The organism is Alishewanella sp. HH-ZS, from assembly GCF_001704375.1.
In the GTDB taxonomy this organism is placed as follows: Bacteria; Pseudomonadota; Gammaproteobacteria; order Enterobacterales; family Alteromonadaceae; genus Alishewanella; species Alishewanella aestuarii.
Genome location: NZ_LZEJ01000025.1, coordinates 1 through 50057 on the forward strand (window position 1 = coordinate 1; position 50057 = coordinate 50057).

Genomic DNA, 50057 nt, shown 5'->3' on the forward strand with positions numbered 1-50057 from the left:
ACTGACTGCCCCTATGCCAATTTTACTCGCCGGCAATTTCAACGGCGGTTGGTACCAACTGATACGCATCTGGCTTGCCTTCACCCTGTGGCCAGACTTTAACCGTGCCAGTGGCGTAGGCGGTTTTACCCTTGGCGCTTAACGGAAACACCATATCACCGTCCCGTACCTTGATCCGAAAGCGTGGCTCATTTTCGGCGGTGGCCAGCGTCATCCAGCACTGTTGTTTAGTACAAACCCCGGTGACTTCGCCTACTACCGTAACCTGTTGCTCCAGATAAGCCGCCGGTTTAGCCAAAATGCTGGCAACGGCGGTGATTTGTTGCTTATTGACGGTGCCACCAAAGCTAACGCTGCTTTCAGCCAGCACGTTACCGGCAAGAGCCAGGCCCAGGGCACAGAGTATAGGTTTTAACATAGCGTTCTCCTGATTCAGTTGCCTGATTGTTATGCACTGCTGGCAGAAATACAAGCGGTTTTCCGGGATAAAAAAACGCAGCATTGCGCTGCGTTTAAATACTTAGTTTAACCCTTAGCGGGCACCCGGCTCGGCAAAGCGGGTCATCCAGTCTTTCACCTGGTTATACCAATAAATCGAATTATTTGGCTTCAGGATCCAGTGGTTTTCGTCCGGGAAGTAGATCATACGCGACTCGACACCGCGGCTTTGCAGGGTGCGGAACAGCTCAAAGCCCTGCCCAACCGGGACCCGGTAGTCTAGCTGGCCATGGATCACCAGAGTCGGAGTATTAAAGTTGCCGGCATAGTAGTGTGGCGAAATGCTCTTATAGATCTCCGGGTTATCCCAGTAGTGACCAAAGCGGGTGGAGTGCACTGCAAAGTCAGCCGACATCTGCGAGTACATATTGTATACCGCGGCATGGATCAGCAGGGCTTTAAACGGATGCTCGGTACCCAGCAGAATTGACGTTAAGTAGCCGCCATAGCTGGCACCACCGGCCACCATACGCTCGCTGTCAATCCAGGGCTGATTCTGGAACCAGGCTGTGGCGGCCTGAATATCAGCCAAAGGCTTGGTGCGCCAGTCCGGGTTAATCGCATCGGTAAAGTCCTGGCCAAAGCCACTGGAACCGTGGAAGTTAGGCCAGGCGGTGACATAACCCCAGGACGCGAAGGTTTGCGCATTCCAGCGGTAGCTAAAGCTGTCGGTAATGGCATTGTGTGGGCCGCCATGGATCAGCAGGAATAACGGATACTTTTTCGATTTATCAAAACCGGCCGGGTAATGTACCCACATCTGGATGTCATTACCATCAGCACCCTTATAGGTAACCGACTCGTAACTACCCAGCTCGGTTTTTGCCAGCAACTCATCATTAAAGCTGTCCAGACGGGTAGTGCGACCGTTACGGATATCCACTTTGACCAGCCGTGCCGGGAACATAAAGCTTTCGTTGGTGGCTACCAGCACGTTATTGCCAGCCAGGGCCGGGCTGTTAAAGCTGGTGTCTTTGGTAATGGCTCTTTCTTTACCGCTGCGGGCATCAATTTGATACAGGCGGCTGGTGCCGGCGTCATCAATGCTGGCGAAGAAGCTACGGCTATCGTTGCTCCAGACAAAGTTGCTAACTGAACGATCCCAGTTGCCCGTCAGTTCGCGCGTGGTTTTCGCTGCCAGATCATAAATCATCAGCCGGGCGGTATCGCCATAAAAACCCTGAATTTTCTGCCGGCTAAAGGCTAAGCTTTTGCCATCCGGGCTAAAGCTTGGGTTGCTGTCCGGTGCTTGATTATCCGGGGTGATATTTTCTGCTTTATCGCTGCCAATAGCCGCTAAGAAAATATCAATTTTCGGATCAACGGTATTGTCTGAACCGTTAGCATTAAAGGCGATAAAGCGCTCTTGCGGGTGCACGTCGTAGCTGCTGGCGCTCTGGCTGGAGCGAGGCAGTTCCAGACCAAATTTCTGGGTTACCGGCTCAACAGTACCGCCTTTGGCCGGAATACGGAACACATGAGCCTGGCGGTTTTCGTCAATCCAGTGATCGAAATGGGAATAGGGTAAGGCGTTCCACTGCCAGGCCGAGGCTTTTTTGTCTTTGTTGGCTTTTAACTCTGCCGCCATCTCTTCCCAGTTTTTACCCGGCCAAACGCGGCTGATAAAATACAGATGCTCACCTACCCATTTAATGCCATAAACCCCGGTTGGCACTTCGGTTAAGCGCTGGGCTTCACCCGGTGTGGTTAATGGCAGCAGGTAAATCTGGCCGGCTTCATCTTTATTACGCTGGCTGATAAAGGCCAGGGTTTTGCCATCCGGCGAAAAAGTCGCTTCGCTGGCGCGCATACCATCCACCGTCAGCGGTCGCTGCTGGCCCTTGTCGTCAAATAACCATAGACGGGTATGGCCCTGATCGGCTTTCACATCAAAGCGGGTAACAGGGGCAACGATAAACTTACCGTCAGCGGAGGCTACCGGGCTGCCTATGCGCTCCAGTTGCCACATCCGCTCGACACTTAAGCTGTTATCCTGTTCGCTGCTGGCCAGTGCCGCCAGCGGTAACCACAGAAGTAACAGCCAGAGTTGCTGTAGTTTTTTCATCTTGGACTCCGGTTGTTTTTTATTGTCGCTGCGATGTTAGCACAAGTGCGGACTGGCCCAAGCCGTTTTGCCGCAGCATGCGGCGTTTTAGTCGGAAATGCCACCTGGTGGTATTGCTACTGGCTTTATGATCCGGCCGCTTGATATCTGATGTGTATTGGAAAAGTCTGTCATAGGGCCTTAGGGATTTTGCTATACTGCCGGCCGTTGTAACGCCGGATATCAGACAGCCAATGGTGAGCAAGCCCAATCAAATACAGACAACAAGCCAGTATGGCCTGGGTGATCCCGATGCCCGCTTTTGTGTTTATGTCGCGAACCGACCACCCATGCTGGAATATCAGGCTCTGGCCCAGATTCAGCCGCTATGCCGCGGCGAAATCGCGCTGATCAATCAGGCCTGCGGCAATGGCTGGCGCAAGGTGTTTAATGTTTACGCCAAGCTGCTATTTGCGCTGCCGCAAACGCCGTTGTTTACATTCCACCAGCATGCCGCCAGCTGGCAAGATTATCGCGATAGCCGGCTGTTACAAAACGGTAGTGATACTGCGCTATTATTTTCCGCACCACAGCTTGAGCCGGTAACAGATCGCATCCATATTATTGCCGGCCGCACCTTTGCCAAAGCGCTGCTGGAACAGGGATTAGCAGCACAGTTGCAGTGGCTAACTGCCGAATTTGCTATTGATAAGCGGCAACGGCTGTTGGTTTGCCCGTATTTTGACTACCGGCAGCTTAATAATGAGAAAATTGATTATCTGGTTAGCCTGATTCGGCAGTTGGAGACGTTTTAATGAACCTGTCTGCGCAGTTACAGCAGCTTTCGACTTTACTACAACCTTACCCTTTTGGTATTGGTGGCAGTTGTTTACTCTGGCAATTGGGGCTGGAGGCGAACCCGGGCGATATCGACGTGGTTTGCCGCGAGCAGGATTTCGACGCCATTTGCCAGCTGTTAGCTCAGCATTATTCACCAGAAGCCGTAACCTTTAACCCTGACTTTGTCACCCGCCACTTTGCCCGCTTTAGCCAGCCGGGGCAGCGTGATATTGAACTGATGGCCGGCATTGCCGTGCTACAGCAAGGCAGGCTAATCGAATGGACATTCCACCCGGAACGCTGCTACTGGCAAAACCAGATCTGCTTTATGCCCGCCAGCGACTGGCTGGAACTATATGGTCTGTTTAACCGCCCCAAGCGGGTGGAGACGTTACAGCGGTATTTGGCGCAGAGCAATTCACCTTGCTCCAAGCGAGATGCAGTTTGACAAGCTGCCCGAGTACGAGCATTTCAAGAATGAGCATCAGGTCGAAGTCACTTTTGTACAGTAGCGCAAAAATATCAGTGAACATGCTGATGCCAACTAAGAAGATGCAAATATTCAGAGCCCAGTTATAACCTTGAATTAAGCCCCAGATACTGCTGATTACAACAACAAAACAAGCAGAGACAAGGATAAAATTGGCGAATGAGCGTTCAATGTTGATGCTGACAGCGTCAGAGAGGTGTGGTTGAAACCAATAGAAAGCCAAGAAAAAATATGACAGCAGGTGAAACCCAAGCCCTAAAATCGCTAACAGCTTGAGCCAACCAGGTATAAGCTGAATCCGTTGTAGTTTCAGCACCACTCTTAAGCTCTCTTCGCTTGACATCTCAGATCTCCTTTCCGTTATAAAATTGATAATAGCCCAGCAGCTAGAGTCAATCAAATCTTGTACGCCATCTCAGTCTTTGCGATATAAGCAATGATCTTGGACTTTTTAGTTAATATGCTTTTACTAGCGAAAATAAACTTGGGGAGACACGGATGGCGCCACTAAATTGGAGCAGAGACCAAAGCTTAGTCGCTTTTAGTTTGTACTGGCGTTTACCTTTCGGGCGTTTTCACTCCAATAATCCCGAAATTATAAAATATGCTGCTTTAATTCAGCGCACCCCATCGGCGTTAGCAATGAAGCTCTCCAACATTGCCAGTTTAGATCCTGCCATTTTGATGACCGGTCGCTCGGGATTAAAAGCCGCATCAAAAATGGATAAAGCATTATGGCAAGAAATGCAGCAAGATTGGCCGACCTTTGTGCTTGCTATGGCGCAGGCAGAGGCAAGTTTCATTGGTGCCCAATCAGAGCAAATGCAGCAAACCGAAGACGTTAAAATCACCACTAAGCTAAGTGAAGTTCAACAGCGGGTTGGTCAGAGCTTTTTTCGTAATGCCGTATTAAGCGCTTATGATTATCGTTGCTGTATTACCGGCTTAGCAAATCCTCGTTTATTGGTAGCGAGCCATATCGTGCCATGGCGTAGTGACGAGCAAAATCGGCTTAACCCAAGTAATGGTTTGGCGCTATCAGCTCTCCACGATAAAGCTTTTGATTTGGGACTTATTACTATTAGCGAGGATTATCGAGTCATCGTTTCGACAAAGTATAAACCGACAACAGATCCGTTTTTCGATGAAACGATTTTACGCTTTAACGGGAAGCCGATTCTATTACCACAGAAATTTTTACCAGAGCCGCGATTTCTAGCCTTTCACCGAGAGCAGATTTTTGAGAAGGCAGTGTAAAGGCTGAATTTGTTTTCTACTATTTTCGTCAACATCTTGGCGATTAGACGTTTCCATGCACTGCGACCTCACTTTTACGCGCACAAAAACGCAATTTTTTACACTTTTATGCGCGTAAAAATGTTGATTTGTTTGTTTTTATGCGCATAAAAGTGTAGTGTTGTTGCTGTTTCCCTTGCTGGAGCCTGCCATGCAACGTGAGCTATTGACGACCTTACTAAACTGGAAAGCCTTGCCGGAACGCAAGCCGCTGCTAATTGACGGCGCCCGGCAGACCGGTAAAACCTACTTACTGCAAACCCTGTTTGGCCAGCATTTCCCTAGGGTACTGCGTATCGATTTTCTGGAATCGCCACAGATGGCTGATGCCTTTGCCGGCTCTTTAGTACCGCAAGATGTACTGACCAATATAGAGCTATTAACAGGCCAGCCGTTTAATCTGCAAACCGACTTATTAATCCTCGATGAAATTGGTGAATGCCCGCGTGCCGTTACCGCCCTAAAGTACTTTGCCGAGCAAACTCCGCAGGCGTTTATTGCTGCCAGTGGCTCTAATATTGGTTTGCTGAATACTTTCCCGGTGGGTAAGGTGGAACAATACAATTTACGCCCTTTAACCTTTCGCGAGTTTTTGTTGGCCGCCAATGAGCCGGCCTTACTAAAGGTGTATGACGCAGCGCAAAACTCCGCGGCTGCGCACAGCAGATTGTTTGATAAGTTAACTGATTATTACTTTACTGGTGGTATGCCGGAGGCGGTGAGCCTGTGGTTTAAATTGGTTGATCAGAGCATCTTGGAGCGGGTTAAAGCGGTTGCAAAAGTACAGGCGGATCTGCTGGCTGGTTATAGCCGGGATTTTGGTAAATATGCCGGTAAAACCGATGCGGCGCTGATAGAAGCTATTTTTACAGCTGTACCGTCACAGCTGGCAGCTGTGGTAGATGAGTCGGTTAAGCGCTTTAAATTTAAAGATGTTTATGCACGTAAATCACGTTATCAGGATCTGGAAACCGGCATTGCCTGGCTGGAAAAATGCCGTCTGGTATTAAAAAATTATCCGCTTGAAGGGTTGCCCCGCAGCCCGCTGGCTGCTTATAAAAAGGATAATATGGTAAAGCTGTTTCTGTTTGATGTCGGTCTGCTAAACCACATGCTTGGTGTAAGTTATCTGGAGCTTAAGCAGCAGAATTTTGAGTATAAAGGCTATATTGCAGAAAATTTTGTACAGCAGGAGTTGGCTGCGCTGGGGATCGATCCATGTTTTTCCTGGCATGATGCCAGAGCGGAAATTGAATTTATTCTAACTGATGCGACAGGCAATATTGTTCCGTTGGAAGTGAAAAGCGGTAAGCGCACCCGTGCCCGATCGCTGCAATCCTTTATTGAAAAATGCCAGCCGCTAAAAACGATCAAATTAACGGGAACTCAGGGCTCTTCAGCGCTGGAACAGCAACATCTGGTGTACCCACTTTATTACACCGCGCATGCCGTTACTCAGCATCTGTTGACATAAAGGTTACGCGTTATCGCTACAGGGAGCCAACTATGTCATTTTTAGAACTTAAAATCCCACCGCTGCTTTTAATGTTGTTATTCGCGCTGGCGATGTGGCTGCTGGCGCCACTTACTACGCCATTCTCTGCGCAACTGGCGCTACCGGCGTTATATACCACTGTGCTGGCGCTGTGTTTGGCGGTGACTGGTGTGGCGGTGGCACTGGCCGGGGTATTGGCGTTTCGGCGTGCTAAAACCACAGTGGATCCGCGGCTACCGCAACAAAGCTCCAGTCTGGTGCTAGTGGGCATATACCGTTATAGCCGTAACCCAATGTATCTGGGGTTTTTATTGTTGTTGGCAGCCTTTGCCTGTTATTTGCAGAGCCTACTGGCTTTGGCTTTTTTACCGCTGTTTGTACTTTACTTAAATCAGTTTCAGATAAAACCCGAGGAGCGTTTTTTACAGCAGAAGTTTGGCAAGGATTATCAGGTTTATTTACATAATGTAAGGAGATGGTTATAGCGATAATGCTTTTCTACTATTTGCCTGTCTTGCTATTTTCGTTTTTTATCAGCTGCTTGCAATTTCACTCCTATGACGTTCTTGTTGTCATGTTTCTCATATGCTAATTTTTAGTTGGCTAAAGTGTGGCCATGTAAATTAACATAAGAAAAGGACATCCATGAACATTCCATTTAAACTCTCACTGTGCGCTGTGGCGACGGCCTCCCTGCTTTTACCGCTCGATTCCATCGCACAACAACAAAATACTGAAAGCTCCGACCTGCAACAAGTTGAACGTATTGAAGTAACCGGCTCCCGGATCAAGCGTAATGATCTGGAAGGCGCCGTACCAATCACGGTGATTGACCGTGATGCCATTTCCAAGTCTGGTTTTTCTAATCTGCAACAGCTACTGGAGCGGACGCCGGTAGCTGGTGTGGGTACTTTCTCTACCCGCGGTAATAATCAGGACTCCACCGCCAATGGCGGCGCTGCCATCAGTTTGCGCGGCTTTGGTGCTGATGCTACCTTGGTGTTGATCAATGGCCGGCGGGTTGCAGTAAGTGCCTTTGCCGAAAATATTGCCAATTCCTTTGTCGATATTAATAGTATTCCGGTGGCCGCCATTGAACGGGTAGAAATCCTGAAAGATGGTGCTTCTGCCGTGTACGGCTCTGATGCCGTTGCCGGCGTGGTCAACGTGATACTGCGTAAAGATTTTGAAGGCACCGAAATCTCCTTTAGTCACGGCGGTACAACAGGGCCATCCTATGATGAAACGTCGGCCAGCATGGTGTGGGGGACTCAGGGTAAAGAGGCCAGCGCCACGCTGATTCTGGATTACTTTAAGAACACTACTATTCTGGGCTCGGAGATGGGCCGCTTTGGTACTGCCAATCAGGCACCTTATGGCGGTAATGATTTACGTTCATCGCGTGGTTATCCGGGTAACTTTATTGTCAACGGTGTCACCCGGATCGACCCGGGCTGTCCGGCAGATCAGGCTTTTGGCCAGACCTGTGTTTTTGACTATGGTCCTTTTATTATGGCTGCCACCCCTGCTGAGCGTGTAGGCGCGGTATTAATGGCCAGCCAGAACCTGGGTGCCAATACTCAGGCTTATGCCGAGTTGTCGGTACAACATAACCGGTCTAAGGCGCAGGGGGCGGCAACGCCGCTCGATGGCGATGCAGGTCTGACTGTACCGGGTACTCATCCCAACAATCCTTTTGGCACTGATATCAGAATTAACCGCTTCAGGACCGTTGATGCCGGCCCCCGTACCTGGGATATCGAGTCTGACTCATTACGCCTGGTATTGGGCGTGAAAGGCCAATTTAATGAATTGGATTGGGATATTTCAGCGCAAAAAGGCCGTAGCGAGTCGATGCAAACCGGCAGCAAGTCGCAGGGCTGGGTAAGAACCGACTTTTTACAGCAGCAGATCAACCTTGGTCGTTATAACCCCTTTGGAGGTTTCAGAAACTCTCCGGAAGTGATTGATGCGATTACTACCAGTCTGGTGCGTCGCGGCGAGTCACATCTGACCGCCTTTGATGCCAGTATCAGCGGTGATGCCTTCAAGCTGGGTGATCAGATGGTGTCGTTCGCAGCCGGCGCGGAATACCGTAAAGAAGATGCCTTTGACCAGCCGGATGATCAGTTCCAGCGTGGTTTGATTTTTGGTACCGAATCGGTATCTGCTCAGGCTGAGCGCGATCAGTATGCCGCCTATATCGAGTTTCTGGTACCACTGACCGACCAGTTAGAGTTAACCCTGGCTGGTCGCTATGATGATTACAGCGATTTTGGTTCGACCACTAACCCCCAGGTTAGTATCAAGTGGCGGCCACAGGATAACTTTACTGTACGGGCATCCTATGGTCAGGGTTTCCGGGCGCCATCACTGGCCCAGATTGGTTTAGGGCCGTCGCAGGAGTCGGTATTCTTTACTGATACTTTCCGTTGCCCTACCCCTGATGCCAGCAATCCGGCGTGTGCTGCAACTGACTATACCATCGTCTTTGTCGGCGGTGAGGGCTTACAACCGGAAGAGTCCGAGACCTTTAATATCGGCTTTGTCTGGCAGGTCACTGATCAGTTTGATATCAGTGCGGATGTGTGGAGCATCACTCAGGATAATAAAATCGACAAAAACGACTATGAAAACGTGTACGCTGCGGAGTGTAACCGTCAAAACAGTACCCTCTGTGTAAGGTTAGCGCCTTTGCCGGGTCAAACGCTGGGAGAACTGTCACGGATCTTCAATAGCTACATTAATATCAGCTCGCAGGAAGCCAGGGGCTTGGATCTGTCAACGGCTTACCGCTTCAATCTGCAGCAGTATGGTGCCTTGCGGCTTAGCCTGGACTACTCCTACACCGATTCATTTAAGAAGAACGGTATCGAGTACGCCGGCGAGTACAACTATCCGCAGCATCGCTGGTTAGCGACTGCCGACTGGAGCTACGGCGATTGGGGTCTGGTGACCAGCCTGAACTATGTGGGTGCCTTTGAAGATTATGCACCTCCGGCCGAAGTGATGAGCACCAAAACCCGCACCGTTAGTGCCCAGGCATTGCTGGATATTCAGGGCCGTTACAGTCTGAACAGCAATACCACTCTAATGCTGGGGATGAACAATGCGCTGGATAAGGATCCGCCATTTGCGATTGGTGATGGTGATGCCGATCTGTATGGCTATGCCTCTAAAGTGCACAACCCTCGCGGCCGCTTTATTTACGGTAAGATCAATTACCGTTTCTAATTCGCTCGTTAGCCAAACCAAGGCAGCACTGTTGTGCTGCCTTAATCGCTTTATCCCAACATCGGTTTTAAATATTTCCCCGTGTAAGATTTCTCACAAGCGGCTACCTGCTCCGGCGTGCCGGCAATCAGGATTTCGCCGCCGCCGCTGCCACCTTCCGGGCCTAAGTCGACAATCCAGTCGGCGGTTTTAATCACATCCAGATTGTGTTCAATTACCACTATGGTATTGCCGTGATCGCGTAGCCGGTGCAGTACATTCAGCAGCTGCTGGATATCGTAAAAATGCAGGCCGGTAGTAGGTTCATCGAGAATATACAGAGTTTTACCGGTATCGCGTTTACTCAGCTCGCGTGCCAGTTTTACCCGTTGTGCTTCACCGCCGGATAAAGTGGTCGCCGACTGTCCGAGCTTAATATAGGACAGGCCAACATCCATCAGGGTTTGTACCTTACGCTTAATCGCCGGGATGGCGTCAAAGAAATCCAGCGCATCTTCCACCGTCATATCCAGCACTTGGTGGATATTCTTGCCTTTATATTTAATTTCCAGCGTTTCGCGGTTATAGCGTTTGCCCTTACAGACATCGCAGGGCACATACACATCGGGTAAAAAATGCATTTCCACTTTAATGACGCCGTCGCCCTGACAGGCCTCACAGCGCCCACCTTTGACGTTAAAACTAAAGCGGCCGACCTGATAGCCGCGTGAGCGCGCTTCCTGGGTACCGGCAAACAGCTCGCGTACGCCGGTAAAAATACCGGTGTAGGTCGCGGCGTTCGATCGCGGCGTGCGACCAATCGGGCTTTGATCGATATCGATTACTTTATCAAAATGCTCCAGCCCGCTTACCGCCTTATAGGGCGCCGGATCGTCACCCTCGGCTTTATTTAATACCCGGTGGGCGATGCGGAACAGCGTATCGTTGATCAGTGTCGACTTCCCGGAGCCAGACACCCCGGTAACACAGGTCATCAGACCAAAGGGAATGGCGAGATCGACGTTTTTCAGGTTATTGCCTGTGGCGCCGGTCAGCTTTAACCATTTATCATTCAGCGGCGTACGCTTCGCTGGCACCGCGATTTTGCGCGCCCCCGACATATACTGGCCGGTCAGTGACTCTTCTACCGCCATCACCTGTTGCAGCGTGCCCTGCGCTACGATATTGCCGCCATGCACGCCAGCGCCGGGGCCGATATCAATAATATAGTCCGCGGCCCGCACGGCATCTTCGTCATGCTCAACCACGATCACGGTATTACCCAGATCGCGCAGATGATTCAGCGTCGCCAGTAAGCGGTCGTTATCACGCTGGTGCAAACCGATAGAGGGCTCATCCAGCACATACATCACGCCAACTAAACCGGCGCCGATCTGGCTGGCTAAACGGATGCGCTGTGCTTCGCCGCCAGACAGGGTTTCGGCGCTGCGTGACAGGTTCAGGTAGTTAAGGCCGACATTCACCAGAAACTGCAGCCGATCCTGAATTTCTTTTAATACCTTTTCGGCAATTTTGGCTTTCTGGCCGGTTAAACTCAGTTGCTGGAAAAACGCCAGACAGTCGCCAATCGCCAGTTCTACCACTTGCGGTAAGGTGGTTTTACCGATAAAGACATGGCGGGCTTCGGTACGTAGCCGGGTGCCATGACAGCTAGGACAAGGCTGGCTGGCCAGATATTTACTCAGTTCTTCGCGTACCGAGTTCGATTCGGTTTCGCGGTAGCGGCGCTCCATATTCGGCAAAATACCCTCAAACGGATGGCTGCGCAGCACAATATCGCCACGGTCATTCAGGTATTTAAAGTCGATAATGGTATGGCCGCTGCCATACAGGATAACGTCCTGCTGCTTTTTACTCAGGCTGTTAAAGGGCACATCCAGCTGAAAATTGTAGTGCTCAGACAGTGCCTTTAGCATCTGAAAATAATAGAAGTTACGCTTATCCCAACCCCGGATCGCCCCGCCAGCCAGACTCAGCTCATCACTGACCACCACTTTTTTCGGGTCGAAGAATTGCTTCACGCCCAAACCATCGCAGCTGGGGCAGGCACCGGCCGGGTTATTAAAGGAAAACAGCCGTGGCTCCAGCTCGGTCATGGAGTAACCGCAAGTCGGGCAGGCATAGTTGGCGGAAAACACCAGCTCTTCAGCATCAGGCTGGTCCATCAGCGCCACCCGCGCCACGCCGCCCGACAGTTGCAGTGCGGTTTCGAACGACTCGGCCAGCCGCAGTTTAATATCATCCCGCACCTTAATGCGGTCCACTACCACTTCAATGGTGTGCTTTTTCTGCAGATCTAACTTTGGCGGATCGGACAGATCGCAAATTTCGCCGTCAATCCGCGCCCGCACATAGCCCTGTGCTGCCAGATTTTCCAGCGTTTTAACATGCTCACCTTTGCGCTCCTGCACCACCGGTGCCAACACCATCAGCTTGGTACCTTCCGGAAATTCGGTGGCTTTATCCACCATCTCGCTAATGGTTTGCGCGGCGAGGGGCAGATCATGCTCCGGGCAACGCGGCTCGCCGACCCGCGCAAATAATAAGCGCAGATAATCGTAAATTTCGGTAATGGTACCCACAGTAGAGCGCGGGTTATGGGAGGTCGACTTTTGTTCAATCGAGATCGCCGGTGACAAGCCTTCAATATGATCGACATCCGGCTTTTCCATCAGGCTTAAAAACTGCCGGGCATAGGCCGACAGCGATTCGACATAGCGGCGTTGCCCTTCGGCATACAGGGTATCAAAGGCCAGCGACGATTTACCGGAGCCGGATAAACCTGTTACCACGATCAGTTTGTCGCGTGGCAGGGTTAGCGAAATATTCTTCAGGTTGTGGGTGCGGGCGCCGCGGATCTCAATTTTGTCCATGGTGGTTCCATTTAGCCGGATAATGCTGTACAAATATACACTAGGCTGCGCAGTAATTGCCAGCGACAAGCGGATTAAAGCTGCTTATACGCTGCCGATCTGGCTTTGGCCCGCTATCGGCAGCATTTCACTGTTGCAATGGCAGGCATTGCTGTGGGCGCTGCCGCCGGCCGGCTTTTTTATGCTAAACTGCCGCCCTGTTTATTTTGAACCTCTGGTGTTAGCTGTTCGCATGCATCATTTGAATGCCCTGGAAAAGCGCGCCGCCGTAGCGCTGGCGCTGGTGTTTTCTACCCGTATGCTCGGGCTCTTTATGCTATTGCCGGTGTTTGCGCTGTACGGCGAACAGCTGGCCGGTTTTTCCCCGCTGTGGATCGGGTTAGCGATTGGCGCCTATGGTTTAACCCAGGCGATTTTACAAATTCCTTTTGGTTGGCTGTCGGACAAAATTGGCCGACATAGAGTTATGCTGCTGGGCTTAGCGCTGTTTGTGCTGGGTTCGGTCGTGGCAGCGCTGGCAGAGTCCGTTTATCTGGTGACGCTGGGCCGGGTATTGCAGGGTGCCGGGGCGATTTCCGGTGCGGTATTGGCATTGGCAGCCGATCTAACGCGCGAAGAGCAGCGGCCGAAAGTGATGGCGATTATCGGCGCCACCATCGGTTTATCCTTTGCCTTGGCAATGGTACTGGGGCCATTATTGGCGAAACTGGCCGGTTTAAGTGGCGTGTTCTGGTTTACTGCGGTAATGGCGGTGGCGGCCATGTTGTTGGTTGCTTTCGTGGTGCCGAAAAGTGTCAGTAAGGCACCGGCTGCCGAAACCTTAGCTTTACCGCAAAGTTTGGCTGCGATGTTCCGGCATCGGCAATTATTACAGCTGGACTTAGGCGTATTATTGTTGCACCTGATGCTTACGGCGATGTTTGTTGCACTACCGCCGCTACTGGCGTCGCAGCAGTTCGCGGCAGAGCAGCATTGGCAGCTGTATTTACCGGTATTATTGCTGTCGTTTGTATTTATGGTGCCGATGATGCTTATTGCGATGCGCCGGCAGCAGGAAAAACGGTATTTTTTAATAAATATACTATTATTAGTTATTGCGATGTTAATCGCTTGGCAGGCAAACAGCTTCTGGTTGTTGGCGCTGGCGCTACTGGTATTTTTTACCGGCTTTAATTTTCTGGAAGCCAGTTTACCGGCAATGGTGTCGCGGGTGGCACCCGCCGGCCAGCGTGGCAGTGCGATGGGGATTTACTCCAGCAGCCAGTTTTTCGGTGCCTTTTTAGGCGGCTTGCTGGGTGGTGCTATCGCCCAGCACTTTGGTTTTATGGCGGTGTATGGCGCCCTGGCAGTAATTGGTTTAGTATGGCTTATCATAGCCAGCACCATGCAGGTGCCCGCCCGTGCCCAGCGCTTATCGCTACCGGTTGCTGTCAGCACTGAGCAGCAAGCCGGCCAGCTGGCAGCCAGGCTCAGTAGCCTGGCCGGGGTACAGGAAGTCACTATTTTATTGGCCGATCAGCGCTGCTACCTGAAAGTCAGTTCGCAGCAGTTTGACATCGCACAGGCTCAGTCTTTGATTGCCGCTGGCAATCAGTAACAATTTTGCAGGAGAAATACGCATGGCGCGTGGAATTAACAAAGTCATTTTAATCGGTAATCTGGGCCAGGATCCGGAAGTCCGTTATATGCCGCAGGGCGGCGCCGTCGCTAACCTGAGCATTGCGACCTCTGAAAGCTGGAAAGATAAAGCTACCGGCGAAATGAAAGAGCAAACCGAATGGCACCGGGTCGTGATTTACCAGCGTCTGGCAGAAATTGCCGGCGAATATCTGCGTAAAGGCTCTAAGGTGTATATCGAGGGCAAGCTGAAAACCCGTAAGTGGCAGGATCAGCAAGGCGTAGAGCGTTACACCACCGAAATCGTTGCCAATGAGCTGCAAATGTTGGACGGTCGTGGCGAAGGCCAGGGTGGCGGCATGGGTGGTGGAATGGGCGGCGGCCAGCAAGGTTATCAGCCGCGGGCGCCACAACAAGCCGCACCGCAGCAAGCTGCCTATCAGGGCGCACCACAACAGAATTTCCAGCCGCAAGGTAATTATCAAAAGCCGGCACAGCCACAAGGTGGCTTCCAGCAACAACCGCCAGCGCAGCAGCGTCCGCCGATGGAACCACCAATCGACTTTGATGACGATATCCCGTTCTAAGGTTGTTAACTAAGCCCCTGCCACAGGGGCTTTTTTCTGCTTGCTATTCAATAGCGTCAGTGTCTATAGTCAGAGTAGTGCTCAGCAGGAAGCGCCACTATGACACCGCATTCACATCATCATTCTCACTCACACTCGCAGCACCCGCACTCGCAGCGTCAGCACGGTCATGGGTCTCATCGGCATTGCCATGGTTTAGCATCGACAGAGGATAGCGGTAGCCGGCTGGGTTGGGCGTTTTTTCTGAATCTGGGTTTTACCATTATTGAGTTTATTGGCGGCTGGCTGACTAATAGCACGGCCATTATGGCTGATGCGATTCATGATCTTGGCGATAGTCTGGCGCTGGGCAGTGGCTGGCTGCTGTATAAGCTGGGTAAAAAGGCGCCCACCGCACATTACACCTATGGTTATCGCCGGCTCAGTTTATTTGGTGCTTTGTTAAATTGTTTAATTCTGATTGGCGGTTCAATCTGGATCCTGGCAAAAGCCATCCCGCGACTCAGTGAGCCGGTGATGCCGCTGACTGAAGGCATGATGGCGCTGGCCGTGCTCGGCGTAACCGTAAACGGTTTTGCCGCCTATAAACTCAGTGGCGGCAAAACCCTGAATGAGCGGGTACTGAACTGGCATTTACTGGAAGATGTGCTGGGCTGGGTCGCCGTGCTGCTGGCGGCGCTGGTGATGCATTTTGTCGACTGGCCAATTATTGACCCGCTGTTATCGATCGCCTTTACCTTGTTTATTCTGTTTAATGTGCTGCGCAATTTACGCAGCACGGCGCGACTGTTTTTTCAGGCGGTACCGGATACCGCCTTACTGGCGCAGATCGAACAACGTTTACTCACCCAGCCGCAGGTGCGTGAAGTGCATCATTTACACCTATGGTCGCTGGATGGTGAGCAGCATGTGCTCAGTGCGCATTTGGTAGTAGAGCTGGAAGAACTGAGCCAGTATCAGCAGTTAAAAAGCCAGGTTGAGCAGCTACTCAGCGACTTTTCACTACTGAATACTACGATAGAAATTGAGCTGGCCACTGAAGCTTGCCGTGATCGACGGCATTAGTGTGCCCGCACTCCAACTCCCTGTTGTTGTGCCAGTAACTGGCGGAAGGTTTCGGCGGGTACCGGCTTACTAAAATAGTAACCCTGATAGTAGTTACAGCTCATTTGTTGTAGCATCACCAGTTGCTCAGCGGTTTCAACACCTTCTGCCAGCACTTCAAACCGCAGTGTATGCCCTAACTCAATAATTGCCTTGGTAATTTGCTGATTATCCGGGTTGGTGGTCATATTGCAGATAAAACGCCGGTCTACTTTCAGGATATCCAGCGGCAGGCGCTGCAAATATGCGAGGGAGGAATAGCCGGTACCAAAATCGTCAATTGCCAATCTGACGCCGGTAGCCCGTAACTGCTGCATAGTTTCGATAACCTTGTCCTCGTCCTGCATCAGGGCGCTTTCGGTCACCTCCAGTTCCAGGAACTTAGCCGGAAAGCCGGTCTCCGCTAACAAGGTTCTAACTTGTTGTCCCAGTTCGCCGCGGCTAAATTGGTGAGCTGAGACATTGACCGCCAGGCTTATGGCGGGCAGACCCTCGTCCAGCCAGGCTTTGCCTTGCACGCAGGCTTGCTGCAATACCTGGATCCCCAGAGCATGAATAAGGCCCGAGCTTTCAGCCAGTGGAATAAAAATTTCCGGGCTGACAAAGCCCAGTTCAGGATCACGCCAGCGTAGCAACAGCTCTGCACCTATTATCCTGCCTGTTGCCACCTCCAGTTGCGGCTGATAATAACAATGTAATTGCCCGGTTTTAATGGCGTTACGTAACCGGCCTTCCAAAACCAGTCGCTGTCTGGCTTGGGCGGTTAGCTGGTCACTATAATAATAATAAGTATTACGGCCTTCAGCCTTGGCTTTATAAAGAGCCGCGTCGGCACCCTGTAGCAGGGCTTCGACGTTGTCGTGATGTTGCGGAAACAGGCTGATACCAATTGAGGCAGCCGCACTAAGCTCCAAATCCGGCGGTAACATCAGGGTTTGCTGCATGGTGCGCAGCAGTTCCTGTGCAAAACGGGCGGCATCTTCCGGTTGCTCCAGATGTTCGATCAAAATAGCAAACTCATCACCGCCCAGACGGGCCAGGGTATCAGTATCGCGGCAGCAAATCCTAAGCTTCTCAGCAACTTGCTTCAGTAGCTGATCACCAACATTATGGCCGTAAGAGTCGTTGATATTCTTGAAGTTATCCAGATCCAGAATCAGTACCGCCAGTTGTAACTGCTCACGGCGAGCGACTTTCAATGCCTGTTCCAATTGATTGGCAAAGAAGTGCCGGTTCGGCAGGTGGGTCAGCGGGTCATATTGCGCCAGAAACGCCAGCTGGGCTTCCTGCTGTTTATAGGTGGTCAGGTCAATGTCGATACAATAGATTTGCGGCTTTTTATCCGGCAAGATCACCACTGCATGCGAAGAATACACGGTAACCGGGCTGCCGTCCTTGCGTTTTAATACCAGCTCTTCAGCATGGCGGGCCTCGCCGCTGCTGGCCATCTGGCTTACTGCCTCCCTGACACCATCCTGCATTTTTTCCGGAATAATCAGATCCAGCAAATTACGGCCGATGGCTTCCTGGCTGCTGTAGCCGTACACCAGCTCACTGCCTTTATTCCAGAACAAGGTAGTACCATCTTCATCATAGCCCTGCACCGAGATCGTCGGCATGCTATCGAGCAGGGTACGAAAGCGCAGCTCACTCTCTTCCAGTTTTAGCTGCGCCAACTTCACATCCGAAATATCCTGAATAACAGACACAAAAAAAGTGTCGGAGATATCGGTGGCGGCAATTAATGACACGGACAATCTGGCCCAGATCACCTGGCCGTCCTTACGCAAATAGCGTTTTTCTAAAGAGTAGTGCTGACGCAGGCCACTTAAGGTCTCTTCTACTAATGCCTGGTCACGGGCTAAATCCATAGGGTGTGTTAACTGCTGGAAGCTCAGTTCCCGTAGTTCTGCCATGCTGTAACCCAGCAGACGACACAATTCCTGATTAACGCGCAAGAACTGACCGCTGGGGCTGACATGGGCAATACCGGCGGCCGCTTTTTCAATGGTCTGGTCCAGAATATACTCGGACTTGGTCAGAGAGCGCGAGAAATGCAGGCGTTGCTTGAGTAGCAGCCAGGCCAGTGCGGCGGTTAGCGCAATATAAAAATAGCCTTTATAGCTTTGATAACGGGACAACGTTTGTGGATCGTCAGCCAAAGTCAACAGTAATTGGTCGCTAAAGGTGATCCATAGCGCACCAAATAACAGGTAGATCAAGGCACCGAACAGAGGGTAATAGCGGAGCTTGTTGAGTTTAGCGTCCAATTGCTTCATAGCGTGTGGCGTTGTCCAGACAGATATTGCGAACCCTTTGCTATCAAGCATAGCTTAATTTTACTAACTGTATGGCGCTAGTGATAAAAAACGGGCTTAACGCCCGTTTTAAATCTCGCTGCAGACTACGACAGCATTAGAACGAATACACCAGTGTTAAAGAGGTTTGGGTATCAGTGCGCTTTTTATCAACCGGTACATCAGAGTCATTTTGTACCAAAAAGGCGGCTTTCATCTGCATGGCACCGTTGATCCGGGCACTTAGCGCCGTTTCGGCAATGGTACGGGTATTATCATCACCGTACTCGACACTCAGCGTTTGGGTAAAGGTCGCTGATTCACTCAGCGTCCATTTATAGGATGCAGCAGCACGGGCCAATAAACCGTTCTCGGTTTCATCATTGGCACGTTTAGCGGTGTAATAACCGGGACCGATCTCAACATCCAGTGACTGCTGTTCCAGATTTAACAGCCGGGTACCATAACCGGCCGCCAGCGTGGTGTAGCGGGTATAGGCACCAAACTTATCATCGGTGTAAGAACCCAATACAAACAAGTTATCGTGCTCTTCAGTCAGCTTATAAGCACCTTTGGCAGACACCAGATAGCGCTCGGCAGAGCGCTCTTTAATCTTGTTGCCATCGGCATCGGTTTTCTGATCTTCTTTAAAAAATGCACTCAGAATATACTGGTTGCTCCATTTGCGCAGATCTTGCTTTGCATCCAGCTTACCGGTAATCGAGGTACCCTCGGTGTTACCGGTAGTGGTAATGGCACCCAGCTCAGCAGAGGTGGTCCAGACTTTCTTATCGGCGGCCTGCGCCTGAGTGGTCGCGGCCAGCGCTGCCAGCATCGCGATAGTTAATGTTTTCATACAGCTTCCTTTACGTCTTTCTTGATATGTACATCCATTTGCGGGAATGGAATACCAATACCTTGCTCGTCGAAGGTTAATTTCACTTTTTCCAGCGTGTCCCAGTACACGCCCCAGTAGTCTTCGGTTTTTACCCAGGGCCGGACAATAATATTGACCGAGGAGTCCGCCAGCTCTGAGACCCGGATATTTGGCGCCGGTTCCGGCAATACCCGCGGATCGTCCTGAATAATCTGCTGTAGAATAGTTTTGGCTTTGCGTAAGTCCGAGTCGTAACTGATCCCGATCACCAGATCGACACGCCGGGTGCTTTCGGCAGAGAAATTGGTAATATGGCCGCCGGTAATCTTCGCATTCGGCACTATTACCCTTTTGTTGTCCGGCGTTTTCATAATGGTCTGAAAGATTTCGATCTTATCGACGGTGCCAGTAATGCCGCCGGCATCAATAAAGTCGCCTGATTTAAATGGCCGGAACAGAATAATCAGTACGCCGGAAGCAAAGTTCGCCAGCGAGCCTTGTAGCGCCAAACCAACGGCCAGACCCGCGGCACCTAAAATGGCAATAAAGGACGTGGTTTGTACCCCAATCTGTGACAGTGCCATCAAGGCCGTGGCGATCATCAGGATCGCATACAGGATACTGGACAGGAAGGAGACAACGGCTTTATCTATTTTGCGGGATAACAAGCCTTTTTCCATCAACCCAGACACACTACGGGCGATGATGCGGCCGACATAGAAAATCACAATAGCTGCGATAAGTTGTAGCAAATATCCCAGCAGTACTTCGTGGTTTTGCTGAAATAACTCGGTAATTTGCTCCATAGGTTCACTCCTGTGAAAGTGGTTCGAACCGGCATAGTATCATAAAATCTCGCCAATTTTGGCTGGCAAGTGAGCATTTGCCGCTATACTGGGGCTAGCAGCTAAAAAAAGCGCTTGGTAGCCGGTGTGCTTTTTGGTTAAAATAGCTCTTCGCGGTGGTGACTGTAGCTCAGTTGGTAGAGCCCCGGATTGTGATTCCGGTTGTCGTGGGTTCGAGCCCCATCAGTCACCCCACTTTTCTGCCTGCAACCCTGCTGCGCCCCCTGCTATACTTGACTAACATTTAGTCTGTTCTGGCAAACCATGGACTTAACTTCGTTACAGCAACAATTACAGCAACCCAAACTGGCTCCGGTTGAGCAATGGGATCCGCCTTTTTGTGGCGATTTACCGCTTCGCATTGATAGTCAGGGCCGCTGGTGGTATCAGGACGGCGAAATTACCCGTCCGGGCCTGATTAAACTCTTTGCGTCAGTGTTAATCCGCCAGGGTGATGATTATTTTTTACAGACGCCGGCAGAAAAGGTGCGGATCCAGGTGGAGGATGCGCCCTTTGTCGCAGTGAGTAGCGACTGGCAAGGCGGCCCTACTGGCCCAGAGCTGTGGTTAACCACTAATCTGCAAGACAAAATTCCGGTCTGTGCTGACTACCCGCTGTTGTTACAGCAGCATGGCGGACAGCAACTACCTTACCTGATGCTATGGCGCGGCCTGTCGGCCCGTTTACACCGAAATCTGTATTATCAGTTGTTAGATCAGGCGCAGCTGCAACAGGATGGCGCTGGTAGTCGTGCAGTACTCTACAGTGGTGGGCAACCTTATCTGCTGGCATCTTCGGATGAGCTGCCCGGGTAGCGGTTCAATGCTGTGACAGCGCGGCTTATCGCAAATTCTGGTCAGATATCGCAAGCCAATTGCGGGGCAGCCTGTCGCGTTTGATAGTGAAGCAACACTTGCCACAGGATAATAATAATGAAAACGTCACTCTCCGTGCTAACCCTTGCCTGTTTAACCGCGTTCAGCTTGGCTGATGCCGCCGCGACGACCTATATTCATGCCGGCCGCCTGATTACCGCTGAGCATACCCAGCCGCTGACCGAGCACACCATCATTGTTGATGGCAATAAAATTGTCGGCGTCGAGCGTGGCTACCAAACGCCAACAGCGGGTGCCACTTTGATTGATTTACGCCAGCATACAGTGATGCCGGGGCTGATGGATATGCATACCCATTTTTCGACCCAGATGAGTGCCACCTCCTATGGTGAGGGTCAGCGCCTGAATGAGGCTGATTTTGCATTACGCGGAGCCGTGTTCGCTGAGCGAACTCTGTTGTCTGGTTTTACCACAGTACGTGAGCTTGGCGACAGTCATCAGGTGAGTGTGGCGCTACGTAAAGCCATTGCCCAGGGCTATGTCAGTGGACCGCGGATCTTCGCCGCTGGCAAATCTCTGGCCACCACCGGAGGCCATGCCGATCCGACAAATGGCCTGGCTTACTTACTGCAGGGCGATCCGGGTCCAAAAGACGGGGTAATTAATGGTGCGGATGAGGCCCGTAAAGCGGTGCGGCAGCGCTACAAAGAAGGTGCGGATCTGATCAAGGTGACGGCCACTGGCGGGGTACTCAGCGTTGCGAAGAGCGGCATGAATCCGCAATTCACCGACGAGGAGCTGGCGGCTATTGTCAGCACCGCACGCGACTACGGTTTTAAAGTGGCGGTGCATGCGCACGGCAAAGAAGGGATGCAGCGCGCCATTAAAGCCGGCGTCGATTCGATTGAGCACGGCACCTTTATGGACAAAGAAACCATGGCGCTGATGAAAAAGCATGGTACCTACTATGTGCCGACGATCAGTGCTGGCAAATGGGTGCAGCAAAAAGCAGAAATAGACGGCTTTTTCCCGGATTTGGTCCGCCCGAAAGCCGCGACTATCGGGCCCCTGATCCAGCAAACCTTTAGTGAAGCCTATAAAGCAGGTGTAAAAATTGCCTTTGGCACCGATGCCGGCGTTGGGGCGCATGGTGATAACTGGCGCGAATTTGTGTATATGACCGAAGCCGGCATGCCGGCCATGGCAGCAATTCAGTCTGCTACTATTGAAGGCGCGCGTTTACTGGGCATGGAGCAGGAGCTGGGCTCAATTAAGGTGGGTAAACTGGCCGATATTATTGCGGTGCCTGGCAATCCGTTACAGGATATTCAGCTGATGGGCCAGGTGAGTTTTGTGATGAAGGATGGTCAGATTTACAAGCAATAAGGCCATTGCAGCAGGCACTAGGCCTGCTGAAACCGTGCCAGAATCAGTCGCAAATCGTCTTCGATTTGTGCTTTCAGATCTTTCTCGGCAGTCAGACGAACTTTATCCTGCTGCCGGGTCAGTTTTTTGTCCTGATCCTTGCGGGCCTGATGGGTTGGCATATCTTTAACCGTCAGATACATCTGATATATCCCGGGGTAACTGCTTACAGCATCGGGCTTATCAGCGGCCGGCCAGTGGTCCAGTAACACCCATAGCCTTAAGGCACCCTCGGAGAATTCACATTGTTGTTCCAGCATGGCGCGGCTGATCAGTACTATGCTCTCCTGCAGGTACGCTCTCTTTTCCTGCTGTTGCTGGCGGGCCTTTTGCTCAGCCAGCTGCTGCTGTTGTTTCTGTTGCTGCAGTAACCACAGCAGCTTGCCGGCATAAAATGCCAGGCCCGCGACAATCAACACTGCTGTAATCAGCAGTAATACTAACCACCAGGTCACGCCGGATCCTCATCACCTAACAGATCTTTACGCCAGTCAGTACGCTCGAAGCGACTCAGCGGATCCTCATCCTGCTCTGAAGTTGGTGTGTCTGGTTGCTCATCATCCAGCCCTAACAGAGCTAACAGTTCGCTGATGCGGGCGGTCTGGCGGTTAAAATACTTGGCATCTTTACCGGTTAACAGCTCATCGCGTTCTACCCGCTCCAGTAAGAGTTGCAGCTTAGGATCGTTTTCCAGTTGCAGCAGCTCCTGCTCAGGGCTTAGCGGTTCAGCCTTCGCCGGCTTCAGCTGTACCTTGGGTAACGGGGCTGGCGCTGTTGATGCAGGTAACAATTCCAGACTGGTTTCTGGTAGCAATGCGATAGGTTTTTTACTGCCTAAGCGCGGATCTTTCTTCTGCTTACTGCCAGCACTATCCTGACCGGTCTTGGCTTGCTGCATGCTGTTGCGGTTACCTGATTTCAGACCGGCGCCTTTTTTCTTGCTTTCATCCTTGTGCTCACGGATCTTACGGATTTCGCTGGCCGGCAAATGGCGTTGTCCGTTGTCGTTGGCCTTACGGGATTTTTTTTGACGCGTCATAGTGATCTGGATACCTGTAAAAAAGGGCGCACATTTTAACCAGCTTTGCGTAAGATCACCACATCCTTTGCAGGAAAACTTAGACTTAACTGATCGCGACGGGCTAAAAAGTTAAAGGTATCCGGGTGGAAAAAGCGGATATGGGTAGGATCCCGTTTATAGTGCCAGTTGGCAAATTGGCTAACGGCCGGATAGTGGCTGGTCATAATGGCCAGTACGCCACCGGGTTGCAGTAACCTTAACCAGCATTGCCATTCCTGCGCCGGATTGACAAAGTGCTCAATAGCCTCACTACAGCTAATAAAGTCATAGCGCCGCGTCAGCACCTCAGGGTTATTGGCAAAGAACGGGTCCCACAGCTGCATCTGATGACCGGCTTCCTGCAGCATCTGGGCTAATAACGGGCCGGGGCCACAACCAAAATCCAGCCCCTGCAGCCGGCCGGCGGGTAAAGCGGCCAATAAAGGCCCGGCCAGACGGCTTAAGAACTGTCGGTAGCCGGCATCGCTGACATCATTATTATGCAACTGATAATGTTGTTGTTCTTGTTCTGCAGTTAACAACTGGGCGCTGGGGACAAAAACAAGTGCGCATTGCTGACATTGCCGGTACTGACGCTGCGGGTCTTGGCTAAACAGGCTACTGTCCGGGTGCAGACAGAGTGGACATGGTTCCATCTAACTTTCCTAAAAAACAAAGGGCGATAAGAATAACTTATCGCCCTGTTTATTTGTGCCTAGTGGTGGACACTTCTCTCGAATCGCTCAAATCATCCTGAAGCGCAGCCAACATCGTGTTGCCAGTTATCCATATATTGTTGTTTGCTGTCCGTGCGCGCTCTTTTCTTATTCACGACCTTCCTGGTAACTTTCGTAATCATCCTTGTGCGCCTTAGCGCCTGACACCATCCGGGCATCTTAAAACACAGCGCACCCAAGGGTGCTGATAGCTTCCTTTACCACATGTCCCTGTTGTTGTATCGCTTTTAGCGAACGGTTTAAATTTACTCTGTTCTGCGCAGATGGCAAGTCTTTGCTGCTAAAAAATACAAAAAAAATTCGACTTTAGTCTAGGCTTTTAATATTTTCAGTAACTTATGCTGTATAAAATATAGCAAAAAAGTTCCTGAAAATTGAAAATCAGGTTGATATCGTACAGTGCCTGTGAGAGATCTCGCACAGCGGAAATAAAAAACCGGCCTGACAGCCGGTTTTTTATTCAGACTTTGTTCAGCTTAGTGTAAGCCACCCAGGTATTGCGACAGTACCCGAATATCTTCATCGGTCAGCTTTTTCGCTACTTCGCGCATCATACCGTTCATATCGTTAGCGCGGGTACCGGCGCGGAATTCTTCCAGCGTGGTTTTCAGGTAATCGGCATTCTGGAAACCGATACGTGGGAAGCCCGCCAGGCTGGTACCGGCACCACGCGGACCGTGACAGGCGATACAGGCTGCAATACCGCGCTCGGCATCGCCGCCACGATATAGTTTTTGGCCGGCTTCAATCACATCTTCCGGTGTCGTACCCGGTGTCATGCGCTGTGACGAGAAATAGGCGGCCAGATCTTTCATATCCTGATCAGACAGTGCGGCTACCATACCAAACATGATGGCATTCGAACGACCTTCTTTACCACCTGAAGTCATACCCAGTTTGTAGTCGGTCAGTTGCTTATACAGGTACTCAGCATGCTGGCCGGCAATTTTGGGGTAGATGGCTAACGGACTGTTACCATCCGGGCCATGACAGGCGGCACAGGTTGCAGATTTTGCTTTGCCAGCCTCGGCATCACCATCGAAAGCGTTTGCTGCACCGATTAAACCGAATAACAGCGTCAGAGGTAGTACGAGTTTTTTCATTTTTGATCCGTCTCAGTCCGCATTCAAACGCCAGTGAGCTGGCTATAATGAATAGTATTAAGGTGTTTTTTCGCCTATTTTACACGAAACTGCTCAAAGTAAAATCCCATCCTTTAGTCAAAAGCTTCTTCCGATCCTCCAGATCCGTTACAATAACCCTAATTTAACTGCCGGAGCAGCTTGTGTCACAACCTAAGTTCAATTTTCAGCAGGTCAGTTTTCTGACCAGTGCCCCTGATATCAGGGCCTTGCCAGCCGATACCGGTATCGAAGTCGCCTTTGCCGGCCGCTCCAATGCGGGTAAGTCGAGTGCGCTGAATACCCTGACCCGGCAAAATAATCTGGCCCGAACCAGTAAAACGCCTGGCCGGACCCAGCTAATTAATACCTTTACGCTGGCGCCGGAAAAAAGATTAATTGATTTACCCGGCTATGGTTTTGCCAAGGTACCGCTGGCGGTAAAAGAAAAATGGCAGAAATCGTTATCTGAGTACCTGCAGCAGCGGCAAAGCCTGAAAGGTTTGGTGGTGTTGATGGATATTCGCCACCCTTTGAAAGATCTGGATCAGCAGTTGATCTTTTGGGCCGTGGAGAGCCAGTTACCGGTGCTGATCCTGCTGACCAAAGCAGACAAGTTGGGGCCCGGCGCCCGAAAAAAGGTGTTGCTGGAAGTGCGCGAAGCCGCACTGGCTTTTATGGGCGACGTGCAGGTGCAGGTATTCAGTTCGCTGAGTAAGCTTGGCTTACCTGAGTTTGAGCAGGTATTAAACGGCTGGTTTAGCGACGAGTCGACAGCAGACGTCGACGCGCCCTAAGTAAACCCTTCAGGATCCCCAAAAAAAAACCGACCCAGCAGGGTCGGTCATAGCAATCGGGGAGAAGCTATATAAAAATCAAATCAACAGGGTGTCTTATCGCTAAGACGGCCACAGTATAGCACTAATTTTGTGCTGTTTAAAGTATTTGCTCTAAAAAATGTTGTTCAGTTACGTGAACTGCAACTGGCTGCTGCGCCATTGGCTTGTGATCAGAAAAACGGGCATAAAAAAAACGCCCCGCTGCAAGCAGCGGGGCGGCTAAATAAAGCCTACTTTCAGAATCCGGGGTGCAACACCCTGGTTGAAAGATAGAATATCTTACCTCTGTACCCTACGACTCAAATTCTAGTCATTTTCTGAGCGATTGCAAGAATTTTTTGTAATAAAACTACATAAAAGTCTAAATGGTGCATTTTTAAGACTTTTTATGTAATTAAATTACCACGCCCTAGTGGGCTTGATCCCAGTTGTCGCCATAACCCACTTCGGCCAGTAAGGGTACATCCAGCTTAGCGGCACTGGCCATCAGCTGCTTTAACTCGGTCGCTAACCAACTGACATCGGCGGTGGTCACTTCGAACACCAATTCATCGTGTACCTGCATAATCATCGCTGCTTTGTCAGCGGCATGTTGCTGCAGCCAAGCCTGTACCTTAATCATCGCCAGTTTAATAATATCGGCTGCCGTACCTTGCATCGGCGCATTAATTGCCGCCCGCTCGGCGGCCTTTTGCCGGCCGATATTTTTGGTATTTATATCGGGCAGGTATAAACGCCGGCCAAACAGTGTCTCGACATAGCCCTGCTCATGAGCGTGTTTCCGGGTGCGCTCCATATAATCAAGCACACCGGGGAAGCGCTCAAAATAGCGATCTACATAATGCTGTGCTTCGCCCCGACCTATACCGAGTTGTTTGGCCAGACCAAAGGCTGACATGCCATAAATTAATCCGAAGTTCACGGCCTTGGCACGGCGCCGCTGCTCACTGCTAACTTGATCCAGACTTACCCCAAATACCTCAGCCGCGGTTGCCCGGTGTACGTCCAGGCCTTTGGCAAAGGCGTCCAGTAGGGCTTTATCCTGCGACAGATGCGCCATAATCCGCAGTTCAATCTGCGAGTAATCGATGGCCATAATCAGCTTACCTGGCGGTGCAATAAAAGCCTGGCGGATCCGCCGCCCTTCTTCGGTGCGGATCGGAATATTCTGCAGGTTGGGTTCAGTGGAACTCAGGCGGCCGGTAGCGGCGACTGCCTGATGATAAGAGGTATGCACCCTGCCAGTTGCCGGGTTAATCATTTTCGGCAGTTTTTCGGTATAGGTGGAACGCAGTTTGCTCAGGCCACGGTGCTCCGTGATCAGTTTGGGAAATTCATATTCCAGTGCTAATTCTGCCAGTACCTCTTCCGCTGTAGAGGGCGTGCCGCTCGGGGTCTTTTTCAGTACCGGCAACTTCATCTGCTCGAACAGAATTTCTTGTAACTGTTTCGGGGAGGCCAGATTAAACTCTTTGCCGGCTTGTTGATAAGCCAGTTGCTCCAGTTCGGCAATCCGCTGACTTAACTGCTGGCTTTGCTCGGCCAGCAACTGGCTATCAATCAGCACGCCTTGCCGCTCAATATCCGACAGAATAGCAATCAGCGGCAATTCAATCTCATTGAATACTTTGATCAGGCCGGGGCTTTGCTGCAGCTGTGGCCACAGTGCCTGATGCAGCCGCAAGGTGACATCGGCATCTTCGGCTGCGTACTCGGCCGCTTTTTCCAGTTCAATCTGGTTAAAGGTGAGTTGCTTGGCACCTTTACCGGCTATATCTTCGAAGCTGATGGTGCTATGTCCCAGATATTTCAGCGCCAGGCTGTCCATATCATGGCGGCCGGCCACCGAGTTCAGCACATAGGACTCCAGCATAGTGTCAAACTTAACGCCCTTAAGTGCAATATTGTAACGTGCCAGCACACTTTGGTCGTACTTCAGATTCTGTCCTACCTTGGCTTTGGTTGGATTTTCCAGCCAGGGGGTTAAGCGTTGCAGACAGTTCTTACGATCCAGTTGTGCCGGTGCACCCAGATAGTCGTGTGCCAGCGGCAGGTACCAGGCTTTACCCGGCGCGGTCGCGAAGGACATCCCGACCAGTTCCGCCTGCATATAATCCAGGCTGGTGGTTTCGGTATCAAAAGCCGTCAGTTCAGCTTGCTCCAGCTCGGCTAATAAGGCAGTTAAATCTGCTGAGCTCAGAATGGTCTGATACTGCTGGCGATCAATCACTTGTCTGACTTGCTCAGGGCTTTCTGTTGTTGGACTGTCTGCCTGCTCGGTCTTCGCTATTCCCGCCGCCGGCTCACTGTTGGCCAGGACTTCCGCCAGCCAGCGTTTAAATTCGCACTCCCGGTACAGCTCTGCCAGTTCTGCCCGGTCGGCGGGCTGGATCTGCAATTCGTCCAGCGTGCAGGGAAGCTCTACGTCACACTTAATGGTTGCCAGCTCATATGACAGCTTTAGTTGGGCTTCAAATTCCTGCAGCTTAGCGGCCATGGTTTTCGCACCACGGAAACTCAGGCCTGCGACCTGATCCAGCTGTTGGTAAATCTGTGCGATAGAACCCAGCCCCTGCAGCAGAGCCGCTGCCGTTTTCTCCCCCACCCCTGGTAGACCCGGGATGTTATCCACTTTATCGCCCATCAGCGCCAGATAATCGATAATCAACTCCGGGCCAATACCGAATTTTTCTATTACTGCAGGTGGATCGAGCAGCGTATTGGTCATGGTATTGATCAGTGTGACATGCTCATCAACCAGCTGCGCCATATCTTTATCACCGGTTGAAATCAGCGTATGGCGGCCAGCGGCACTGGCCTGGCGGGCCAGGGTACCTATTACATCGTCAGCTTCAACGCCGCTAATGCATAATAATGGCAGGCCCATAGCGCGAATAATCTTGTGCAGCGGCTCAATCTGGCTGCGTAGATCGTCTGGCATTGGTGGCCGGTGCGCTTTGTACTCAGCATACATTTCGTTGCGAAAAGTCGGGCCCTTGGCATCGAATACTACCGCCATCTGGGTTGGCTGATACTGTTTCAGCAAACTTTTCAGCATATTGACGACGCCATAAATGGCACCGGTCGCTTCGCCGCGGGAGTTAGTCAGATGCGGTGGCGCATGATAGGCGCGAAATAAATAAGAAGAACCGTCAACCAATATTAACGGATTTGTCGGGATATAAACCATGATGCTGTTCCTGCGCGGACTTGATGCTATAGCATGCCATAGCAGACCAGATCAGGCTAGCTGAACAAGTTTCCGGGATAGAGACTTATTAAGGCATAAGCTGTGGATAACTTTGTGTAAAACAATAGGAGATAACCACGCTGTAATTGACAGCATGGGGAACATTTTACTTCTAAGTGTTTGTCTTATAAAAGAAAGGTGCCTAACTGCAAGTGCCCTGATTCTTATTTTTTTAGCATTGCGTAATGTGGAAAACGCTTTAGCTTTCGCCCGGAGTCCATTCTCGACAGCAGCCTGCAACTCCGCGCAGGTTGAACAGACTATCACAACTGACGCTTTTGCCCAGAGCTAATTTTAAAAAATTTTGCTCCTAAAAAAATGCGCTTCTACTCAAAAAAGCATAAAGCAGATTTGACGGGCCTTTTAGCAGATTAGCATCGCGATTTGATCTTGGGTTATTGTTGTGCAAAGGCTGAACAGGGACTCTTCCGTTCTGCGGCAAAGGCAGGCTATAATGCCAGAAAATCAGTATGGCTTTTAGGATGGGATCATCACTATGAAGAAATTATCACTTGCAGTGGCATTACTGCTGACCACGCTGGGTATCAATGCCAGCACTGACCAGGAAAAAGATGCCATTGCCAAGCGTATTGCCCCAGTTGGCCAGGTTTATGTTGCTGGCGCAGCTGCCGCAACTGCTGCCGTTGCCTCGGGGCCTCGTAGCGGTGAGCAAGTATATCAGGCGGCTTGTTTTGCCTGTCACGGTACAGGTGCCCTGGATGCGCCTAAACCAAATTCAGCAGACTGGAAGCCGCGTATGGCACAGGGTTTCGATGTGTTGTTAAAGCACTCGATCGAAGGCTTTAACAATATGCCTGCGATGGGTACCTGTATGAACTGTTCGGAAGATGAAATCGCTGCCGCCATCCGTTTTATGACCGACGGCGTTTAACCAGTTACTGCTGCATCATGAAAAGCCGCGCAATAGTGCGGCTTTTTTGTCTTCACGCTGTTTTAAAGCCACTTAAAACTAATTTAGTTTTATTTCTTTACTCGCTCTTCCATGCGTCTAAACTTTATGCATAATAACACTTTGTTATTATTGCTCTGACCAGTGTTTTTGCGCAACGGAATGGCGGATTTGAATAATTTATCGACACTTCAGCACCAACTCAATAAAACCAATACCCGACTGCGACGGCTATTGGCTTTAATTGCGCGCTATAAAGAAGCCTATACCATTCAGGGCGCTTTGTTGAAGCTGTCGGAACTGGCGAGCAGTATCAGCGATATGGCAGAGTTTTATCCGGCGATCCATAAGATGGTATCGGAGTTACTGCATGCGGAAAACTTTTATGTCGTGCTGTATGACAGTGAAACCACAGAATATAGCCTGCAGTACTTTTCTGACGAAAAAGATCAGCAACTGATCGTGTCAGTGCCATCCAGTGCTTTCTCCAGCGGTTTGACCGGCTATGTTGTGCGTACCCAACAACCCTTACTCTGTGATGAAGCACAGTTTGAAACGTTAGTCAGCAGTGGTGAAATCCAGTCTCAGGGTTCACCGTCAGCGCACTGGATGGGGATCCCATTGCTGCGCGAAGACAAAGTTATCGGTGTGATGGCGATTCAGTCCTATGATCCGGCGTATCGCTATAACGAACACGATCTGAAACTATTTAACAGCATCGGTAGTAATACCGTTATCGCACTGGACCGGGTAAAGAGCCGCGAATTGCTGGAAACCACAGTGCGGCAACGCACCTTACAGCTGCGGCAAACTAACGAGTCGCTGCAAAAAGAAATTAAAGAGCGGATCCATGCCGAAAAGCTGCAGGCCGCCTTATATGAGATATCCGAATTAACGGCCAGTAGTCAGGATATGCAAACCTTTTACCGGGCTATGCATAAAGTACTTTGCGGCTTAATGGCGGCCGACAATTGCTATATAGCTCTGTTGGATCAGGACGGTACTAAACTGACCTTTCCATTTTATCTGGACCAGTTTAGCCCCGCCGCCAGTGACCGACCCTTGGGTAAAGGCTTTACCGAATATGTGATCCGCTGTGCTGAAGCGCGTTTGATCAATAGCGAGGAAGCGGCGCAGTTGGTGGAGCGGGGTGAGATCCGCCGTGGTATCGGCAGTTTAAACCAGCCACACCGTAACTCCAGTAGCTGGCTGGGTGCGCCATTAAAAGTGGATCAGCGGGTACTGGGCGTGATAGCAGTGCAATCTTATGAAACAGGCTATCAGTATACCGAGCAGGAATTAACTATCCTGCGTTTTGTTTCACAACATATTGCCGTTGCCATTCAGCGTAAATTAGCCTCGGAGCGTCAGCGCCAGCATCAGGAAGAGCTGGAACGTAAGGTATTTGAAAGTACGCGGGAATTACGGCAAACCAATTTGTTTTTACGTTTACAGGTAGAAGAGCGCAAAAAAGCCGAGCAAAAGCTGTTTTATGATGCCAACCATGATGTGTTAACCGGCCTCGCCAACCGGCAAATGTTTCTGCAGCAGCTTAAGCAGCAGTTTGCATTGATCAAACGCCAGAGCCAACCGGGTATGGCGTTGCTGTTTCTCGATCTGGATCGCTTTAAGTTGATTAATGACACCCTGGGCCATCATATTGGTGATGCTTTTTTAATTGAGAGTAGTAAGCGGTTGCTCAGTGCCATCCGTGAACATGATGTGGCAGCGCGTTTTGGTGGTGATGAGTTTGTGGTAATGCTGCTGAATTTACAAAGCTTTCAGGATGCCGAAGAGGTGGCGCAGCGGATTATTGATAAATTCCGCCAGCCTTATCAGTTGGACGGGCATAAAACCCAGTCCGGGGTTAGTATCGGTATAGCCCCGTTGACCATGGAATATCATCATGCCGATGCGCTGCTGCGCGATGCTGATGCCGCGATGTACCATGCAAAGGCCTTGGGCCGTGGACGCTATGCAGTATTCCAGGCCGAGATGCGCGATCAGATGTTAAAGGCGCTGAGTAACTAAGCGCCGACCCATCGGGGGTTGTTTATCCTTTAGTCAACAATTGCCGTAAGCGAGCAATATTCGCCGCGGCAGTTTGCTGGCGCTGTTCGGCCGTTTTCGGCTGATCCGGCTTTTGCCACTCCAAGTCATCCTGCGGTAATTCCTGCAAAAAACGGCTGGGTTCAGGTCTGATGGTTTCACCAAATTGCCGGCGTTCGCGGGCATAGGTAAAGATCAGTTCGCGCTGAGCCCGGGTAATGCCGACATAGGCCAGCCGGCGTTCTTCCTCGACATTGTCTTCGTCGATACTGGTTTGGTGCGGCAAAATGCCCTCTTCCATCCCAACCATAAACACGTATGGAAATTCCAGGCCTTTTGAAGCATGCAGGGTTAATAATTGCACCTGATCGGCCTGATCCTCCTGTTCCTGCCGTTCTAACATATCGCGCAGACAGAGTTTACTGACCACTTCATTGATCGTCATGGCTGGCTCGTCATCTTTGCCTTCCAGCATTTCGACAATCCAACGGTACAGCTCGTTGACATTTTTCAGCGCCATTTCCGCTGCTTTCGGGCTGTTACTGGTTTCAAACAGCCAGGCTTCATAATGGCTTTGCCGGATCAGGTCACGTATGGCTTCGCTGGCCTCAGCACGCTGGGCATTATCTGCCAGCTGATTGATCCAGTCAGCAAATTGCTGTACTGCCTGCAAACTGCGCGCCGGTAAAATATGCGCTAATTCCGGGTGGCAGCAGGCGGCGAACAGGCTGATATGCAGTTGATTAGCCAGATTGCCAATTTTTTCTAAGGTAGCATGGCCGATTTCCCGCCGCGGCACATTAATAATCCGCAATAGCGCGTTATCGTCATCCTGATTCACCAGCAAGCGCAAATAGGCCATCACATCCTTGATTTCGCTGCGGGCAAAAAAGGAGGTGCCGCCGGAAATACGATACGGAATACGGTTAGTCATCAGTGCTTTTTCAAATACCCGCGCCTGATGGTTGCCGCGGTACAGAATGGCATAATCCCGGTACTGGCTGCGATTACTAAAGCGGTGCGAGATAATTTCGGCTACTACCTTGTCGGCTTCGTCTTCTTCGTGTTTGCACGGCAAGACTTTTAGCGGCACACCATAGCCGTTGACGCTAAACAGCTTTTTCTCAAACTCATGCGGGTTATTGGCGATCAGAATATTCGCCGCTTTTAAGATCCGCTCCGCTGAACGATAGTTCTGCTCCAGCTTGATCACCTGCAGTTCGGGAAAGTCTTTTTTCAGCAGCACCAGATTTTGCGGCCGGGCACCACGCCAGGAATAGATTGACTGGTCATCGTCGCCAACCACGGTAAAGCGGCGCCGCTCGCCGACCAGCCATTTCACCAGTTCATACTGGCTGGTGTTGGTATCCTGATATTCGTCGACCAGCAGATAGCGGATTTTCTGCTGCCAGCGTTCGCGGGTTTCGGTCTGATGTTGAAATAACAGGGTTGGCAGCAGAATAAGATCGTCAAAATCAAAGGCATTACAGGCTTTTAGCATCTTGCTGTACTGCATATAGTAATTCGCCAGGCTGATCGTTTCCGCATCCTGTGTTTGTTGCAGTGCCAGCTCAGGTAGCGTCAGGTCATTTTTCCAGCTGCTGATACGGTTTTGCAGCTTACGGATCAGTTCTTTATCACCGTTATACTCGCCATCGGTCAGTTCTTTTAACAGCGAAAAGCTGTCCTGATCGTCAAACAAACTGAAGTTAGCTTTGTAACCAAGCTGGCGAAATTCTTTTTTCAGAATTTCCAGTCCCAGCGTATGGAAGGTCGAGATGGTCAGGCCACGGGTGGCGCTTTTGGGTAACTGGGCGTTAATCCGCTCCCGCATTTCACGCGCTGCTTTATTGGTAAAGGTCACCGCCGCGATATGCCGCGCCGGCAACTCGCATTCCTGAATTAAGTAGGCGATTTTATTGATAATAACCCGGGTTTTGCCACTGCCGGCACCTGCCAGCACCAGACAGGGGCCGCCAATAAATTTAACCGCTGCGTCTTGCTGTGGATTTAACTTCATCTGACCTGCCTTTTGTTCTGGGCTGGCATTGTAAGGCCTGACGGCAGAAATTTCATTCGCGTTCTGCCATTTAGGCCGTAGAATAGAGCAGAGCAATCGAAAACACCGGAGAAGATGATGCTGGATCCGAAAAAAATTGAAGAGATCGCCCGCCAAATCGGTGCTGTGATCCCACCGCAGCTAAAGCAGTTTGCCGATGAGTTGGAAAGCAAGGTTAAGCAGGTACTGCAAGCGAAGCTGGCCGATCTGGACTTTGTTGGTCGGGAAGAATTTGACGTACAGCGTCAGGTACTACTGCGGACCCGGGAGAAAGTTGAGGCGATGGAGCAGCAACTGGCAGCCTTACTGGCTGAAAAAACTCAGGATTTCCGCCAGAACGAGCTGCCAAGCTCAGATCAGCAGTAATGCAACCCTAAAAGCTGCGCCGGTGTTGGCCGGCGCAATTAAGCATTTATTTTTTTACGGATTTCAGAATTTCAGTTAAACCCGCAACCGCACCACCGATATTCGCCAGCTCGGCCGGCACTATCATCGTATTATTGGCCTTGGCCAGATTACCGAACTCTTTTACATATTGCTCGGCAACCCGCAAGCTAACGGCTTCCTGACCACCAGGCTGGTTAATGGACTCGGCGATTTTGCGCAGACCCTCAGCGGTAGCGATGGCAATCAGCTCAATTTCACGCGCCCGACCTTCGGCTTCGTTAATTTGGCGCTGCTTGTCAGCTTCCGACAGGTTAATCACTTCCTGCTTCTGACCTTCAGACACGTTAATCATCGCCTGACGTTCACCCTCGGACTTGGCAATGGCTGCCCGCCGTTCCCGCTCGGCGCGCATTTGTTGTTCCAGTGCATCTTTAATGCTAATTGGCAGCTCGATATCGGCAATTTCATAACGTAACACTTTAACGCCCCAAGGACCTGCTGCTTCGTCCAATGCCCGTACTACTTCTTCATTGATTTTTGCACGCTCTTCAAAGGTTTTATCCAGATCGGTCTGACCAATCACCGAACGCATAGTCGTTTGTGCCAATTGTGCCGCGGCATAGCGATAATCGTTGATGCCGTAACTGGCCTTCATCGGATCGATAACTTGCAGATACAAAATGCCATCAATACCGACCTGGATGTTGTCCCGGGTAACACAGGTTTGGCGTTTAACGTCGATCACTTCTTCTTTCAAAGTTTGGATATAAGCAACTTTATCGACAAAAGGGATCAGAATGTGAAAACCCGAATCAAGCGTGCGTGAGTATTTACCTAAGCGCTCAATCACATAATTGCTTCGTTGCGGTACAACCCGGGCTGATTTGAAAATGGTGATCACCACCGCCAGCGCAAAGCCAAAGGTTAGAATGGTTTGAATATCTAATTGTTCCATAAGTTAAGACTCCTTTTTCGTTAGTTAACTTTGACAACAGTGAGATGAATACCCTCATTCGCAACAACACGCGCCAGATCGCCGGCTTTTAACTCGTCACTGGATTGCGCATCCCACTGTACACCGTTCAACACTACCCGGCCGCGGCCGTGCTGAAAGTCTGCTAAAACTGTGGCTGTATCACCGATGTCTTCAGTAAAGCGCGATGGATGTTCGCCTTTGTCGGCGGTGAAACCAACAAACCAGCGTTTAAAACGGCCTCGGGCGGTAAATAGCAGGACCAGACTGACAATACCAAAGACGGTGTACTGAGTACTGGCCGCTTCAATCCAGCCGAGCTGCAGTAACACGCCGACGACAATGGCGGCTAACCCCAGAAACACTGCGACAATACTGGTGGCCAGTAATTCGCTAAGAATTAATGCCACACCGATAATAATCCAAATCATGGCTGTACTCATTTAAACCTCCTGTTACTAGCTTTAGGCTCACCACAGCAGTGTAGCGCCAAAATGACAGCTTGCTAACTGTTAATTTACAACGAATTGTAAAAAGGTGTAACAACCTGCGCCGGACTCGTTCTAGAGCTTAGTCTTCGCCAGAGCCAGGTCAAGCTGTTGTAAAAAGCTCAGCACGGTTTCTACCACCTGATGATAAAACGCGACATCGACTTTATCTGCCGTGTCTCTTGGCGTGTGGTAATCGGCATGATCGGCCACGCCAAAGTAGATAAAGGAGACGCCCTGCTGATGAAAGACGCCATGATCAGAACTGAGCGTCCAGTCCTGACTGTGGCCGGCTTTGTACCAGGGGCGATCGTGGGCGGCGATTAACTTAACAGCGCTCTGTTGTTGCAACTGTTCCAGTAATGGCAGTAACCAGGGATGATGATAACTGCCAACGGCAAACAGCTGCTGTTCGGTATCGCGGCTTAACATATCAATATTGATATTAAACCTTAGCTGCTCGGCACTGAGCAGGCCGGTACGAAATAGTGCTACCGCACCCTGCAAGCCTTTTTCCTCACTGTCCAGTGCGGCAAACAGTACCGGATGGCGCAGCGGATGCTTGGTAAGGTAACGTGCCAGTTCTAACATGGCGGCGACGCCGGAGGCATTATCGTCGGCGCCATAGAAGATGGTATCGCCGTGCATGCCGAGGTGATCATAATGAGCGGTAATAATCAGTGGCTTTAAACCCGGCTCAGTACCCGGCAATAACCCGAGCACATTGGCTGCATCTTCCACTCCAGGAATAACGGCATTTTTGCGTCGAAGCCAGCGATTAAATGAAAAATGTTCCGTTACGCTATAGGGGTGCAGGTAACCCTCGCTGCCGGCGGGGGTTAAACCGATAGCGGCAAATTGTTCGGCAATCCATAATCTGGCAGCGATGCCGCCCGGCGTACCCGGGGCGCGCCCTTGCCGCTCTGCCGCGGCCAGCCAGCTAAGGTCGGCCATCATCCGCTCCGCATCAAGACGTTGCTGTGGTGCTGTCGGCACGGCCTGTTGTTTTAGCGCAGTAATTCTGGCGCTTTCCTGCTGGGTTAGCTGCGTTAACCAGTAAGGTTTCAGACCATAGTAAGCCAAGAGCGCTATGACTACGATAGCCAGGGGCCAACGTAATTTTTTCAGTAATAACATCTGAACGTCCAGTTATCGATAAGTTTCTGCAAGGCAGCAATTCGCGCTGCCAACTACGTTTATGTAGTTATCATACTGATAATGTCCGGCAAAGTAGTGTTTTTTCGACTAGTTCTTACTGCGCTGCGACCACTTTGATTTCGACCTTCCAATGCGGATCGGCCAGTTTAGCTGCTACGGTAGTGCGTGCCGGTGCTGCGCCTTCAACCAACCAGGCATCCCATACCTGGTTCATCGCGGCATAATCGGCCATATCAGCCAGAAAAATCGTGACGTCGACCAGCTTGCGTTTATGACTAAAGCAACGCTCCAGCAGGGCGTCAATCTGAGACAGCACATTTTCGGTTTGGCTTTTAATATCGGTTGCCGTGGTATCCGGCACCATGCCAGCGCAAAAGATCAGGCCATTGGTAATAACGGCTTCTGAATAACGGACTGTAGGATCAATATGTTGGATGCTCATCTTTATTGCTACCTTAGCCGGGAAAAGAGTAATGATAGGCTAACGCGCTTTATTGAAAACTGCCAGTTGCGGACATAAAAAAGGGCGTACTGTCATGCGAAGCAGTACGCCAAGCCGTGGTTAGGAAATTGAACAGGCCCTAGTTTTTAGCGGTTTTTACATTATTAAATAAGTCGTAGGCAGCCATAGCCGGCAGCCGTTGCTGGATTTGGCTTTCCAGTTGATCCAGTTGCTGCACTTGCTGGCACATGGCTTCACCACGCTGCTCCAGCACACTGGCTTTGGCCTGCATATTTTGCTCTAACTGTTCGCCAAACTTTTCCATGCGCTGGCCAAAGGCTTCCATTCGCTGCTCGAACGTGCCCTGGCCGCTGACCATGGCTTTGCCAATTTGCAGCATAATATTGCCCATGCTTTCTTCGACCAGACTTTCTATCGCGGCATCAAATTCCGGGCCAAAGGCCTGATCGAGTGTCGATAAGGCACTACCACGTACCTCTAACTGTTCGCCGCGGCGCACAATAATCTCGTCGGTGCTTTTTTGGATTTTAGCAAGCACATCACGCATCTGAGGGTGCTGTGCCAGCGATTGACCGGTCAGTTCGGTGAGTACCTGTTCAACGGCGGTACCTGCCAGTTGTAAGCCTGCCTGCACCAGTTCGACGGTGTTGATTGCCTGCTCGCGCACACCAGCCTGATATTGTTGCAGTAAAGCGCGACTTTCGGCATCGGTGCTTTGCTCTTTGCCGGCTAACCACAGCCGACCTTGCTGGTCGATGGTCCACAGTGGTTGTTGCTGCTGTTGTAATACCACCTGCGTTGGCGAAATTAGCAAATCGTGCTCAAGTTGAAATTGACAACTTTGCTCAGCGACAACGGGATGAGCGATGGCAACAGTGGCTGTAAAGAGTAACGCTTTCATTTTTAGATCCTTCTTGCTGTATTGACCCAATAAGCAGAGCAAAGGGGATGCCAAAATTTAACGTTATGATTTTAAATGATAAAATAATCTTGCGAGTGACAGGTTAAGAAAGTTTATTGTTGGATTGGCTAAAAAGTAGTGAGTTTAGCTAAGTAGTCGTCGCTGTCTTTAGAAAGAACTTATTCAGGCCGTCTGAGTTTTTAATTACTTTCTGGAATAACCAAGAGAGATCCATTCCTTTACCCGCTAGCATCTGGATGGCTAAAATGCCAATAATTAACTTAAGCAGGGTTTGTTATGCTGTTATCGTCACTGGTCGCTCAGGCCAGCCCGCTGTCTGAACAGCAGGTAAAACAATTACAGGGGCTGGTAAGCCAGCTTAATCCGATCCAGCAGGCCTGGGTTAGTGGCTATCTGGCGGCCAGTGCCCAATTGGCCGGTCAGAGTGTGGCAGTGGCTCCCTCCGCGGTAGCCGCACCTGCCGCTACCCTAACAGTGCTATATGGTTCACAAACAGGCAATGCCAAGCATGTTGCGGAAGACCTGGGCAAGGCCGCCAGTGGTAAAGGCTTTACGGTTAAGGTGCAGGACCTGGCCGAATATAAAGCGGCTAATCTAAAAAATGAGCGCTTTTTAGTGATTGTCACCTCGACCTATGGTGAGGGAGAGCCGCCGGAAAATGCCATCAGCTTTTATAACTTCCTGTTTAGTAAAAAAGCGCCACAGCTGCCAGAGCTGCGTTATGCGGTATTGGGCTTAGGCGATACCAGCTATGAATTTTTCTGCAAAACAGCACAGGATTTTGATCAGCGCCTCGCCGAATTAGGCGGCAAAGCTATTATTGCCCGGGCCGATCTGGATGTCGACTACGGCACCGCCGCCGCTAACTGGCAGCAGCAGCTAATCACTACCTTAGAGCCGGAATTTGCGCAGGCGCCGGCGTCAACGGCTGATGTTATTAGCTGGCCGGGTGTCAGCCAAACGGCGGCGGCACAGAGCAGTTACAGTAAACAACAGCCGTTTAGCGCTGAGCTGTATACCAATCAGAAGATCACTGGCCGTGATTCAAGCAAAGATGTGCGGCATATTGAGATTTCGCTGGCGGGCTCCGGGCTGCGTTATCAGCCAGGTGATGCGCTGGGGGTCTATTTCAGTAACGACCCACAGCTGGTAAAAGAATTGTTACTGCTTACCGGCATTGCCGCTAATACCCCGGTATTACTGGGGACAGAGCGACTGACCATAAGTGATGCCTTGACTGAACAGCTGGAGCTGACCCAGTCCTATCCCGCTTTCGTCGATAAATATGCTAAAGCCAGCGGCAGCGAAGTGTTACAAGCTTTAGTGGCCGATAAAACCGCGCTACGCAGTTACCTGAGCGAGCGGCAGATTATTGATATCGTGCGTGAGCATCCGGCGCTGATTAGCGCGCAGCAACTGGTCGATGCGCTACGTAAGCAGCAGCCACGCTTATATTCTATTGCGTCCTCGCAGGCCGAGGTCGAAGACGAAGTACATTTAACGGTGGGTGTAGTGCGTTATCAAGCCTATGGCAAACCGCATCTGGGTGGCGCGTCCGGCTTTTTAGCTGAGCGGTTAGCGGAAGGCGGCAGCATTAAGGTGTTTGTTGAAACCAATAACAACTTCCGCTTGCCGGAAAATGATGACACCCCGGTAATTATGATTGGCCCGGGCACTGGCATTGCGCCGTTCCGCGCCTTTTTACAAGAGCGGGATGCCCGTGCCGCCAGCGGTAAAAACTGGCTATTCTTTGGCAACCCACACTTTACGCAGGACTTCCTGTATCAGGTGGAGCTGCAGAATTACTTAAAGCAAGGCTTGCTAACCCGGCTCGACGTTGCCTTTAGCCGCGATACGGCGGAAAAAGTCTATGTGCAGCATAAGCTGCTGAAACATGGCGCTGAGGTCTGGCAATGGTTAGAGCAGGGTGCACACCTGTATATCTGTGGTGATGGCGCCCGGATGGCGAAAGACGTGCATCAGGCGTTGCTAACCATCGTGCAGCAGCAAGGTGGTAAAGATGAAAAGGCCGCGCAACAGTATTTAGATCAGTTACGGATAGCCAAACGCTATCAGAAGGATGTGTATTAATGAGTCAGTATCCTGTTAATCCGGAATTTGTCGCGCCGGGCAAGTTGTCGGACAACGAGCGCTTAAAGGCAGAAAGCGACCATTTACGTGGCACTATCACCAGCGACTTGCAGAATGAGATTACCGGTGGCTTTACCGGCGATAACTTTATGTTGATTCGTTTTCACGGCATGTACCAGCAGGATGATCGTGATATCCGCGCCGAGCGCGCGGCGCAAAAGCTGGAACCGCTGCACAATGTGATGCTGCGGGCGCGGATGCCCGGCGGCATTATTACACCAACGCAATGGCTGGCCATCGATAAGTTCGCGGCCGAGCACACCTTATATGGCAGTATCCGCCTGACCACCCGCCAGACTTTCCAGTTCCATGGCGTGTTAAAGCCGAATATTAAACCGATACATCAGCTCTTAAACAGCATTGGCATCGATTCGATTGCCACTGCCGGTGATGTTAACCGTAACGTGCTGTGTACCTCTAACCCGGTCGAGAGCGAATTGCATCAACAGGCGTATCAGTGGGCGATAAAGATCAGCGAACATTTGCTGCCGAAAACCCGCGCCTATGCTGAGATCTGGCTGGATGGGGAAAAAGTTGAAACCACCGAGACCGAGCCGGTGCTGGGTGATACTTACCTGCCACGTAAGTTTAAGACCACAGTAGTGATCCCGCCACACAATGATGTTGATGTGCATGCCAACGATCTGAACTTTGTTGCTATTGCCGAGCACGGCAAACTGATCGGCTTTAATGTGCTGGTGGGTGGCGGCCTGGCGATGACCTTTGGCGATACCTCGACTTATCCGCGCCGGGCGGAAGAGCTGGGCTTTATCAGCCTGGAGCATGTACTGAAAGTGGCCGAGCATGTGGTCACCGTACAGCGCGATTATGGTGATCGGGTGAATCGTAAAAACGCCAAAACCAAATACACCATCGATCGTATCGGCGTCGACAATTTCCGTAGCGAAGTAGAAAAGCGCGTTGGCGTGGCTTTTGAACCGGTGCGCCCTTATGCCTTTACCAGCCGCGGCGATCGCTTTGGCTGGGTCGAGGGCATTGATGGTAAACATCACCTGACGCTGTTTATCGAAAATGGCCGGGTGCTGGATTTCCCGGGCAAGCCATTAAAAACCGGCTTAGCGGAAATCGCGAAGATCCATCAGGGCGATTTGCGGATGACGGCAAACCAGAACCTGATTATTGCCGGCGTGCCGCTCGAGCAAAAAGCGCAAATCGAACAACTGGCACGTCAATACGGTTTGCTGGATGACAACCACAGTGAGCAGCGTAAAAACTCGATGGCCTGTGTGTCGTTCCCGACCTGCCCGCTGGCGATGGCGGAAGCGGAGCGTTACCTGCCTGAACTGGTGACGAAAGTTGAAGGCTTGCTTAGCAAAAACGGCGTTGCCGACGATCATATCGTGCTGCGGGTCACCGGTTGTCCGAATGGCTGTGGCCGTGCGATGCTGGCCGAGGTCGGCTTGGTTGGCCGGGCGCCGGGTAAATACAATGTCTATCTGGGGGGTAACAAAGTCGGTACCCGGATCCCGAAACTGTTTTTAGATAACGTTGCAGAAGCAGAGATTTTAGCTCAGCTTGACCAGCTTATCGGGCGTTGGGCCACCGAACGGCAGGCCGGCGAAGACTTTGGTGACTTTGTGATCCGCAGCGGTGTGGTCGCAGAAGTCAAAGTGTCAAAAACCGATTTTCACGCCTGAGCCGGAGTAAGCAGCATGGGGCAAGTACTGAATGATTACCGGCAGATCCTGCAGCAGAGCACTGCAGTGCAGCAAGCCTGGCTGGCGGAGCTTAATTCGCTGCTGGCGCCTCTGTCGGCGGCTGAGCGGGTGGCCTGGGCGCTGCGTCATTTACCGCAGCAACCGATGCTCAGCTCCAGTTTTGGCATTCAGGCCGCGGTGATGCTGCATCTGGTCAGCGTGCAAAAACCGGATATTCCGGTAGTGCTGACCGACACCGGCTATTTATTTCCGGAAACCTATCAGTTTATTGATCAGCTGACTGAGCGACTGGGACTGAACTTGCAGGTTTATCGCGCTGCGCTCAGTCCACAGTGGCAGGAAGCCCGCTATGGCCAGCTCTGGTTAAGCGCTGAGGGTATCAAGCAATATAATCAGCTTAATAAAGTCGAGCCCATGCAGCGAGCGCTTCGCGAGCTAAAAGTGGGCACCTGGTTTACCGGCTTGCGCCGCAGCCAGAGCAGCACCCGTGCCGATAAAGCCATAGTGGAAATCAGCCGCGGGGTGGTTAAGGTGCAGCCTATTATCGACTGGAGCAATAAGGACGTCTTTTACTACTTAAAACAGCATAACCTGCCTTACCATCCGTTGTGGGAGCAGGGCTATCTGTCGGTTGGTGATACCCATTCTACTGCGAAATTTGAACCGGGCATGAGTGAGGAGGATACCCGCTTTAATGGCTTTGGCCGCGAATGCGGTTTGCATATCGACGGTGATGGTATTTGATTAGATAAAGCATCGCCGGTATCTGCTAAACTCCCAACATTCGGTCACCAAGTTAACTGTCGCTACTTTTGTTGCAAATGTGAATTTTTTTGTCTACATTTTTGATGGCTTTCTATAGTCGGAATAACAGATGGAGAATGTTATGAAAATAGAAAATCGAGACGCAGTAGATACTCATATTAGCCCTAGCCAAGGAGGTGCAGTATGAAGCGCGTGTTCGGAATTCTGATTTTATTGACCGCCCTATTTGCTGCTCCTGTGATGGCTAATCAGTGCCTTAACTACTTAAACTTCAATCAAGGTTTGTGTGGCAGTTATAGATATCATCCTATAAACGTTTATTTCCGCGATCAAAATGGTGTACAGCAAGAGTTGACGGTGCATCGTATATACAATAGTAGTGGCGTACCTGTGCAGGCTGACCTAGATTTCAAAGTAAATTGTCTGGGCGGCTGTGGTTCGAATATTGAGTCCACCGTTAACACCGTGCTATGGGCATTCCGTGATGCTTACCTGAACAATAGATTCTACACTATAAGATATTGTGATCCTCTATATGAAGTTTGTTGTGACGGGTCCCAATGTATGGAGATTCTGTCAGAGCCCCAGTCAAAGTTTAACTCTAACGACAGTTTCCAAGTTGAAGAGTTAAGTGGTCGTAGAGGGACACGGAGGCCAATTGAAGAAAATATCCCCATCGCAGACTCGGCCTTGAACCTATATGACAGAGCCGTGCGAATAAGTAACAATGAAGCTGAGTTGAGACAGCAGGTTGTTGCGCAACAACAAGCCTCTATGAAATTTATGATGACAGTTAGTACCAGTGGTGGTCATAACGTCTGCGTTATCACCGGAGATGTTTGTGCGGCGCTAGATGGTTATGTTTCTGTTTCAGATAGTTTCTCAAGTGTTCAATTGGAACACAATTATGGTCCTAAGTTTAATACAGAACTGGATAGATGGTTAAGAGATTGGTTTAGTAATCAAACGCAACAGAAAACATGCACTCAAAGTATGAGTTGTGATGTTACAGGCAGATGCACTATAACTATGCGATGCTCGATTCGTTAGTAGGTTGCGAATTGCGAGGCTGAAATCACTTTTCAGTCTCGCATAGTTTTTGTCTGCTGATGCCTTTACCGGAGAGGCAAGGCTGCATTTACAACATAAGCATTTAAGTCAATTGTGGCATGAAGCGCTAAATCATCCGTGGCCAGAGCTCCGACAGTATGGCGCTGATTGGCTAACGCAGTATTTCGAAACGATTAACGTTGAGCCAGTACAGAAATTATCCACTGAGGCTATCGTTTCTGCAGAAGATCAGCCATAGTAAGCCTTATCTACAGTCATACACGTAATCGCTATGAAATGGTTGTTGGGGGCTTTGCTGCTAAGCGCGAGTCTGGTACTGAGGGCGGAAAGCCTGATCATGTACACCGAGCATTTTCCTCCTTATAGTTTTGAGCAGAATCAGCAAATTACTGGCCTTAACACTGAACTGGTGCGGCGTAGTTGTCAGATTGCCAAGATCCAGTGTGAGTTCCGCTTATTACCCTGGCTACGTGCTTACGAAGCAGCGCAAAATGATCCCAAAGCCGGTTTGTACTCCACCTCACGTAATCCATTGCGGGAAGACGCTTTTCAATGGGTTGGGCCGCTGGCCCATGCCAGTGCCAATATGTACTGGCTAAAATCCCGCCCTGATGCACCACCCCGTACCCTGGAGCAGGCAAAGCAGTATATCGTTGCTGTTGCCCGTGGCGATGTTTATGAGCTGTACCTGCAAAGTATGGGCTTTGAAGTCGATGTCAATTTATTGCGGTTTAATAGTAAATCCGATGCCGTATTGCCGTTTTTGCATGGTAAGGTTGACTTGCTGATTGCCTCGGAACTGATTCTGCCGGTATGGCTGGGCCAGCATCAGCAGCAACCCAGCGCAGTGGAAGCGGTAATCGATTTATCGGCCGTCGGGCATAATTATCTGGCATTACACCCACAACTGCCGTTGGAGCAGGTGCAGCGGTTACAACAAGCGCTGGACCAGTTAAAGGCCAGCGCTGAGTATCAGCAACTGATGCAACACTTTTTACAACCCAAGCCCGCCGTGATCCCCGCTCATCCGTAAAACGCCGCATGGCATTGGCGTCACGGCTTTGTCATGTTCTGGCGCTAAGTTAAGATTTTCTGCACTGTCAGGACATTGAAATTGCCAGCCTTAGCCCAAACCTCTGTGCTGGCTGACTAAGGCGAACTTTGCGACGCGCCGGTGGTCTGTTTTGGCGCTACGACGTATCAATCAAAGCTGAGTGTTATCAATTAAAACGATTAGTATGATTTGTTTTATTCGTTTTAAATGCTAGTGAGGCTTGGCTACACTGGCCAGCGTTGAAACATTAACTGTTTTATTAACTGTAAGGAGCAACACATGTCTTCATTAATCAATACCAAAATCAAGCCGTTTAAAGCCACTGCTTACCATCAGGGTAAATTTGTACCAGTAACTGACCAGGATTTATTAGGTAAGTGGACTGTTGTTTGCTTCTACCCGGCTGACTTCACTTTCGTTTGCCCAACAGAATTAGGCGACCTGGCTGACTTCTATGCTAAGTTCCAGGAAATCGGTGTTGAAGTGTACTCAGTATCAACTGACACCCACTTCACGCACAAAGCCTGGCATGATGCGTCAGAAACGATCAAGAAAATCAACTACCCAATGCTGGCTGACCCAACCGGCGCTATCACCCGCAACTTCGGCGTGATGATCGAAGAGGAAGGTCTGGCACTGCGTGGTACCTTCGTCATCAACCCAGAGGGTGTGATCAAGGTATGTGAAATCCATGACCTGGGTATTGGTCGTTCAGCTGCTGAGCTGTTCCGTAAAGTACAAGCTGCTCAGTACGTTGCTAACCACGACGGTGAAGTGTGCCCAGCTAAGTGGACTCCAGGTGAGAAGACGTTAGCGCCTTCTCTGGATCTGGTTGGTAAGATCTAAGTTTAATGCAACTTGCAGGCAACTGCAGTGTTGTAAGCTGATTACAGCCCCTCTGTGAAGCTGTAATCCAGCTTCACGCTGCCAAAGGAAACTTTGGTGTCTGGCCGGTGGAAACACCGGCCCGATCCTCCCTTGCCTTGCTGCGCCGCGACTTTCAGTTTTTAAGGACTTATTCTCTATGTTAGATACTAACCTGAAGCAACAATTACAAACCTATCTGCAAAACCTGAAAACCGAGGTTGAGCTGGTGGTATCTTTAGATGATAGCGCCAAAGCAGCCGAGGTAAATGAACTGGCAACTGAGATTGCCGAATTATCGAATTTAGTCACCTATCGTCGTGACGATAGTCAGGCCCAGCGTAAACCCGCTATGTTGGTGCGCTCTGTGGCCAAAAATACGCAAATTACCTTTGCCGGTGTTCCACTTGGCCATGAATTTACGTCGTTAGTACTGGCCTTACTGCATTCTGGTGGTCACCCGATCAAGATCGAAGCCGATCTGATCGAGCAAATTAAAAATATTAGCGGCAGTTTCCAGTTTGAGACCTATGTGTCATTAAGCTGCCAGACCTGTCCGGAAGTGGTACAGGCGCTGAATATTATGTCGGCGATTAACCCGAACATCACTAACGTGATGATTGACGGCGCCATGTTCCAGGACGAATTTGCAGCCAAAAATATTATGGCGGTGCCCTCGGTATACCTGAATGGTGAGCTGTTCTCTCAGGGGGCCATTACGCTGGAGAAAATTATCCAGAAAATTGACGTTAACGCCGAAAAACGTCAGGCCGAAGCACTGAAAAACAAAGCGGAATTCGATGTGTTAGTGGTCGGAGGTGGCCCTGCTGGCGCAGCGGCGTCAATCTATGCCGCCCGTAAAGGCTTAAATACCGGTATCGTCGCCGAGCGCTTTGGTGGCCAGGTGGCAGATACCGTCGGCATCGAGAACTTTATTTCGGTGCAGTACACCGAAGGTCCAAAACTGGTAGCCGGTTTAGAAGCCCATGTGCGTGAATACGATGTGGACATTATGAATAATCAGCGGGCGGTGAAGCTGCGCAAGACCGATAAGGTTGAACTGGAGCTGGCCAATGGTGCGGTACTGAAAAGTAAAACCCTGATTTTAAGCCCTGGCGCCCGCTGGCGCGAAATGAATGTTCCGGGTGAACAGGAATACCGTGGTAAAGGTGTCGCTTACTGTCCGCACTGTGACGGCCCGCTGTTTAAAGGCAAGAAAGTCGCCGTGATCGGTGGTGGTAACTCCGGTATTGAAGCGGCCATTGACCTGGCAGGTATCGTTGAGCACGTGACAGTGCTGGAGTTCGCCGCCGAGCTGCGGGCCGATGCGGTTCTGGTGAAAAAAGCCAACTCCATGGGCAATATCACCATTATCACCGAAGCCCAGACCACCGAAGTGACAGGTGACGGCACCCGGGTGAACGGTATTAACTATACCGATCGGAAAACCGGAGAAGCCAAACGGATTGAGCTGGCAGGTATTTTTGTGCAGATCGGTCTGGTACCTAATACTGAGTGGTTACGTGGTGCAGTGGAATTATCGCCGCGTGGTGAGATTATCGTGGATGAGCGTGGTCAAACCTCGATCCCTGGCGTCTTTGCCGCCGGTGATGCCACCACAGCGCCCTATAAGCAAATTATTATTGCGATGGGTGCCGGTGCTAATGCGTCTTTGGGCGCGTTCGATTACCTGATCCGTCACTAAGCAACTGTTTTACATAGCCTGGGATACTCTCTCATCCCTGTTTGGCGGCACCTTTGGTTGCCGCCTTTTTTATGGTGCGCCGGGCATGGCGCGCAGCGCCTTGACCGGCGCTATCTGCTGACTGTGGTGGTTAGCAGGTGACTTGGAGGTGAAAGTCCTCTACACACCCGGCAAGGGGAAGTGTTAGCCGAACGGCAAGGGGGTTCACCGCGAGGTGAAATCTGAAGGAAGCCGAAGGCAAAATGCTGGCCTGACGAACAGGAAGCGGTTTAGGCGTGGCAGCAGGGTGAGGTGGCCATTATCACTAAAGCCCAATACTTGCACGGAATGCTGCAACGTAAAGCCGACAGGCATAAGCAGGAAGGTCGCGCGAATTACCCCGGGAGGTCTGATGGTCTGCCAAAGTGCTACTGACATCGGAAGGTGTTGGGATGGGCCATCAGAAGTCAGCCGAGGCCGTAGTAGTGCTGAAAACCGACAGCATGAAGGGCTGAACATGTTTAACCGCGATTAGGACATTGGACCTCGATGTTGATTGATGATGCACAAGCGCAGGAAATTGCGGCCATGAATAGCAGATGCGAGCAGAACTCGCCGACGCTGCATTATGGTGCTGAAATTAACACGGCGGCCAATGAGCGAACGAAAGCGGAAGTACCGTTGACGATGGAAGCGGTGATAACCCGAGATAACCTGATGCTGGCGTATCAGCGAGTGGTGGAAAACAAGGGTGCAGCAGGGGTTGATAACCTGAGTGTATCGGAATTAAAGCCATGGTTGAGAGAACACTGGGCAAGCGTCAGAGAAACGCTGATAGCGGGTAGCTACCTGCCACGGCGGATACGCAAAGTGGACATTCCCAAGCCAAATGGCGGGACAAGAACGCTGGGCATACCGACGGTGGTCGACAGGCTTATCCAGCAGGCGATAGCACAAGCGCTCACGCCTTATGCAGAGCCGGGCTTCTCAACATCCAGCTATGGCTTCAGACCTCACCGCAATGCATGGCAGGCTGTGCGTCAAGCACAACAGTACATTCATAGCGGCAAGCGCTGGGTTGTGGATATGGATTTAGAGAAGTTCTTTGACCGGGTAGATCACGACATCCTGATGTCGAGATTAGCCCGAATCATCAAAGATGGCCGGTTACTCAAACTCATCCGCCGATATTTGGAAGCAGAGATGGTAGATGAGCAGGGTGTGTTAAAACGCGATAAGGGTATGCCACAAGGCGGACCACTGTCCCCACTGCTATCAAATATCTTGCTGGACGAACTGGACAAGGAACTTGAACGGCGCGGACACAGCTTCTGCCGCTATGCGGATGACTGCAATATCTATGTCAGTAGTCAAAAGGCAGGCGAGCAGGTACTTTGCAGCATCAGTGAATTCTTAGAGAAAACATTGAAGCTGCAGGTGAATGAGCAGAAGAGCGCGGTCGCTAGGCCCTGGGAGCGTAAGTTCCTGGGATACAGCTTCACCAAGCACCAGGTCGTGCGACTGAAAATTGCGCCAAGCAGCGTAAACAGGCTGAAAGATAAAATCAGAAGTCTGACTACGGGAAACGGCTCAAAGTCAGTGGCAAAGGTTATCAGTGAATTAACACCGGTGCTGCGAGGATGGATAAGCTACTTCCGCCTGACTGAAGTCAAAGGCGTGCTTGAGGAGCTGGATGGTTGGATACGGCGCAAACTACGTTGCTTGTTATGGCGACAATGGAAGCGACCTTACACCCGAGCCACAAAGCTAAAGAAAGCGGGTCTGGATGAAGTCAGGGCGTGGGTGTCAGCTTGTAATCAACGTGGAGCGTGGTGGAACTCGGGAGCCAGCCACATGAATCAGGCATACAAGAAAAGTCTGTTCCAGAAAGCTGGACTAGCATCACTGCTGGATTGCCACCGGCAGTTCCAGTGTTAACATGAACCGCCGTATGCGGAACCGCACGTACGGTGGTGTGAGAGGACGGCGGGAGTGATCCCGCCTCCTACTCGAT

Annotated in this window: 42 protein-coding genes and 1 tRNA gene; 25 read left to right on the forward strand and 18 right to left on the reverse strand. The window is 50.8% G+C overall.

The window, feature by feature from the left end:
- Window positions 1-22: 22 nt before the first annotated feature.
- Complete coding sequence (locus A9165_RS10965; RefSeq protein ID WP_065955899.1) at window positions 23-418, reverse strand: DUF4920 domain-containing protein; 396 nt, start codon at window positions 416-418, stop codon at window positions 23-25.
- A 114-nt stretch (window positions 419-532) separates the two neighbouring features.
- Complete coding sequence (locus A9165_RS10970) at window positions 533-2563, reverse strand: S9 family peptidase (RefSeq protein WP_065955900.1); 2031 nt, start codon at window positions 2561-2563, stop codon at window positions 533-535.
- Between the two features lie 233 nt (window positions 2564-2796).
- Between A9165_RS10970 and A9165_RS10975 the strand changes: the two genes are divergently transcribed.
- Both A9165_RS10975 and A9165_RS10980 read left to right on the forward strand, forming a co-directional pair.
- Complete coding sequence (locus A9165_RS10975; protein ID WP_008950442.1) at window positions 2797-3357, forward strand: hypothetical protein; 561 nt, start codon at window positions 2797-2799, stop codon at window positions 3355-3357.
- Complete coding sequence (locus tag A9165_RS10980; RefSeq protein WP_008950443.1) at window positions 3357-3830, forward strand: hypothetical protein; 474 nt, start codon at window positions 3357-3359, stop codon at window positions 3828-3830. The genes A9165_RS10975 and A9165_RS10980 overlap by 1 nt, the downstream gene beginning before the upstream one ends.
- On the opposite strand, the gene A9165_RS16790 is transcribed toward A9165_RS10980, so the two are convergent.
- A complete protein-coding gene (locus tag A9165_RS16790) occupies window positions 3748-4215 on the reverse strand; it encodes a hypothetical protein (protein WP_138984215.1) in 468 nt (155 codons plus the stop codon). The genes A9165_RS10980 and A9165_RS16790 overlap by 83 nt on opposite strands.
- 155 nt (window positions 4216-4370) lie before the next feature.
- Here A9165_RS16790 and A9165_RS10985 point away from each other — a divergent pair, with 155 nt between their 5' ends.
- From A9165_RS10985 to A9165_RS11000, 4 genes are all read left to right on the forward strand, one after another.
- Window positions 4371-5129: an HNH endonuclease gene (locus tag A9165_RS10985; RefSeq protein ID WP_065955901.1), complete on the forward strand. Its 759-nt coding sequence runs from the start codon at window positions 4371-4373 to the stop codon at window positions 5127-5129.
- A gap of 190 nt (window positions 5130-5319) precedes the next feature.
- On the forward strand, window positions 5320-6642 hold the full coding sequence (locus tag A9165_RS10990; RefSeq protein ID WP_065955902.1) for an ATP-binding protein: 1323 nt from the start codon (window positions 5320-5322) through the stop codon (window positions 6640-6642).
- 32 nt (window positions 6643-6674) lie between these two features.
- Window positions 6675-7148 carry an isoprenylcysteine carboxylmethyltransferase family protein gene (locus A9165_RS10995; RefSeq protein WP_065955903.1) on the forward strand — a complete coding sequence of 158 codons (474 nt, stop codon included), beginning with the start codon at window positions 6675-6677 and terminating at the stop codon, window positions 7146-7148.
- 160 nt (window positions 7149-7308) lie between these two features.
- Entirely contained in the window at window positions 7309-9897 is a 2589-nt protein-coding gene (locus A9165_RS11000) for a TonB-dependent siderophore receptor (RefSeq protein ID WP_008950447.1), read from the forward strand.
- A 50-nt stretch (window positions 9898-9947) separates the two neighbouring features.
- On the opposite strand, the gene uvrA is transcribed toward A9165_RS11000, so the two are convergent.
- Window positions 9948-12770, reverse strand: a complete 2823-nt coding sequence (gene uvrA, locus A9165_RS11005) for an excinuclease ABC subunit UvrA (RefSeq protein ID WP_065955904.1) — start codon at window positions 12768-12770, stop codon at window positions 9948-9950.
- 22 nt (window positions 12771-12792) lie between these two features.
- On the opposite strand from uvrA, the gene A9165_RS11010 reads away from it, so the two are divergent.
- The 3 genes from A9165_RS11010 (at window position 12793) to A9165_RS11020 (ending at window position 16039) form a co-directional block, all read left to right on the forward strand.
- The gene (locus A9165_RS11010) at window positions 12793-14367 is read left to right on the forward strand and encodes an MFS transporter (RefSeq protein WP_065955926.1); all 1575 of its coding nucleotides are present in this window, start codon (window positions 12793-12795) and stop codon (window positions 14365-14367) included.
- A gap of 22 nt (window positions 14368-14389) precedes the next feature.
- Window positions 14390-14974 carry a single-stranded DNA-binding protein gene (ssb, locus tag A9165_RS11015; RefSeq protein WP_008606349.1) on the forward strand — a complete coding sequence of 195 codons (585 nt, stop codon included), beginning with the start codon at window positions 14390-14392 and terminating at the stop codon, window positions 14972-14974.
- A 99-nt stretch (window positions 14975-15073) separates the two neighbouring features.
- Complete coding sequence (locus tag A9165_RS11020; RefSeq protein ID WP_176714620.1) at window positions 15074-16039, forward strand: cation diffusion facilitator family transporter; 966 nt, start codon at window positions 15074-15076, stop codon at window positions 16037-16039.
- On the opposite strand, the gene A9165_RS11025 is transcribed toward A9165_RS11020, so the two are convergent.
- From A9165_RS11025 to A9165_RS11035, 3 genes are all read right to left on the reverse strand, one after another.
- A complete protein-coding gene (locus tag A9165_RS11025) occupies window positions 16036-18357 on the reverse strand; it encodes a bifunctional diguanylate cyclase/phosphodiesterase (RefSeq protein ID WP_065955905.1) in 2322 nt (773 codons plus the stop codon). The genes A9165_RS11020 and A9165_RS11025 overlap by 4 nt on opposite strands.
- A 136-nt stretch (window positions 18358-18493) precedes the next feature.
- Window positions 18494-19231 (reverse strand): YdiY family protein, encoded by a 738-nt coding sequence (locus A9165_RS11030; RefSeq protein WP_065955906.1) that lies wholly within the window; start codon window positions 19229-19231, stop codon window positions 18494-18496.
- Window positions 19228-20058: a mechanosensitive ion channel domain-containing protein gene (locus tag A9165_RS11035; RefSeq protein ID WP_008950474.1), complete on the reverse strand. Its 831-nt coding sequence runs from the start codon at window positions 20056-20058 to the stop codon at window positions 19228-19230. The genes A9165_RS11030 and A9165_RS11035 overlap by 4 nt, the downstream gene beginning before the upstream one ends.
- Window positions 20059-20216: 158 nt before the next feature.
- Here A9165_RS11035 and A9165_RS11040 point away from each other — a divergent pair.
- From A9165_RS11040 to A9165_RS11050, 3 genes are all read left to right on the forward strand, one after another.
- A tRNA-His gene (locus tag A9165_RS11040) sits at window positions 20217-20292 on the forward strand.
- Window positions 20293-20361: 69 nt separating this feature from the next.
- On the forward strand, window positions 20362-20913 hold the full coding sequence (locus A9165_RS11045; protein WP_065955907.1) for a DUF1285 domain-containing protein: 552 nt from the start codon (window positions 20362-20364) through the stop codon (window positions 20911-20913).
- A 117-nt stretch (window positions 20914-21030) separates the two neighbouring features.
- Window positions 21031-22320: an amidohydrolase family protein gene (locus A9165_RS11050; RefSeq protein WP_065955908.1), complete on the forward strand. Its 1290-nt coding sequence runs from the start codon at window positions 21031-21033 to the stop codon at window positions 22318-22320.
- A gap of 17 nt (window positions 22321-22337) precedes the next feature.
- Here the strand turns inward: A9165_RS11050 and A9165_RS11055 are convergent, their stop codons facing one another.
- From A9165_RS11055 to A9165_RS11070, 4 genes are all read right to left on the reverse strand, one after another.
- Window positions 22338-22814, reverse strand: a complete 477-nt coding sequence (locus A9165_RS11055) for a DUF2489 domain-containing protein (RefSeq protein WP_008950477.1) — start codon at window positions 22812-22814, stop codon at window positions 22338-22340.
- Window positions 22811-23398, reverse strand: a complete 588-nt coding sequence (gene yihI / locus A9165_RS11060; RefSeq protein WP_008950478.1) for a Der GTPase-activating protein YihI — start codon at window positions 23396-23398, stop codon at window positions 22811-22813. The genes A9165_RS11055 and yihI overlap by 4 nt, the downstream gene beginning before the upstream one ends.
- A 35-nt stretch (window positions 23399-23433) precedes the next feature.
- Window positions 23434-24075: a class I SAM-dependent methyltransferase gene (locus tag A9165_RS11065; protein WP_065955909.1), complete on the reverse strand. Its 642-nt coding sequence runs from the start codon at window positions 24073-24075 to the stop codon at window positions 23434-23436.
- Between the two features lie 557 nt (window positions 24076-24632).
- Window positions 24633-25259 (reverse strand): cytochrome c, encoded by a 627-nt coding sequence (locus A9165_RS11070; RefSeq protein ID WP_008606369.1) that lies wholly within the window; start codon window positions 25257-25259, stop codon window positions 24633-24635.
- Window positions 25260-25441: 182 nt separating this feature from the next.
- Between A9165_RS11070 and yihA the strand changes: the two genes are divergently transcribed.
- Complete coding sequence (yihA, locus tag A9165_RS11075; protein ID WP_065955910.1) at window positions 25442-26074, forward strand: ribosome biogenesis GTP-binding protein YihA/YsxC; 633 nt, start codon at window positions 25442-25444, stop codon at window positions 26072-26074.
- 132 nt (window positions 26075-26206) lie between these two features.
- A complete protein-coding gene (locus tag A9165_RS11080) occupies window positions 26207-26389 on the forward strand; it encodes a hypothetical protein (RefSeq protein ID WP_065955911.1) in 183 nt (60 codons plus the stop codon).
- Between the two features lie 136 nt (window positions 26390-26525).
- Here A9165_RS11080 and polA read toward each other — a convergent pair whose 3' ends face one another.
- Window positions 26526-29306 (reverse strand): DNA polymerase I, encoded by a 2781-nt coding sequence (gene polA, locus A9165_RS11085; RefSeq protein ID WP_065955912.1) that lies wholly within the window; start codon window positions 29304-29306, stop codon window positions 26526-26528.
- A gap of 556 nt (window positions 29307-29862) precedes the next feature.
- On the opposite strand from polA, the gene A9165_RS11090 reads away from it, so the two are divergent.
- Together A9165_RS11090 and A9165_RS11095 are read left to right on the forward strand one after the other, a co-directional pair.
- Window positions 29863-30258 (forward strand): cytochrome c5 family protein, encoded by a 396-nt coding sequence (locus A9165_RS11090; protein ID WP_008606375.1) that lies wholly within the window; start codon window positions 29863-29865, stop codon window positions 30256-30258.
- 180 nt (window positions 30259-30438) lie between these two features.
- Window positions 30439-32307: a diguanylate cyclase domain-containing protein gene (locus tag A9165_RS11095; protein WP_065955913.1), complete on the forward strand. Its 1869-nt coding sequence runs from the start codon at window positions 30439-30441 to the stop codon at window positions 32305-32307.
- A 22-nt stretch (window positions 32308-32329) separates the two neighbouring features.
- Here A9165_RS11095 and rep read toward each other — a convergent pair whose 3' ends face one another.
- Entirely contained in the window at window positions 32330-34345 is a 2016-nt protein-coding gene (gene rep, locus A9165_RS11100) for a DNA helicase Rep (RefSeq protein ID WP_065955914.1), read from the reverse strand.
- Between the two features lie 117 nt (window positions 34346-34462).
- Between rep and A9165_RS11105 the strand changes: the two genes are divergently transcribed.
- Complete coding sequence (locus A9165_RS11105) at window positions 34463-34750, forward strand: accessory factor UbiK family protein (protein WP_065955915.1); 288 nt, start codon at window positions 34463-34465, stop codon at window positions 34748-34750.
- Window positions 34751-34796: 46 nt separating this feature from the next.
- Here the strand turns inward: A9165_RS11105 and A9165_RS11110 are convergent, their stop codons facing one another.
- From A9165_RS11110 to A9165_RS11130, 5 genes are all read right to left on the reverse strand, one after another.
- Window positions 34797-35726 carry an SPFH domain-containing protein gene (locus A9165_RS11110; protein WP_065955916.1) on the reverse strand — a complete coding sequence of 310 codons (930 nt, stop codon included), beginning with the start codon at window positions 35724-35726 and terminating at the stop codon, window positions 34797-34799.
- A 20-nt stretch (window positions 35727-35746) separates the two neighbouring features.
- Window positions 35747-36187 carry an NfeD family protein gene (locus tag A9165_RS11115; RefSeq protein WP_008606380.1) on the reverse strand — a complete coding sequence of 147 codons (441 nt, stop codon included), beginning with the start codon at window positions 36185-36187 and terminating at the stop codon, window positions 35747-35749.
- 120 nt (window positions 36188-36307) lie between these two features.
- Window positions 36308-37369 carry a M20/M25/M40 family metallo-hydrolase gene (locus tag A9165_RS11120; protein WP_065955917.1) on the reverse strand — a complete coding sequence of 354 codons (1062 nt, stop codon included), beginning with the start codon at window positions 37367-37369 and terminating at the stop codon, window positions 36308-36310.
- A 115-nt stretch (window positions 37370-37484) separates the two neighbouring features.
- Window positions 37485-37832: a RidA family protein gene (locus A9165_RS11125; protein ID WP_065955918.1), complete on the reverse strand. Its 348-nt coding sequence runs from the start codon at window positions 37830-37832 to the stop codon at window positions 37485-37487.
- Window positions 37833-37971: 139 nt separating this feature from the next.
- Window positions 37972-38754, reverse strand: coding sequence for a DUF2884 family protein (locus tag A9165_RS11130; protein ID WP_065955919.1), 783 nt, complete (start codon window positions 38752-38754; stop codon window positions 37972-37974).
- Window positions 38755-39051: 297 nt separating this feature from the next.
- Between A9165_RS11130 and A9165_RS11135 the strand changes: the two genes are divergently transcribed.
- The 8 genes from A9165_RS11135 to ltrA all read left to right on the forward strand — a co-directional run bounded on the left by A9165_RS11135 (window position 39052) and on the right by ltrA (window position 49981).
- Window positions 39052-40866, forward strand: a complete 1815-nt coding sequence (locus A9165_RS11135; RefSeq protein WP_065955920.1) for an assimilatory sulfite reductase (NADPH) flavoprotein subunit — start codon at window positions 39052-39054, stop codon at window positions 40864-40866.
- Window positions 40866-42584, forward strand: a complete 1719-nt coding sequence (gene cysI / locus A9165_RS11140; RefSeq protein ID WP_065955921.1) for an assimilatory sulfite reductase (NADPH) hemoprotein subunit — start codon at window positions 40866-40868, stop codon at window positions 42582-42584. Before A9165_RS11135 ends, cysI begins: the two co-directional genes overlap by 1 nt.
- Before the next feature lie 15 nt (window positions 42585-42599).
- Entirely contained in the window at window positions 42600-43349 is a 750-nt protein-coding gene (locus A9165_RS11145) for a phosphoadenylyl-sulfate reductase (protein ID WP_083216268.1), read from the forward strand.
- 204 nt (window positions 43350-43553) lie between these two features.
- A complete protein-coding gene (locus A9165_RS11150; RefSeq protein ID WP_065955922.1) occupies window positions 43554-44420 on the forward strand; it encodes a hypothetical protein in 867 nt (288 codons plus the stop codon).
- Between the two features lie 292 nt (window positions 44421-44712).
- Window positions 44713-45474 (forward strand): ABC transporter substrate-binding protein, encoded by a 762-nt coding sequence (locus tag A9165_RS11160; RefSeq protein ID WP_255365705.1) that lies wholly within the window; start codon window positions 44713-44715, stop codon window positions 45472-45474.
- Between the two features lie 300 nt (window positions 45475-45774).
- The gene (gene ahpC, locus A9165_RS11165; protein WP_008606394.1) at window positions 45775-46341 is read left to right on the forward strand and encodes an alkyl hydroperoxide reductase subunit C; all 567 of its coding nucleotides are present in this window, start codon (window positions 45775-45777) and stop codon (window positions 46339-46341) included.
- A gap of 178 nt (window positions 46342-46519) precedes the next feature.
- Window positions 46520-48064, forward strand: coding sequence for an alkyl hydroperoxide reductase subunit F (gene ahpF, locus A9165_RS11170; protein ID WP_065955924.1), 1545 nt, complete (start codon window positions 46520-46522; stop codon window positions 48062-48064).
- A 528-nt stretch (window positions 48065-48592) separates the two neighbouring features.
- On the forward strand, window positions 48593-49981 hold the full coding sequence (ltrA, locus tag A9165_RS11175; protein WP_065955925.1) for a group II intron reverse transcriptase/maturase: 1389 nt from the start codon (window positions 48593-48595) through the stop codon (window positions 49979-49981).
- Window positions 49982-50057: the final 76 nt, after the last annotated feature.

Excerpts from the sequence above, each read along its gene's own strand:
- A9165_RS10965 (WP_065955899.1), bottom strand. The coding sequence starts at position 418 with ATGTTAAAACCTATACTCTGTGCCCTGGGCCTGGCTCTTGCCGGTAAC.
- A9165_RS10970 (WP_065955900.1), bottom strand. The coding sequence starts at position 2,563 with ATGAAAAAACTACAGCAACTCTGGCTGTTACTTCTGTGGTTACCGCTG.
- A9165_RS10975 (WP_008950442.1), top strand. The coding sequence starts at position 2,797 with ATGGTGAGCAAGCCCAATCAAATACAGACAACAAGCCAGTATGGCCTG.
- A9165_RS10980 (WP_008950443.1), top strand. The coding sequence starts at position 3,357 with ATGAACCTGTCTGCGCAGTTACAGCAGCTTTCGACTTTACTACAACCT.
- A9165_RS16790 (WP_138984215.1), bottom strand. The coding sequence starts at position 4,215 with ATGTCAAGCGAAGAGAGCTTAAGAGTGGTGCTGAAACTACAACGGATT.
- A9165_RS10985 (WP_065955901.1), top strand. The coding sequence starts at position 4,371 with ATGGCGCCACTAAATTGGAGCAGAGACCAAAGCTTAGTCGCTTTTAGT.
- A9165_RS10990 (WP_065955902.1), top strand. The coding sequence starts at position 5,320 with ATGCAACGTGAGCTATTGACGACCTTACTAAACTGGAAAGCCTTGCCG.
- A9165_RS10995 (WP_065955903.1), top strand. The coding sequence starts at position 6,675 with ATGTCATTTTTAGAACTTAAAATCCCACCGCTGCTTTTAATGTTGTTA.
- A9165_RS11000 (WP_008950447.1), top strand. The coding sequence starts at position 7,309 with ATGAACATTCCATTTAAACTCTCACTGTGCGCTGTGGCGACGGCCTCC.
- uvrA (WP_065955904.1), bottom strand. The coding sequence starts at position 12,770 with ATGGACAAAATTGAGATCCGCGGCGCCCGCACCCACAACCTGAAGAAT.
- A9165_RS11010 (WP_065955926.1), top strand. The coding sequence starts at position 12,793 with ATGCTGTACAAATATACACTAGGCTGCGCAGTAATTGCCAGCGACAAG.
- ssb (WP_008606349.1), top strand. The coding sequence starts at position 14,390 with ATGGCGCGTGGAATTAACAAAGTCATTTTAATCGGTAATCTGGGCCAG.
- A9165_RS11020 (WP_176714620.1), top strand. The coding sequence starts at position 15,074 with ATGACACCGCATTCACATCATCATTCTCACTCACACTCGCAGCACCCG.
- A9165_RS11025 (WP_065955905.1), bottom strand. The coding sequence starts at position 18,357 with ATGAAGCAATTGGACGCTAAACTCAACAAGCTCCGCTATTACCCTCTG.
- A9165_RS11030 (WP_065955906.1), bottom strand. The coding sequence starts at position 19,231 with ATGAAAACATTAACTATCGCGATGCTGGCAGCGCTGGCCGCGACCACT.
- A9165_RS11035 (WP_008950474.1), bottom strand. The coding sequence starts at position 20,058 with ATGGAGCAAATTACCGAGTTATTTCAGCAAAACCACGAAGTACTGCTG.
- A9165_RS11045 (WP_065955907.1), top strand. The coding sequence starts at position 20,362 with ATGGACTTAACTTCGTTACAGCAACAATTACAGCAACCCAAACTGGCT.
- A9165_RS11050 (WP_065955908.1), top strand. The coding sequence starts at position 21,031 with ATGAAAACGTCACTCTCCGTGCTAACCCTTGCCTGTTTAACCGCGTTC.
- yihI (WP_008950478.1), bottom strand. The coding sequence starts at position 23,398 with ATGACGCGTCAAAAAAAATCCCGTAAGGCCAACGACAACGGACAACGC.
- A9165_RS11065 (WP_065955909.1), bottom strand. The coding sequence starts at position 24,075 with ATGGAACCATGTCCACTCTGTCTGCACCCGGACAGTAGCCTGTTTAGC.
- A9165_RS11070 (WP_008606369.1), bottom strand. The coding sequence starts at position 25,259 with ATGAAAAAACTCGTACTACCTCTGACGCTGTTATTCGGTTTAATCGGT.
- polA (WP_065955912.1), bottom strand. The coding sequence starts at position 29,306 with ATGGTTTATATCCCGACAAATCCGTTAATATTGGTTGACGGTTCTTCT.
- A9165_RS11090 (WP_008606375.1), top strand. The coding sequence starts at position 29,863 with ATGAAGAAATTATCACTTGCAGTGGCATTACTGCTGACCACGCTGGGT.
- A9165_RS11095 (WP_065955913.1), top strand. The coding sequence starts at position 30,439 with ATGGCGGATTTGAATAATTTATCGACACTTCAGCACCAACTCAATAAA.
- rep (WP_065955914.1), bottom strand. The coding sequence starts at position 34,345 with ATGAAGTTAAATCCACAGCAAGACGCAGCGGTTAAATTTATTGGCGGC.
- A9165_RS11105 (WP_065955915.1), top strand. The coding sequence starts at position 34,463 with ATGCTGGATCCGAAAAAAATTGAAGAGATCGCCCGCCAAATCGGTGCT.
- A9165_RS11110 (WP_065955916.1), bottom strand. The coding sequence starts at position 35,726 with ATGGAACAATTAGATATTCAAACCATTCTAACCTTTGGCTTTGCGCTG.
- A9165_RS11115 (WP_008606380.1), bottom strand. The coding sequence starts at position 36,187 with ATGAGTACAGCCATGATTTGGATTATTATCGGTGTGGCATTAATTCTT.
- A9165_RS11120 (WP_065955917.1), bottom strand. The coding sequence starts at position 37,369 with ATGTTATTACTGAAAAAATTACGTTGGCCCCTGGCTATCGTAGTCATA.
- A9165_RS11125 (WP_065955918.1), bottom strand. The coding sequence starts at position 37,832 with ATGAGCATCCAACATATTGATCCTACAGTCCGTTATTCAGAAGCCGTT.
- A9165_RS11130 (WP_065955919.1), bottom strand. The coding sequence starts at position 38,754 with ATGAAAGCGTTACTCTTTACAGCCACTGTTGCCATCGCTCATCCCGTT.
- A9165_RS11135 (WP_065955920.1), top strand. The coding sequence starts at position 39,052 with ATGCTGTTATCGTCACTGGTCGCTCAGGCCAGCCCGCTGTCTGAACAG.
- cysI (WP_065955921.1), top strand. The coding sequence starts at position 40,866 with ATGAGTCAGTATCCTGTTAATCCGGAATTTGTCGCGCCGGGCAAGTTG.
- A9165_RS11145 (WP_083216268.1), top strand. The coding sequence starts at position 42,600 with ATGGGGCAAGTACTGAATGATTACCGGCAGATCCTGCAGCAGAGCACT.
- A9165_RS11150 (WP_065955922.1), top strand. The coding sequence starts at position 43,554 with ATGAAGCGCGTGTTCGGAATTCTGATTTTATTGACCGCCCTATTTGCT.
- A9165_RS11160 (WP_255365705.1), top strand. The coding sequence starts at position 44,713 with ATGAAATGGTTGTTGGGGGCTTTGCTGCTAAGCGCGAGTCTGGTACTG.
- ahpC (WP_008606394.1), top strand. The coding sequence starts at position 45,775 with ATGTCTTCATTAATCAATACCAAAATCAAGCCGTTTAAAGCCACTGCT.
- ahpF (WP_065955924.1), top strand. The coding sequence starts at position 46,520 with ATGTTAGATACTAACCTGAAGCAACAATTACAAACCTATCTGCAAAAC.
- ltrA (WP_065955925.1), top strand. The coding sequence starts at position 48,593 with ATGTTGATTGATGATGCACAAGCGCAGGAAATTGCGGCCATGAATAGC.